At 63.7% G+C, this 57,671-nt stretch carries 34 protein-coding genes, 1 tRNA gene and 13 pseudogenes (2 of these 48 running past the window's edge); 25 read left to right on the plus strand and 23 right to left on the minus strand.

The window, feature by feature from the left end; genetic code table 11:
* The 3 genes from ACTGJ9_RS08170 to ACTGJ9_RS08180 all read right to left on the minus strand — a co-directional run.
* Positions 1 to 203 carry the 5' end (the start) of a lysozyme inhibitor LprI family protein gene (locus tag ACTGJ9_RS08170; RefSeq protein ID WP_456678470.1) on the minus strand. 922 nt of this gene lie to the left of the window's left edge, so only the first 203 of its 1,125 coding nucleotides appear in the window; its start codon is at positions 201 to 203; its stop codon lies beyond the left edge, outside the window.
* Between the two features lie 86 nt (positions 204 to 289).
* A complete protein-coding gene (locus tag ACTGJ9_RS08175; RefSeq protein ID WP_456676651.1) occupies positions 290 to 1,042 on the minus strand; it encodes a transglutaminase-like cysteine peptidase in 753 nt (250 codons plus the stop codon).
* A 463-nt stretch (positions 1,043 to 1,505) separates the two neighbouring features.
* Positions 1,506 to 1,865: a hypothetical protein gene (locus ACTGJ9_RS08180; RefSeq protein WP_456678790.1), complete on the minus strand. Its 360-nt coding sequence runs from the start codon at positions 1,863 to 1,865 to the stop codon at positions 1,506 to 1,508.
* Here ACTGJ9_RS08180 and ACTGJ9_RS08185 point away from each other — a divergent pair.
* From ACTGJ9_RS08185 to ACTGJ9_RS08195, 3 pseudogenes are all read left to right on the plus strand, one after another.
* Positions 1,767 to 9,232 (plus strand): annotated as a pseudogene (locus tag ACTGJ9_RS08185) (VCBS domain-containing protein); the annotation flags it as partial. The gene ACTGJ9_RS08180 and the pseudogene ACTGJ9_RS08185 sit on opposite strands and share 99 nt — an antisense overlap.
* 591 nt (positions 9,233 to 9,823) lie before the next feature.
* A pseudogene (locus ACTGJ9_RS08190) lies at positions 9,824 to 10,717 on the plus strand (Ig-like domain-containing protein); the annotation flags it as partial.
* A gap of 147 nt (positions 10,718 to 10,864) precedes the next feature.
* A pseudogene (locus ACTGJ9_RS08195) lies at positions 10,865 to 13,098 on the plus strand (CHASE2 domain-containing protein).
* 209 nt (positions 13,099 to 13,307) lie between these two features.
* Here the strand turns inward: ACTGJ9_RS08195 and ACTGJ9_RS08200 are convergent.
* The gene (locus ACTGJ9_RS08200) at positions 13,308 to 14,903 is read right to left on the minus strand and encodes an ABC transporter substrate-binding protein (protein ID WP_456676652.1); all 1,596 of its coding nucleotides are present in this window, start codon (positions 14,901 to 14,903) and stop codon (positions 13,308 to 13,310) included.
* 212 nt (positions 14,904 to 15,115) lie between these two features.
* Here ACTGJ9_RS08200 and ACTGJ9_RS08205 point away from each other — a divergent pair, with 212 nt between their 5' ends.
* The 12 genes and pseudogenes from ACTGJ9_RS08205 to ACTGJ9_RS08260 all read left to right on the plus strand — a co-directional run bounded on the left by ACTGJ9_RS08205 (position 15,116) and on the right by ACTGJ9_RS08260 (position 29,137).
* Complete coding sequence (locus tag ACTGJ9_RS08205; protein WP_456676653.1) at positions 15,116 to 16,774, plus strand: ABC transporter substrate-binding protein; 1,659 nt, start codon at positions 15,116 to 15,118, stop codon at positions 16,772 to 16,774.
* A gap of 192 nt (positions 16,775 to 16,966) precedes the next feature.
* Positions 16,967 to 17,920 carry an ABC transporter permease gene (locus ACTGJ9_RS08210; RefSeq protein WP_456676654.1) on the plus strand — a complete coding sequence of 318 codons (954 nt, stop codon included), beginning with the start codon at positions 16,967 to 16,969 and terminating at the stop codon, positions 17,918 to 17,920.
* A gap of 205 nt (positions 17,921 to 18,125) precedes the next feature.
* Positions 18,126 to 19,026 (plus strand): annotated as a pseudogene (locus ACTGJ9_RS08215) (ABC transporter permease).
* A gap of 235 nt (positions 19,027 to 19,261) precedes the next feature.
* Positions 19,262 to 20,319 (plus strand): annotated as a pseudogene (locus ACTGJ9_RS08220) (ABC transporter ATP-binding protein).
* Positions 20,316 to 20,513, plus strand: a complete 198-nt coding sequence (locus ACTGJ9_RS08225; protein WP_456676655.1) for a hypothetical protein — start codon at positions 20,316 to 20,318, stop codon at positions 20,511 to 20,513. The pseudogene ACTGJ9_RS08220 and the gene ACTGJ9_RS08225 overlap by 4 nt, the downstream one beginning before the upstream one ends.
* Positions 20,510 to 21,925 (plus strand): amidase, encoded by a 1,416-nt coding sequence (locus tag ACTGJ9_RS08230; protein WP_456676656.1) that lies wholly within the window; start codon positions 20,510 to 20,512, stop codon positions 21,923 to 21,925. Before ACTGJ9_RS08225 ends, ACTGJ9_RS08230 begins: the two co-directional genes overlap by 4 nt.
* A pseudogene (locus ACTGJ9_RS08235) lies at positions 21,922 to 22,895 on the plus strand (ABC transporter ATP-binding protein). Before ACTGJ9_RS08230 ends, ACTGJ9_RS08235 begins: the two are co-directional and overlap by 4 nt.
* Before the next feature lie 407 nt (positions 22,896 to 23,302).
* Positions 23,303 to 25,051 carry a type I secretion system permease/ATPase gene (locus ACTGJ9_RS08240; protein ID WP_456676657.1) on the plus strand — a complete coding sequence of 583 codons (1,749 nt, stop codon included), beginning with the start codon at positions 23,303 to 23,305 and terminating at the stop codon, positions 25,049 to 25,051.
* A complete protein-coding gene (locus ACTGJ9_RS08245) occupies positions 25,048 to 26,382 on the plus strand; it encodes an HlyD family type I secretion periplasmic adaptor subunit (protein WP_456676658.1) in 1,335 nt (444 codons plus the stop codon). The genes ACTGJ9_RS08240 and ACTGJ9_RS08245 overlap by 4 nt, the downstream gene beginning before the upstream one ends.
* Positions 26,383 to 26,554: 172 nt before the next feature.
* Positions 26,555 to 28,024, plus strand: a complete 1,470-nt coding sequence (locus tag ACTGJ9_RS08250) for an AMP nucleosidase (protein WP_456676659.1) — start codon at positions 26,555 to 26,557, stop codon at positions 28,022 to 28,024.
* Between the two features lie 139 nt (positions 28,025 to 28,163).
* A pseudogene (locus tag ACTGJ9_RS08255) lies at positions 28,164 to 28,777 on the plus strand (tetratricopeptide repeat protein).
* 84 nt (positions 28,778 to 28,861) lie between these two features.
* Entirely contained in the window at positions 28,862 to 29,137 is a 276-nt protein-coding gene (locus ACTGJ9_RS08260) for a DUF1488 family protein (protein ID WP_456676660.1), read from the plus strand.
* Between the two features lie 185 nt (positions 29,138 to 29,322).
* On the opposite strand, the gene ACTGJ9_RS08265 is transcribed toward ACTGJ9_RS08260, so the two are convergent.
* Positions 29,323 to 29,805: a CinA family protein gene (locus ACTGJ9_RS08265; RefSeq protein ID WP_456676661.1), complete on the minus strand. Its 483-nt coding sequence runs from the start codon at positions 29,803 to 29,805 to the stop codon at positions 29,323 to 29,325.
* A 170-nt stretch (positions 29,806 to 29,975) separates the two neighbouring features.
* Here ACTGJ9_RS08265 and ACTGJ9_RS08270 point away from each other — a divergent pair, with 170 nt between their 5' ends.
* Genes ACTGJ9_RS08270 through ACTGJ9_RS08280 form a run of 3 tightly spaced genes read left to right on the plus strand, consistent with a single transcriptional unit; the run spans position 29,976 to position 32,582 of the window.
* Complete coding sequence (locus tag ACTGJ9_RS08270) at positions 29,976 to 31,034, plus strand: amidohydrolase family protein (RefSeq protein ID WP_456676662.1); 1,059 nt, start codon at positions 29,976 to 29,978, stop codon at positions 31,032 to 31,034.
* 25 nt (positions 31,035 to 31,059) lie between these two features.
* Positions 31,060 to 32,169 carry an amidohydrolase family protein gene (locus ACTGJ9_RS08275; protein WP_456676663.1) on the plus strand — a complete coding sequence of 370 codons (1,110 nt, stop codon included), beginning with the start codon at positions 31,060 to 31,062 and terminating at the stop codon, positions 32,167 to 32,169.
* Entirely contained in the window at positions 32,169 to 32,582 is a 414-nt protein-coding gene (locus ACTGJ9_RS08280; protein ID WP_456676664.1) for a Rieske (2Fe-2S) protein, read from the plus strand. Before ACTGJ9_RS08275 ends, ACTGJ9_RS08280 begins: the two co-directional genes overlap by 1 nt.
* Before the next feature lie 118 nt (positions 32,583 to 32,700).
* Here the strand turns inward: ACTGJ9_RS08280 and tcuC are convergent, their stop codons facing one another.
* Together tcuC and ACTGJ9_RS08290 are read right to left on the minus strand one after the other, a co-directional pair.
* Complete coding sequence (tcuC, locus tag ACTGJ9_RS08285) at positions 32,701 to 34,026, minus strand: tricarballylate/proton symporter TcuC (protein ID WP_456676665.1); 1,326 nt, start codon at positions 34,024 to 34,026, stop codon at positions 32,701 to 32,703.
* Between the two features lie 143 nt (positions 34,027 to 34,169).
* Positions 34,170 to 35,069 (minus strand): transcriptional regulator GcvA, encoded by a 900-nt coding sequence (locus ACTGJ9_RS08290; RefSeq protein ID WP_456676666.1) that lies wholly within the window; start codon positions 35,067 to 35,069, stop codon positions 34,170 to 34,172.
* 110 nt (positions 35,070 to 35,179) lie between these two features.
* On the opposite strand from ACTGJ9_RS08290, the gene ACTGJ9_RS08295 reads away from it, so the two are divergent.
* Together ACTGJ9_RS08295 and ACTGJ9_RS08300 are read left to right on the plus strand one after the other, a co-directional pair.
* Complete coding sequence (locus ACTGJ9_RS08295; protein ID WP_456676667.1) at positions 35,180 to 35,383, plus strand: DUF1127 domain-containing protein; 204 nt, start codon at positions 35,180 to 35,182, stop codon at positions 35,381 to 35,383.
* A 67-nt stretch (positions 35,384 to 35,450) separates the two neighbouring features.
* Positions 35,451 to 36,073, plus strand: a pseudogene (locus ACTGJ9_RS08300) (GNAT family N-acetyltransferase).
* 178 nt (positions 36,074 to 36,251) lie between these two features.
* On the opposite strand, the pseudogene ACTGJ9_RS08305 reads toward ACTGJ9_RS08300, so the two are convergent.
* Positions 36,252 to 37,081, minus strand: a pseudogene (locus ACTGJ9_RS08305) (enoyl-CoA hydratase).
* A 109-nt stretch (positions 37,082 to 37,190) separates the two neighbouring features.
* Here ACTGJ9_RS08305 and ACTGJ9_RS08310 point away from each other — a divergent pair.
* Positions 37,191 to 38,354, plus strand: coding sequence for an IS110 family RNA-guided transposase (locus tag ACTGJ9_RS08310; protein WP_456675946.1), 1,164 nt, complete (start codon positions 37,191 to 37,193; stop codon positions 38,352 to 38,354).
* Positions 38,355 to 38,902: 548 nt separating this feature from the next.
* Here the strand turns inward: ACTGJ9_RS08310 and ACTGJ9_RS08315 are convergent.
* Positions 38,903 to 39,604: an SDR family NAD(P)-dependent oxidoreductase gene (locus ACTGJ9_RS08315; protein WP_456676668.1), complete on the minus strand. Its 702-nt coding sequence runs from the start codon at positions 39,602 to 39,604 to the stop codon at positions 38,903 to 38,905.
* Between the two features lie 234 nt (positions 39,605 to 39,838).
* Here ACTGJ9_RS08315 and ACTGJ9_RS08320 point away from each other — a divergent pair.
* Both ACTGJ9_RS08320 and ACTGJ9_RS08325 read left to right on the plus strand, forming a co-directional pair.
* Positions 39,839 to 41,622: pseudogene (locus tag ACTGJ9_RS08320) on the plus strand (acyl-CoA dehydrogenase family protein).
* Between the two features lie 74 nt (positions 41,623 to 41,696).
* Positions 41,697 to 42,785, plus strand: coding sequence for a Zn-dependent alcohol dehydrogenase (locus tag ACTGJ9_RS08325; RefSeq protein ID WP_456676669.1), 1,089 nt, complete (start codon positions 41,697 to 41,699; stop codon positions 42,783 to 42,785).
* A gap of 143 nt (positions 42,786 to 42,928) precedes the next feature.
* On the opposite strand, the gene ACTGJ9_RS08330 is transcribed toward ACTGJ9_RS08325, so the two are convergent.
* The 9 genes and pseudogenes from ACTGJ9_RS08330 to ACTGJ9_RS08370 form a co-directional block, all read right to left on the minus strand.
* A complete protein-coding gene (locus ACTGJ9_RS08330; RefSeq protein WP_456676670.1) occupies positions 42,929 to 43,282 on the minus strand; it encodes a nuclear transport factor 2 family protein in 354 nt (117 codons plus the stop codon).
* Between the two features lie 125 nt (positions 43,283 to 43,407).
* Positions 43,408 to 44,880, minus strand: a complete 1,473-nt coding sequence (locus tag ACTGJ9_RS08335) for an amidase (RefSeq protein ID WP_456676671.1) — start codon at positions 44,878 to 44,880, stop codon at positions 43,408 to 43,410.
* A 212-nt stretch (positions 44,881 to 45,092) separates the two neighbouring features.
* Positions 45,093 to 46,063 (minus strand): annotated as a pseudogene (gene mbfA, locus ACTGJ9_RS08340) (iron exporter MbfA).
* A gap of 75 nt (positions 46,064 to 46,138) precedes the next feature.
* On the minus strand, positions 46,139 to 46,261 hold the full coding sequence (locus ACTGJ9_RS08345; protein ID WP_456676672.1) for an alpha/beta fold hydrolase: 123 nt from the start codon (positions 46,259 to 46,261) through the stop codon (positions 46,139 to 46,141).
* Positions 46,258 to 47,220: an alpha/beta fold hydrolase gene (locus ACTGJ9_RS08350; RefSeq protein WP_456676673.1), complete on the minus strand. Its 963-nt coding sequence runs from the start codon at positions 47,218 to 47,220 to the stop codon at positions 46,258 to 46,260. The genes ACTGJ9_RS08345 and ACTGJ9_RS08350 overlap by 4 nt, the downstream gene beginning before the upstream one ends.
* A 189-nt stretch (positions 47,221 to 47,409) precedes the next feature.
* Entirely contained in the window at positions 47,410 to 48,279 is an 870-nt protein-coding gene (locus ACTGJ9_RS08355; RefSeq protein ID WP_456676674.1) for an MBL fold metallo-hydrolase, read from the minus strand.
* A 14-nt stretch (positions 48,280 to 48,293) separates the two neighbouring features.
* Positions 48,294 to 48,905 (minus strand): glutathione S-transferase family protein, encoded by a 612-nt coding sequence (locus ACTGJ9_RS08360; RefSeq protein WP_456676675.1) that lies wholly within the window; start codon positions 48,903 to 48,905, stop codon positions 48,294 to 48,296.
* Positions 48,906 to 49,043: 138 nt separating this feature from the next.
* Complete coding sequence (locus ACTGJ9_RS08365; protein WP_456676676.1) at positions 49,044 to 49,886, minus strand: fumarylacetoacetate hydrolase family protein; 843 nt, start codon at positions 49,884 to 49,886, stop codon at positions 49,044 to 49,046.
* Between the two features lie 126 nt (positions 49,887 to 50,012).
* Positions 50,013 to 50,864, minus strand: a complete 852-nt coding sequence (locus tag ACTGJ9_RS08370; RefSeq protein WP_456676677.1) for an MBL fold metallo-hydrolase — start codon at positions 50,862 to 50,864, stop codon at positions 50,013 to 50,015.
* Between the two features lie 132 nt (positions 50,865 to 50,996).
* On the opposite strand from ACTGJ9_RS08370, the gene ACTGJ9_RS08375 reads away from it, so the two are divergent.
* The gene (locus ACTGJ9_RS08375; protein ID WP_456676678.1) at positions 50,997 to 51,473 is read left to right on the plus strand and encodes a DUF3775 domain-containing protein; all 477 of its coding nucleotides are present in this window, start codon (positions 50,997 to 50,999) and stop codon (positions 51,471 to 51,473) included.
* Between the two features lie 94 nt (positions 51,474 to 51,567).
* On the opposite strand, the pseudogene ACTGJ9_RS08380 reads toward ACTGJ9_RS08375, so the two are convergent.
* From ACTGJ9_RS08380 to ACTGJ9_RS08395, 4 genes and pseudogenes are all read right to left on the minus strand, one after another.
* A pseudogene (locus ACTGJ9_RS08380) lies at positions 51,568 to 52,348 on the minus strand (SDR family oxidoreductase).
* A gap of 176 nt (positions 52,349 to 52,524) precedes the next feature.
* A complete protein-coding gene (locus tag ACTGJ9_RS08385; RefSeq protein WP_456676679.1) occupies positions 52,525 to 53,037 on the minus strand; it encodes a CvpA family protein in 513 nt (170 codons plus the stop codon).
* A 278-nt stretch (positions 53,038 to 53,315) separates the two neighbouring features.
* A pseudogene (locus tag ACTGJ9_RS08390) lies at positions 53,316 to 54,907 on the minus strand (GMC family oxidoreductase).
* 137 nt (positions 54,908 to 55,044) lie between these two features.
* The gene (locus ACTGJ9_RS08395) at positions 55,045 to 56,421 is read right to left on the minus strand and encodes a coniferyl aldehyde dehydrogenase (protein WP_456678471.1); all 1,377 of its coding nucleotides are present in this window, start codon (positions 56,419 to 56,421) and stop codon (positions 55,045 to 55,047) included.
* Positions 56,422 to 56,799: 378 nt separating this feature from the next.
* On the opposite strand from ACTGJ9_RS08395, the gene ACTGJ9_RS08400 reads away from it, so the two are divergent.
* Positions 56,800 to 56,876 (plus strand) — tRNA-Met (locus ACTGJ9_RS08400).
* 375 nt (positions 56,877 to 57,251) lie between these two features.
* Here the strand turns inward: ACTGJ9_RS08400 and ACTGJ9_RS08405 are convergent.
* Positions 57,252 to 57,671: the end of a response regulator gene (locus tag ACTGJ9_RS08405; RefSeq protein ID WP_456676680.1), read on the minus strand. It continues 1,113 nt past the right edge of the window; the window shows 420 of its 1,533 coding nt (coding positions 1,114-1,533); its start codon lies off the right edge, out of view; its stop codon occupies positions 57,252 to 57,254.

The raw sequence follows: 57,671 nt of genomic DNA on the forward strand, positions 1-57,671 counted from the left end.
GTGTTGAGCTTCTCGGCGCTGGCGGCAAGCTCCGCATCGCCGCAGAACAATTGATTGCCGGGGTCGCGGATCTGCTGGCAGTTGTTCCTGGCGAACAGCGGCAGCCTGTCGGCAACAGAGCGGTCGGATGCGCCGGATTGCGCGAAGCCTGGTGCTGCCGGCCAAGCCAGCAGCGCAAGCACAGTCAGCACGATCAACCGCATTCCAATTGCCCCCAGCATGGCCATGGCCATGCTACCGTCCCGGATCGTGCGGCGAAATGGGTTTGTGGCGGGCAGTTATAGCAAGATCAGCGCGCGTCGGCCTCGGCCGACACCATCGACACCCGCTGGCTCTCGCCCCGCACGGGTTCGCCGACATATTTCAGCACGGCGGATTGGTAGAGCACGTAGAGCGGCTGGTAGTTGCGCGCGTCGTCATCCTCGACCATGGCCATACGCCGGTTGTCCAGCATCAGCCAGTGGCCGTCGAGCTTTGCCGAGGCAACCGCATGGCCTTCGCCATTGCGGGTATCGCGCACCACGATGAGGCGGAGGTCCTCGGCGGCGACTCCGGCAAGCCGCAACGCGGCCAGCTTGGCGATGGCGTAATCCTCGCAATCGCCGGCGCCACGCTGGAAGGTCTCGAGCGGCGAGCTCCAGATGTCTTCGGCACCGTCGTTTTCAGCGCGAATGGCAATGTTGATGGCACGGTTGGTCTCGCCGAGCAGCCCGCGGCCGTCGCGGGCGCGGGCCTCGTCGACGATGGCGAGCAGCTTCAGCGCCGCCGGCGAGGCGCAATTGTCGCGATCGCCGTCGCACAGCGCGAGTTGCACCATATCGTCGTCGAGCTTCTCTTTCAGCGCGAACCATTTCTGGCGCAGGCCACCGGTGGAAATGGCGAAGGCGAACACGCCGAACGGCTCGGCCGATTTGCGCACGAGAACGCCTGCGCCAGGCGACAGCAATGTGCCGGCACGAAGGTCGGCGGCCGATCCGAACAGGATCAATCCGCACAGGACAAGGATAGTGCGCCAGGCGCGCGAGCGAGCAGCGGTCTCCATCTGACATCCCCTTATCCGGCTTCGCCAGGTGCCCCTCGACCTCGACGTGCCGGGCTTGTTGCTTTCGCGGAGATAGTGCGAGACGGGCCGTTCTGTTCTGCTTAACGCGCTTGGGCCGGGCGCCAAAACCATGGGGCAGGCTGAACCGAGCCTGGCCAACTTGCGTCAAACTTTATGATTCGCCGGCTGAGGAGTCTCGCTGCCGCGAAATCGATTAAATTGCAGGCGGAAGTTGCGAGTGCGCCGATTCTGCCCCTATGGCTAACGGCCCGCTATTTCACGGGGTCTGTTAGCTGGATCACAGATTTAACTCTGCATTTACCGCAGGATGCTGCGCGGCACCACGAAGAAAAGATGGCGCAGGTATTTGCTGCCAGATCTGCGCGGCTGATTACTTTTGACGACTGGAAATGTGCGCAATAAGCCGGATTCAACGTCAAAATATTCAAAGAAATACTTGGTCTTATCTATGGATGTCGCCCCAGACATAGTCGTCGGTTGCCAAGTGATGCGAAATCACACAAGCAATAGATGGTTTCGCTAAGGACTTGGTAATGCTATGCAAGCTTAGGCGATCCATACTTACATAGATTTTAACCCTTTTTACGGTGCCCGGTTGAATTACGCTGGCAAGTTTGACGCCGCGCTCTCCTTGGATGGCCAGGGTTCCCGTTCGCCCGCCTCCGATCACGTCGATTCCTTTACCGCCAAGGGGCATGGCCACGTGCCCCAGGGCGCGTTTGTCGTTCCCGATGCCAACCTGATCTTCAACGGTGACTTCAAGCGCGAAGGTGTCGACCTCGTGCTGTCTCATGATGGTCATGAGTTCGTCGTTCACGATTATTTCAAAGGCGACAAGCGCGCGGCGATCGCCTCGCCCGACGGCGCCCATCTCACCGGCGACATCGTCAACGCGCTCACGGGTTACGTCCAGTATGCGCAGGCCGCGCCCGGTGCCGCCGCGGCGCAGGTCATCGGCCACGTCACCAAACTGACCGGCAGCGCGACCGCGATCCGCAACGGCGTCTCGGTCATCCTGAACAACGGCGACAACGTCGAGAAGGGCGACGTGGTCTCGACCGGCTCGGATTCGACGCTTGGTGTTACCTTCATCGACGGCACCGTGTTCGGCCTGTCCTCCAACGCGCGGATGGTGCTGAACGAGATGGTCTACGACCCCAACGGGTCGAACAATTCCTCGCTGCTCAGCCTGGTCGCGGGCACCATCACCTTCGTCGCCGGCGAGACCGCCAAGCACGGCGACATGAAGATCGATACGCCGGTCGCCACCATGGGCATCCGTGGCACGGCGGTGCTGACCGAGATCAGTTTCGTCGTTCCCTCGGGTGGCGGCGATCCGCAGCCGCAGGCGAATTTCCAGGTGCTGGTCGAGCCGAACGGCACCACCGGCTCCTATATCCTGTTCGACAAGCTGACGCTGCTGCCGATCGCGACGGTCAATCAGGCCGGCCAGATGATCCAGATCAGCGGCGGCAACGTCTCGGTCACCAGTGCGCTGCTGTCGCCGGACGTGCAGAAGCTGATCACGGACGTGTTCACGCTGAAGTTCACGGACAACAATACCAACACCAAGCTGACCACGAACTTTACCGACACGATCACGCAGAGCGGCAATCTCGTCTTTGCCAAGACCGATACCGGTGCCACAGCGACCGCGACCTTCACCAACACCGTCAACAATGGTAGCGGCCCTGGGCAAGGCGGGCCGGACAAGGGGAGCGACCGCATTCCCGGCAAGCCATTGGTGGCGAGCCTCGATCAAGCCGGTAATCCGAAGACGGCGTTCTCCCTCGCCGAGCGAGCCGGCCACACGGACGATACCGCGGATCTGGATTCGGTCAGCGGCTTCTTTACCTTCCTCGATCTCAATCTCGGCGATCGGCCGACGGGCCAGATCACATTCACGTCCTTCACCTACCAGAATGCCGGCCAGCAGGATGTCACCGCTGGATTGTCGGACCTTCAAAAGGCCGATATCGCGGCGACCGAGATCGTCATCACGGCCGTTCCGGATTCCGGCAACGCCAATAGCGGCTCGGTGCATTGGACTTACAGCATTCCAGACCACGCCTTCGATTTTCTTGCAGCCGGCGAAACGTTGACGCTGACCTACACGATTCGTGTGGACAACAACTTCACCGTCAACAATGAATTCGCTACCCAAACCTTCACCATTACCGTCACCGGCACCAACGACCAGCCGGTGATCACATCGAGCGTCCCGACCATCACATTTGCCGGCGGCACCAGCGTCCCGGGCGGCCCGCTGACCACCAAGGTGCCGACGTCGGGCACACTGACCTTCACCGATGTCGACCTCACCGACACGCACACCGTGTCGGTATCCAAATTCAGGGCGGTCCTGCCCGGCGGCGCCGTGCCCCAGAGCATCTTCAACTTCTTTGCCAATGATCTCTCGGTCTCGATCGCGTCCGGTCATGACAGCACCGGGTCCGGCACGGGAACGATCAATTGGTCGCTCGGAGACGTCCCCGTCTATCTCGCCGACTTCATCCCGAAGGGCCAGGTGCTGACGCTGACCTACACCGTGACGGTCAAGGATTCGCAAGGCGCGACCTCGGACCAGACCGTTACGGTCACGATTACCGGCACCGACGCTCCTGCCGTGGTGTGGATCGCGACCAATGCGCCGGGAGCCCCTTCGGGCGGCTTCTGGAAGGACGGCGCGAACTGGGAAACCGGCAACACGCCGACGATCAACGACGACGTCATCGTCATCACCGATCAACTGCACGGGTTGACGCCGTCCTATCCGGTGACGATCGACGCAGCCGCGTACGCCAATTCGCTGACGATGAACGACTTCGACACCGCTGCCGGCCATAAGGCCCCGGAGGTGATCAACAAGAGCTCGTTGACGATCGCCGACACACTTACGCTCGGCGCCGATTCAAAGCTCACCAATCTGGCGACAGGGATTATCTCGGTCGGCGGCAAGGCCGAGTTTCTGGGGACGAGCGTCCTCACGAATGCCGGGTGGCTGACGCTTGCGGGCGGTGGCGACTTTGCCAAGAGCGCGTCGATCACCAATTCCGGCACGATCGAGCTCGGAGGCACGCTGAAGACACTCGCCGAGATCCACAATGCCGGCGGCACGTTGAACGTCGCTGCCGGCGCGACGCTGATCGTTGATAGTGCGACGATCGATGGCGGCAGGCTCAATATATACGGTGCGCTGGAGCTTGACGGCACCAGCCTGATCGAGAATGGCACCCTGGGCAATTTCGGTGCGGTCAACGTCAAGGGGACGGCGGAGTTCGCCAACGAAATCGTGATCAACAAGGGTACGGTGAAGGTCGACAGCAGCCAGACCCTGACGCTGTCGGGCACCGAGATATCCGGCGGCGCCGTCAGCGGCGGCGGCACGATCGATGTCACCGGCGACAGCACGATCGACGGCAATGCGACCCTGAGCACCAGCTTCGTCACCGTCGAGAGCGGCAAGACACTGACGCTCGACGGTATGACGGTGTCGGGCACCGCGATCACCGCCAATGGAACGGGTGCCGTCAAGGTCGATGCCGGCAAGACTCTATCGTTCAACGGGGCAAGTCTCACCGGCGGCAAGCTCAATCTGTCAGGTACGCTCAGCTCCTCCGGCACCAGCACGATCACGAACACCGCCATCACCAACAGCTATCTGATCGAGGCGATCGGCGGCGTGCTGGCTCTTGTCGCCACGACTTCGGCCGCCATCACCAATGATGGGACGATTCACGCCAATGTCGGCGAGCTCGACATCAATGGCCAGAACGTCGCCAACAACGACACGTTGGCTGCGATCAACGGCGGTACGCTCAAGCTGATTGCGAACAAGGTGACCAACGCGAGCGGAGCCGCCGTTTCGGTCGATGGCACATCGACGCTCGATCTCGCCGGCGCGACCATCGACGGCGGCACGCTGACCATCGCCGGCACGCTGGAATCCACCGGCACGAGCGCCATCTCCGACGCCGACATCACCAACACCGGCACGATATCGGTCACCGGCGGCATGCTGACGATCGATCCGATCGTGCTCCATACGATCACCAACAGCCACCTGATCCAGGCCGATGGCGGCGAGCTCGACATTACCGGCGAACTGATCGTCAATTCCGCGGATATTAAGGCGATCAACGGCGGCATCCTGAAGCTCACGAATCTGACCGTCACCAACGACGGCGGAACGGTTACGGTCGACGGCACGTCGAAGCTCTATCTGTCCGATATTGTCGCGATCAACGGCGGGCAGCTGCGCAATGCCGGCCATCTCTACGGCGTCTCCGGCTCCAACACGATCTCGGCGGCCGTGGCTAACACCGGCACCATCGAGGTACAGGGCGGCACGCTGAATCTCTCCGGCGGCCTCAGCGGCGCTGGTTCGCTGGTCATCGATGACGGCGCGACGCTGGAGCTCGCGGGCGCTACCGCCCAGACCGTCACGTTCGCCGGGGGCACCGATACGCTTCTGCTCGACAAGGTCGCTGGCCAGAGCTTTACGGGAAGCATCGCCGGTCAGTCCTCGACCGGCGGTACATTCACCGTCACGGGCGCGGCCGACATCACCGCGTCGAGCGGTGACGCACTCGACTTCACGGCGAGCGGCGGGACGCTTGCGAAGCCAGCGGACATCGTGCTGACGCCGACTGGCGCGCTCGAGGGTGCAGCCAACGGTGTTGTCGTCACCCAGAACGGCACCGGCAACATCTCGGTGACGGCGACAAGGACATCACGGGCCTTGCCGACAACGGCATCACGCTGCGCGACAGCGCAACCGGCGCCGGCGATCTCACGGTCAAAAATCTCACCGGCAAGGTGACCGGCGCCGGCGCGAATTCGGTCGGCGTCCTCGTCGAGAATCTGAATGCCGCCAATGGCGGCGACATCTCGATCACTCAGCTCGGTGGTGCAGCCGGCGGTGCATTCGGCATCGATGCGACCACCCAGGGCGGCGGCAACATCATCATCGTGGCCGGCGGCAATATCACGGGGAGCTCGATCTACGGCATCCGCGCGCGCAGCTATGGCAGCGGCAGCGAGACCGTCACGACCGAGGCCGGCAGCGTCGTCACCTCCGGCAGTTCCGGGATCATCGCCGTCAACCGGGCGATCTCGCTTGACGCGTCGAATGGTAGCACCATCACCGTCAGCGCCTACGGGACCATCAATTCAGGCAGCAGCCGGAACCAGAGCGGCAATGCACCGGCAGGCATCCAGGCCGGTTACACGGGCGCTACGACCGGCACAAACGCCAATACCGACGTCAACGGCACGGTTATCGTCAACAATCACGCCAATATCACCGCCGCTGCGGGCTCGGGCATCGACGCCTATAATTACGGAAATGGCGACGTCACGGTGAACGATGGCGCCGGCACTACCGTCGTCGGAGCCCAGATGGGTGTCCGAGCCCTGGCGCTGAGCGGCGGGACCGGCAATGTCAGCATTTCGCTCGGCGCCAACGCGTCGGTGACGGGGGCTGCAAGCTATGGTGTCGAGGCCTACAGTATCGACCAGGGCAATATCAGCGTCACGCTGACCGCTGGCGACACCATCACCTCGGGCAGTTCCGGTATCCTTGCGGTCAACGAGGCCATCGGCGTTGCGGGCGTCGTTCACAGCACGATCCATGTCACGGCCCACGGCACCATCCACTCGGGTTCGACTTCGAACGTGAGCGGCTCGACGCCGGGCGGCATCGTCGCCGGCTACAATCCGGACGGCAACGGCACCTTCTCAAGTGCCGTCCACGGCAACGTCATCGTCGACAGCGATGCCACGATCACCGCGGATGCGGGCTACGGCATCGAGGCGTTCACCTGGGGTATTGGCGACGTCACGGTCACGACCGGCGAGGATTCTGTGATCACCGCCGCAGGCATCGCGATCGGCGCTTTCGATCATGGCGGCGGTGATGTGAGCGTCACCAATGAGGGCTCGGCCACAGGTACGGTTGCTCTGAGCGCCGTAGCGACCGGCGCGGGCAACATCACCATCCTCAATGACGGCGAACTCACCGCTACGGGAACGGCTGGCATCGTCGTCACCCAGAACGATGCAAGTGCAACCGGCTCGACACATATCACCAACACCGGCTCGGTCGTGGGAGCGAGCGGTCATTACGCGATCTATGTCCAGGAGAACACGACCGGCGCTGCGGTGATCGACAATTCCGGCACGATCGGCCCCGATGCCGGCAGCGTAACCTCGACAACCTACGCAATCGCCGAGAGCGGTGGCCACGTCACCATCAACAACACCGGCCACATCAACGGCAACATCTCGGTCGCAAGCGCCACGTTCAACAATGAGGTTCACGGCACCTGGACCGTTTCCGGCACCAGCGTGTTCGGCAATGCGTCGTCGATCGTCAACCACGGCGAAATTGATGTCCGCGGGGCTTCGATTTCCGGGGGCGGGCTGAGCATCGAAAATGACAGCCACATCTATAGCTGGGGCACGGCGTCGATCTCGGGCGCCATCACCAATACCGGCACCATCGAGGTCCATGATGGGGATCTGACGCTGTTCGGCTCGCTGTCCGGCGCGGGCTCGGTGACCGTCGATGCAGGCGCGCTCTTGATGCTCGAGGGCGACGTTACGCAAACGGTCACGCTCGCCGGCGACGGCGCCGAAATCCGGATCGATACGCAGGCTTTTGGCGGTTCGATCGCGGAATTGTCCGCAAACGACAAGATCGACCTGTCCACCATCAAATACGGGCTCGGCACCAGCGCCATCTATGTCGCCAACGCCGATCCCGCGACCGGTGGCGTCCTGACCGTGACTGACGCTGACGGCAAGCACATCAGCCTGACCCTGACCGGTGCCGACTACCGCGACGCGACTTTCTCGGGCAGCGATGACGGCACCGGCCATACGCTGATCACGTTCAAAACCACCGACGATGCGCCGGCGTTTACCGCGGCCGAGGCAACGCAAGGTGCAGATGTCGCAGAGCAGCCCAACCTCACGGGCTCCTCGACCCCGGATCAGTCGACGCCGGCGAGCGGCACGATCCATTTCACCGATGTCGACCTGACCGACCGGCCGACGGCGACGATCACGGGCCAGTCCGTCACCTGGCTCGACGGCACGACGCACCTGACGCTGACCGGCCAGGAAGCCGCGCTCGAGCAGGGCTTGACGCTGCAGCAAACCGGCAACAACAATGGTGCCGTCAGCTGGAGCTATTCGATCGCCGACAACGCGCTGGATTTCCTCGGGCAGGGCCAGACCGCGACAGTGATCTCCACCATCACGGTCGAGGACAGTCACCACAAGACCGACACGGCGCAGGTCACCATCACCATCGCGGGCAAGAACGACGCGCCTGCGATCACGACCGGGACGACCGACAGCGCCAGCGCAACCCTGACCGAGACCAATGCAGGGCTCGGCAAGTCCGGCACGCTGACCGTGTCCGATGCCGACGCCACCGATCACGTCACGGTGGCGCTGGATCACGTCTCCGTCTATCTCGACGGGACCTTGCAGACCGACGGCATCGACGGCGTGTCGAACGCTGACCTGTTGAACTATCTGACGGTGCAGCCGGGGGACATCCTCAACGGCACGGCCAACCACGCCCAGTTTTCGTGGGACTTCAATTCCGGCAGCCAGACCTTCGATTTCCTCGCCGCCGGCCATACGCTCTCGCTGCAATACGCCGTCGTGCCCAACGATGGTCATACGGCCGGCACGAGCGACGTCGTCACCATCAGCATCGCCGGCAGCAACGATGCGCCGACGCTCGACAACGCGACGCTTGCTTCGGTCGCCGGCGACGACAGCAATCCGGCCGGCAGCGCCGTCAGCGATCTGTTCGCAGGCAAGTTCCACGACGTCGACGACGGCGCGAGCTTCCACGCCATCGCGGTCACGTCGGACGCTGCCACGGCCAGCGAGGGTGTCTGGCAGTACGAAGTCGCCGGCAGTCCGTGGGTCGATATCGGATCGGTCAGCGATACGAATGCGCTGGTGCTGGGCACCGACACGCTGATCCGCTTCGTGCCGGCCGACGGCTTCACCGGCACGCCGGATGCGTTGGGCGTCCACGCGCTCGACAATACCTACACCGGCGCTATCACCACCACGACATCGACTGCCGCGATTGACATCACGGACGCCGGCATCGGCCATGGCGGTACCACGCCGGTGTCCGATCAGGCGGCATCGATCGGCATCGACGTCACGGTGCCGCCGGACGTGCTGGCAGCGAACGACGATACGATCAGCAATGCCACGGCGCCTTCAGCCGATGCGGGCTGGGTGCTCGACTCCGAGAACGGCCATTATTATCGGCTGGTGACGACTGTCCTTAGCTGGGACGATGCGAAGGTCCAGGCCGAGACGGACGGCGCCTACCTGGCCACGATTACCGGCCAAGGCGAGCAGAACATCGTCGGCAACCTTGCGGCCGGTACTCGCGCCTGGATCGGTGGAGGAAGTACCGACGACACCGACGGCAGCACGGCGCATTTTTACTGGCTCACCGGTCCGGAAGCTGGACAGGAGGTCGGCTACACGCATTGGCGCCTCGACAGCAATGAGCCCAACGGCGGGTCGTGGTCGACCACGCAATATATCCATATCGAAGGCGTCGATGACACCGTCAACGGCGGCTGGAACGATGCGCCAGGGGACGCAGGGGGCCGCTATCTTGTCGAGGAGTGGGGCGGCCAGCAGGGCCAGGTCGCGTTCCGGGAGAATGTCGGGACCACGCTGACCACGGCTCAACTGCTGGATAACGATACCGATTCCGCCGGCAATCCCATCGCGGTGACGTCGGTGGGCGATCTCGCGGGCCATAGCGCCCATGGCGGCACGGTGACGCTCATTGGCAATAGCATCACCTATACGCCGGCGGCCGACTATCTCGGCACCGACAGCTTCGCCTACACGATCTCCGACGGCGTCAAGACCGCCGCGGCGACCGTGTCTGTCACCGTCGACCAATCGCCGCTCATCGACACCACGCATTTCGTCCACACCCACCATGGCGACAACAGCGACACGGTGACCGGTCTGTCCGTCTCCGGACCGTCGACCGAGAGCTATAGCCTGAGTGTTGTGACCGCCGGCGCGCCCGATGGCAGCGGCGTCTCCCCGTGCCACGACGACGGCGCCTCGCTCGACCAGGTCAACGCAGACATTGCCAAGGTGACCTACACGCCCGGAGATACCCCGCCGGCGAACGACATGATCACCTTCACCGTGACCGATAGTCTCGGCATCAAAGACAGCGTCAACTTCATTTTCAACGAAAGTGGCGAGGGTGCGGTGACACTGACCGGCACCGGCGGCAAGGACGTCATTTTCGCGACGACGACAAACGACACGCTGACCGGCGGCGGCGGCAAGGATCAGTTCGTGTTCGCGCCGGGCTCCAGCGGGGGCGACGCCTCGCATACGATTACCGATTTCATCGAGGGCCTGGACAAGATCGACCTGCGCCAGTTCTCCGGCGTCAACTCCATCGGCAATCTCAGCATCGTGCAACAGCAGGGTACCGGCGACACGCTGGTCAGCTGGCATCAGCAGATCACTCAATCCGAAGGCGCGCCGGTCACGGAGAACGAGTCGCTGCTGCTGAAGAGCGTGATCGCGGCAAACCTCAAGGCCAGCGATTTCATCTTCCATATCACCTGATCTTCGCCCGGGCTTGCCTGCGGCTGCCTCGCATCTTGACCCCGGCAAATAATCCATAATCCTCTGCCGCCGGGGAATAGCCAATCGCGCGCCGAGGCTCCATGATCGGCCCCGAGGGCGTGACGCGCGGCAGGAAGCTCGACTGACATGAAACGTCTCAAAATCCTGCGGCGGTGGTTCGCGCGAAAGTTCGGCTTTGCGCGGCTGTTGTGCCTCGGACTGCTGGTCGTCTTCGCCGGTCTGCGCGTCTGGGATCCGGCACCGGTGCAGGAACTGAGGCTGCGCACCTTCGACCAATTCCAGCGGCTCGATCCGCGCGACAAGAAGGGGTGCGGCCGGTCACCATCGTCGACATTGACGACAGGAGCCTCGCCAGGCTTGGCCAATGGCCGTGGTCGCGGACGCGGATCGCGGACATGATCATCAACCTCACCAACAATGGCGCGGCGGCGATCGGCTTCGACGTGGTGTTCTCGGAAGCAGACCGGCTTAATCCCGATCTGATCGCCAACCAGATGCGCTATCTGGACGACGCCACACGGATGAAGCTGCGCGAGCTGCCGAGCAACGACCAGATTCTGTCGGAAGCCATCCAGCGCTCGCGCGTCGTCCTCGGCGAAACCGGGCAGCCGGAGGTCGGGGCGGAGCTCGACCAGACACTCCCCTTCACCGGCGTTGCGACGGTCGGTGAGGAGAATGCCGAAAAATTCTTGTTCGAATTCCCCGGCCTGCTGCGCAACGTGCCGGTCATCGAGAAGGTCGCTTCCGGGCGTGGCCTGTTCTCGATCCGGGCCGAGCGCGACGGCCTGATCCGCCGGGTGCCGATGATCATGCGCGCCCAGGGCAACATCATGCCCTCGCTCAGCCTCGAGATATTGCGGGTCGTCACGGGGACACCGACACTGCTGGTTCGCACGGACAAGACCGGCATCCGCGCCATCCGCCTCAAGGGCGTCGAGATCCCGACCGACAAGAACGGCCAGCTCTGGGTGCATTACGCCCGCCGCGACCCCTCGATCTACGTCTCGGCGGCGGACGTGCTCGACAACACCGTGCCGCCCGGCAAGATCGCCGGCAAGCTGGTGCTGATCGGCACCTCCGCAGCCGGGCTGAACGATCTCAAGACCACGCCGGTCTCCCCGAACATGCCGGGCGTCGAAATCCACGCCCAGGTGCTCGAAAGCGTACTGAGCGGCGCCGTCATCTCCCAGCCGAATTACGCGCTCGGCGTCGAGCTGTTCGCCGCGCTGATCATCGGCATGCTCGTCATCATCTTCACGCCGAATCTCGGCCCGGTCCGGCTCGTGCTCGCGGGCGCGACCTTCGCCGCCATCCTGATCGGCACGTCCTGGTTCTTCTATTGGCGGTACCGCTACCTCATCGATTTCACCTATCCGCTGCTGTCGACCACCGCGATCTACCTGACCTTCATCTTCGCGAGCTTCGTGCGCGAGCAGCGGCAGCGGAAAGAGATCCGCGGCATCTTCGCGCAATACATGTCGCCCGTTCTGGTCGAGCAGATGGCGCAGTCGCCGGAAAAGGTCGTGCTCGGCGGCGAGGAGCGCGAGCTGACGATCATGTTCTCCGACGTACGCGGCTTCACCACGATCTCGGAGAGCTACAAGCACGATCCGCAAGGGCTCATCGTGCTGATGAACCGCTTCCTGACGCCGCTCACCGACGTGATCATCGAAGAGAAGGGCTACGTCGACAAATACATGGGCGACGCCATCATGGCGTTCTGGAATGCGCCGCTCGACGATGCCGAGCACCAGGTCAACGCCTGCGAGGCCGCGCTTCAGATGCTCGAGAAGATCGAATTGGTCAACAAGGAACGCGAGCAGGAAGCTGCCGATGGTGGCCGCGTCTATATCCCGCTCAATGTGGGCATCGGCCTCAACACCGGCATCGGCGTGGTCGGCAACATGGGGTCGGATCTTAAGAAGAACTATTCGGTGCTCGGCGACAGCGTGAACCTGGCGTCACGGCTGGAAGGCCAGACCAAGGAATACGGTTTTCCGATCATCGTCGGCTCTCGCACGGCGCTCGCCGCCAAGGACAAGTTCGCGATCCTCGAGCTCGACTTCATCATGGTCAAGGGCAAGACCGAGCCGGAGGTGATCTATGCCATCGCCGGCCGCGAGGACATGATGCAGTCCGCCGCGTTCCAGCGCCTGCGCAACATCACCATCGAGATGCTCGGCTGCTACCGCAACCGCGACTGGCAGGGCGCACTCGACGCCATCGAGCGCGGCCGCCGCAGCGAGGATGCCGACACGCTGGATAAGTTGTTCAAGCTCTACGAAGCGCGGATCAACGATTTCAAGATCGATCCGCCGCCGGAAGAGTGGACCGGGGCGTTTGCGCTGCTGACGAAGTAGCCGTTGTCCGTGAGGAGCTAGCCGGCGTCGCCCATACACTCCGTCATCGCGAGCGCAGCGAAGCAATCCAGACTGCCGCTGCGGAAAGACTCTGGATTGCTTCGCTCCGCTCGCAATGACGAGTCTGTTGAGGCGTTTGCGCGCAATAGCTCGCGGCGGTCGTCCAGGCCAAGGCTGAGACGACCGCGTTCATTGAGTGCGCGCCGCCCTCACTCCACCCCGATCGTCGTCAGGTCCTGGAACCAATGCTGCGCCTGCACGAACTGCTTGATCTTTGGCGACAGCGCGTGCGGGTTGGTGTCGTGGACGACCCAGACCAGCGCGGCATCGTCGACGATCAGCGCATGCGCCTGCGCGATCAGGTCGTCCTGCTTGGCGGTATCAAACGTCTGCTTGGCCTGCTTGATCAGCGCGTCGACCTCGGGGTTCTTGTAGCCGCCCCAGTTGACGCCGACCGGCGCGATCTGGTCGGAGGCGAAGAAGCGGACGATCGCGTAGAGCGGGTCTGAGGTGACATAGGCGATATTGTTGGCGGTGATGCCGGCGTTGATCTCGTCGGCCGCGCCCTTCCGCCAATGCGTATAGAGCGTCTCGAGCTCGACCACCTTGAAGTCGATATCGATGCCGATCTCCTTGAAGTTCTGCTGCAGGAATTCGTTCATCGGCAGCGACAGCATCTGGCCGGTGCCGCCCTGCGCGATGATAAACGTCGCCTTAAGCGGTTTTGCCTTGGAGTAGCCGGCTTCCTCGACCAGCTTCTTCGCGGCGGCGAGATCGTACTTGATCTCGAAGCTTGGCTTGCCGAACCAGGGGCTCGAGGGATCGACCTGGCCCTTGGCGGGTTTGGCCAGCCCATTCATCAGGCCGACGACCTCGTCGCGGTTGATCGCGAGGTTCAGCGCCTTGCGCAGGCGGATGTCGGTCCAGGGCGAGCCCGGCAGCACGCTCAGATGATAATTCCAGACATGCGGCGTGACGTTGTCGACGATCTTCATGCCGGCCGCTTTCAGCTGCGGCACGGCGTCCGGCGCCGGCGTCTCGATCAGGTCGACTTGCCCTGCGAGCAGCGCGTTGGTGCGCGTCAGCGCCTCCGGCATCGGCACCAGCACGATCTTGTCGACCTTGGGAATGCGCTTCGCGTTCCAGTAATCCGGATTTTTGCTGAGCTCCGCGAGCTCGCGCGGCACGAGCTTGGTCAGCTTGAACGGGCCGGTGCCGGAGGGCTGGCTCGCGAACTTGTCCCAATCCTTGCCGAGCTTGTCGTATTGCGCCGGGCTCGACACCAGGAACCACAGCATCTGATAGGGGAAGAATGAGTCCACGGTCTTGGTCGTGATCTCCACGGTAAAGTCGTCGATCTTGGCGTAGCTCGCCACCGAAGGCAGCCGCGTCTTCACCTGCGCGCTCTGCCGCTTGTCGAATTGCGGCGCCTTGTCGTTGAGCACCTTGTCGAGATTCCAGATCACCGCATCGGCGTTGAAGTCGCTGCCGTCGTGAAACTTCACGCTCTTGCGCAGAGCGAAGCGCCATTTGGTCTTGTCGGCGTCGTCGACCTTCCATTCGGTGGCGAGGCCCGGGACCAGCTTGCCCGGGCGATCGGCGACGTCCATTTCCCAGGCCACCAGCGGATCGTAGATCGTATAGGCGGTGAACTGATAGGCGCCGGCACCGCGGTCGGGCTGGCCCGTCGTCAACGGAATGTCCGCCATCGAGATGCCGTAGCGCACCACCGTTTCGGCGCGCGCCGGGATTGCAAATGACGCCAGCGCAAGCACGGCGAGACAAGTTGATAGTCGGATACGCATGGCCCAAAGCTCCCAAAGAAAACTCAAGCGAAAGTCAGGGCCAAACCTGCAATCTTGATGCCAGAATAGGCAGCTTGGTGCCTATGCACGCGCGCGATCACAAGGACTTGTCGTCGCAGGGGCTATTTGCAGAATAAGTTTCCCCATTGGCATACGCATTGCATACGTTTGCATCAAAATTAATCATCGAAAGCCGGAAGAGGACTGAGGCAATGCTTATCAAGACAACGACGCGCGCGGCGCTGATTGCAGCGCTGGCCCTGACGACTGCGGCCGCGTGGCCGCGCGCGGCCGGTGCCGAAACGGTGCTGCGCATCGGCATGACGGCTGCCGATATTCCGCGCACGCTCGGTCAGCCCGATCAGGGTTTTGAAGGCAATCGCTTCACCGGCGTCACCATGTATGACGCACTCACCGGCTGGGATCTCTCGTCTGCCGACAAGGCCAGCGTGGTGATCCCAGGGCTTGCCACCGAGTGGAAGGTCGACGACGCCGACAAGACCAAATGGATATTCAAGCTGCGCCCCGGCGTCACCTTCCATGACGGCACGCCGTTCAATGCCGACGCGGTGGTCTGGAACGTCGACAAGGTCCTGAAGCAGGACGCGCCGCAATTCGACGCCAGCCAGGTCGGCGTGACCGCATCGCGCATGCCGACGCTGGCGTCCGCAAGGAAGATCGACGACATGACCGTCGAGCTCACCACCAAAGAGCCCGACAGCTTCCTGCCGATCAACCTCACCAACCTCTTCATAGCGAGCCCGGCGAAGTGGCAGCACTTCTATGACAAGGCGGAAGGCGCCGACGCCAAGGCGAAGTCGCAGTCCGCCTGGACCGCCTTTGCCAGGGACGCCGCGGGCACAGGCCCGTGGAAGATGGCGAGCTTCACCCCGCGCGAGCGGCTCGAGCTGGTCAAGAACGCGGACTATTGGGACAAGGCCCGCGTGCCCAAAATCGACAAGATGGTGCTCCTGCCGATGCCGGAAGCCAATGCGCGCACCGCAGCACTGCTGTCCGGACAGGTCGATTGGGTCGAGGCGCCGGCGCCGGATGCGCTGCCCGAGCTCAAGCAGCGCGGATTCAAGCTCTACGCCAACGAGCAGCCGCATGTCTGGCCTTGGCAGTTCTCGCGCGTCGAAGGCTCGCCCTGGAACGACATCCGCGTCCGCAAGGCCGCCAACCTCTGCGTCGATCGCGAGGGTCTCAAGGACGGCTTGCTTGCAGGGCTGATGGTGCCGGCGACCGGCACCTTCGAGCCCGGCCATCCCTGGCGCGGCAAGCCGACCTTCGAGATCAAGTACGACAAGCCGGCTGCGCAAAAGCTGATGCAGGAGGCAGGCTTTGGTCCGAACAAGAAGCTGACGGTGAAAATCCAGACCTCGGCTTCGGGCTCGGGCCAGATGCAGCCGCTGCCGATGAACGAATATCTCCAGCAGGCACTCGCCGAATGCTATTTCGACGTGCAGCTCGATGTCATCGAGTGGAATACGCTGTTCACCAACTGGCGCCGCGGCGCCAAGGATCCGTCAGCCAACGGCTCGAACGCCACCAACGTCACCTACGCGGCGATGGACCCGTTCTTCGCGCTGGTGCGCTTCCTGCAATCGAGCATGGCCCCTCCCGTCTCGAACAATTGGGGCTATATCAACAATCCCAAGTTCGACGAGTTGGTGAAGAAGGCGCGGCAGACCTTCGATCCCGCCGCGCGTGACGCCGCGCTCGCCGAACTGCACGCGGCCTCCGTCGATGACGCAGCCTTCCTCTACGTCGCCCACGACGTCGGCCCGCGCGCGATGAGCCCGAAAGTCACCGGCGTGATCCAGCCGAAGAGCTGGTTCATCGACTTCTCGCCGATTTCGATGACGCCGTGAGGTGCTAGCAACCAACTCGGTGCACCCTCTCCCCTTGTGGGAGCGGGTGGCTTCGCGAAGCGAAGCCGGGTGAGGGGTCTCTCCGCGAGCTCCCCTCGTTCAACTGAAGCGTCTGTATCCGCGGATCCAACCTCATCCGGCGCTTGCGCGCCACCTTCTCCCACACGGGGAGAAGGGAAGAAAAGAAGCAAAGTGCTCGCCTACATCGTCCGACGTATCGTCTATGTCATCCCGATCGTCATCAGCGTGGCGCTGGTGTGCTTTCTGCTCGTGCACATCACGCCGGGCGATCCGCTGGTCGCGGTGCTGCCGGCCGATGCCTCGCAGGAGCTTGCCGCGCAGCTCCGCGCTGCCTACGGTTTTGACCGGCCGCTGCCGGTGCAGTTCGGCCTGTGGTTGCTGCGCGCGCTGCACGGCGATCTCGGCAATTCAATCGCGACCGGGCGCCCGGTGCTCGCCGAAGTCATGCGCGCGGTCGCCAATACCGTCACGCTGGCGATTGCGGCGGCCATCATCGGCTTCACCATGGGCATCCTGCTCGGCCTGATCGCCGGCTATTTCCGCGAGACCTGGATCGACAAGCTCGCGACCTCCTTTGCGATCGCCGGCGTGTCGGTGCCGCATTACTGGCTCGGCATGGTGCTGGTCATCATCTTCTCGGTGGAGCTGAACTGGCTGCCCGCGGTCGGCGCCGGGCCCGGCGGCTCGGCCGCCTGGGCCTGGGATTGGGAGCATCTCAAATATCTCGTGCTGCCGGCGATCACGACGTCGGTAATCCCGATGGGGATCGTCACGCGCACCGTGCGCGCGCTCACTGGGGATATCCTCTCGCAGGATTTCGTCGAGGCATTGCGCGCCAAAGGCCTGCGCGAAACCGGCGTGTTCCGCCACGTCATCAAGAATGCCGCGCCGACCGCGCTCGCCGTGATGGGGCTGCAACTCGGTTACATGCTCGGCGGCTCGATCCTGATCGAGACCGTGTTCTCCTGGCCGGGCTCGGGCTTCCTGCTCAACTCCGCGATCTTCCAGCGCGACCTGCCGCTGTTGCAGGGCACGATCCTGGTGCTGGCCCTGTTCTTCGTCTTCCTCAATCTGCTGGTCGACATCGCGCAAGCCGCGATCGATCCGCGCATCAAGCGGGGCTAGAGGGATGAGCCTAGCTGTAGCCACGCGAAAGGTGCCCCCTCTCCCGCTTGCGGGGAGGGCTGGGGTGGGGTCTTTCCGCAATCGAGAACCCCCAGAGGACAGAACCCTCACCCGCCGCTTCGCGCCGACCTCTCCCCCAAGCGGGAGAGGTACACTGCGTTCCTGGCGTGCACCGATTGCACCAAAGCCTGCTGGGAGCCCGCCGATGAGCGAGCTGCCATTGTCCGCGACCGCAGATGCCGCGCTTCAGGCCGCGCCCGCGACCAAGGCGCGCGGCTATTGGGCGACCGTCGGCCGGCGCATCCTGCGCGACAAGGTCAGCATGACCTGTGCGCTGGTGCTGGTGCTGATCTTCGTCTCCGCAATCCTTGCATCGTGGCTCGGGCTTGAAGACCCTACAAGGGCTCTATGATCCGCCGCCTGCGCCACATCGGCACAGTCGGCTATCCGCTCGGCACCGACGAACTCGGCCGCGACATGCTGGCGCGGCTGATCTATGGCGGGCGGCTGTCGCTGGTGATCGGCATTTTGCCTGTCGTTCTCGCCTTCTGCATCGGAACTTCGCTCGGCCTCGTCGCCGGCTATGTCGGCGGCAAGCTCAACACCGCGATCATGCGCACGATCGACGTGTTCTACGCCTTCCCCTCCGTGCTGCTGGCGATCGCGATCTCCGGCGCGCTGGGCGCCGGTATCCTCAATTCCATCGTGTCGTTGACGGTCGTGTTCGTGCCGCAGATCACCCGCGTCGCCGAGAGCGTCACCACCGGCGTACGCAACATGGATTTCGTCGAGGCCGCGCGCGCCTCCGGCGCCGGGCCCTTCACCATCATGCGCGTGCACATCCTCGGCAACGTGCTGGGTTCGATCTTCGTCTATGCGACAAGCCTGATCTCGGTCTCCATGATTCTGGCGGCCGGTCTCTCCTTCCTCGGTCTCGGTACAAAACCACCGGAGCCGGAATGGGGCCTGATGCTCAATACGCTTCGCACGGCGATCTACGTCAACCCTGGGTCGCAGCATTGCCGGGCGCGATGATCTTCGCGGTCTCGATCTGCTTCAACCTGCTTTCGGACGGCCTGCGCAGCGCCATGGACATCAGGAACTAGCGATGGCGATAAACACGCAGTTCGCCGCGGCGGTGGCGGTGCCACACCTCTCCCGGAGGGAGAGGCATAGGCCGCCTTTGGCGGCCGTTCTTAAGAACGCCGAAGAGATGCTTCGGCTACGTCGCATCGTCAGATGCGATCCGGGTGAGGGGTTACGCTCTACCGAGTTTGCCGCTCCTCACCCGGCGCTTCGCGCCGACCTCTCCCCGATGGGGAGAGGTGAAGGACGGCGCCCATGACGACAACAGAACCAATCGCCATGCTGGAGCCGATCGAGGACGTCGGCGGCGTCGCGCAGCCGTTGCTCCAGGTCAATGGCCTCACCAAGCATTTTCCGGTGCGTGGCGGGCTGTTCGCCGCGAAGCGCACCGTGCGCGCGGTCGACAATGTCTCCTTCTCGGTGGCGAAGGGCGAGACCGTCGGCATCGTCGGCGAATCCGGCTGCGGCAAGTCGACCACCGCGCGCCTCTTGATGCACCTGATGCCGCGCAATACCGGCGACATCATCTATGACGGCATGACCGTCGGGCAGTCGCTGTCGCTGCGCGAGCTGCGGCGCGGCATGCAGATGGTGTTCCAGGATCCTACGCTTCGCTCAATCCGCGCCTGACCATCGAGGAATCGATCGCCTTTGGCCCGAAAGTTCACGGCATGGCTGACGGCGCGGCACGCGCGCTGGCCCGCGAGCTGCTCGGCAAGGTTGGCCTGGTCCCTGCAAACTTCGGCAACCGCTATCCGCACGAGATCTCCGGCGGCCAGCGCCAGCGCGTCAACATCGCACGTGCGCTCGCGCTCTCGCCGCGGCTGGTGATCCTGGACGAAGCCGTCTCCGCGCTCGACAAATCCGTCGAGGCGCAGGTGCTCAACCTGCTGGCCGACCTCAAGCGCGAGTTCGGCCTGACCTATCTCTTCATCAGCCACGACCTCAACGTCGTCCGCTACATCAGCGATCGCGTGCTGGTGATGTATCTCGGCGAGGTCGTTGAGCTCGGACCGGTCGACCAGGTCTGGGACAGCCCCGTACATCCCTATACGCGTGCCCTGTTGGCGGCAATGCCGTCCTCCGATCCTGATAGCCGCACCGAAAAGCCGCCGATCTCCGGCGATCCGCCCAATCCGATCGATCCGCCCGCGGGCTGCCGCTTCCACACCCGCTGTCCGTTTGCGGAGCCGCTCTGCGCAAATGCTGCACCAAAGCTCACTGCCGTGGATAGAATGGGCCACGAAGCCGCGTGCTACATGGCCATACCGGGTTCAGGCCATAGCCGCGCGCCGGGAGAGGACATCGCATGACGAGACCAACGACCAAAGAAATCCAGGCGACGGCGCACGTCGCCGGTATCCCGGTGAATGAGGAGATCGCGACGCGCATCTCCAATTCCATCGGGCCCGCCTTTGAAGGCTTTGCCGCCATCGCCGGCACGCTGCCGTTCGACCTCGAGCCCGCGCTCTATCCGCTCGCGCAGACGCAGAAGGTGTCGAAATGAGCACCGAACCTGCCTTGATGACGCTCACCGAGGTCGCGCGCGCGATCGCGACGAAGCAGGTGTCCTCGCATGAGGTGATGCGTGCGCTGCTGCACCGTATCGCGCAGTGGCAGCCGCATCTCAACGCCTTCATGTCGATCGAGTCGGAAGCTGCGTTGAAGGCGGCCGATGCCGCCGACGCCGCGCTCGCCAAAGGCGAGGTCCGCGGTCCCTTGCACGGCGTGCCGCTCGCGCACAAGGACATGTACTACGATGCCGGCCACGTCGCGACCTGCGGCTCGCTGATCCGCCGCGATTTCGTGCCGACGGTGACGTCCACGGCCTTGCAGCGGCTGAAGGACGCCGGTCAGGTCCGTCTCGGCACCTTGCATCTGGCCGAGTTCGCCTATGGCCCGACCGGTCACAACGCCCATTATGGCCCGGTGCGCAATCCCTGGAACGTCGCGCATATCACCGGCGGCTCGTCCTCGGGCTCCGGTTCGTCGGTCGCAGCGCGGCTCACCTATGCGGCGCTGGGCTCGGACACCGGCGGCTCGATCCGCATGCCCGCGCATTTCTGCGGCGTCACCGGTCTGAAGACCACCGTCGGCCGCGTCAGCCGGGCCGGTGCGATGCCGCTGTCGCAATCGCTCGACACGGTCGGTCCGCTCGCGCGCACCGCCGAAGACTGCGCGCTGCTGCTGGCGCTGATGGCCGGTCCGGACCCCGAGGATTCCACCACGAGCCACGAGCCGCTGTCGGACTATGTCGCTGCGACCAAGGGCTCGCTGAAGGGCCTCAAGATCGGCGTGCCCGCGTCGTTCTATGTCGACGATCTCGACAGCGAAGTTGCGCGCGTGCTGGAGGAGACCATCGCGGTGCTCAAGCGCGAGGGCGCCGACATCCTCACAATCGAGCTGCCGGACCAGCGGCAATTGTCCGCGGCGAGTCAGCTCGTGCTCGCGGCGGAAGCTGCCGCCTTCCACAAGCGCTGGATGATCGAACGTCCGCAGGATTATGGCTCGCAGGTGCTGATGCGGCTGCAGAACGGCCTCGCCGTTCCCGCCATTACCTATCTCGAGGCGATGCGCTGGCGCGGCCCGGCACTCGCCGCGCACAATGCCGCGGCCGCTGGTGTGGATGCGATCATCGCACCGGCCTCGCCGGTGCCGGCGCCGACCATCGAGGAGAGCGACGTCGGCGGCGGGCCGAACGCTCCGGCGCTGTTGCAGCGGCTGACGCTGTTTACCCGTCCGGTGAATTTTTTGGGCCTGCCGTCACTCACCATTCCCTCCGGATTCACCAGGAGTGGCCTGCCTGTGGGCATGCAGCTGATCGGCCGCTCCTTCGATGAAGCGACCTTGCTGACCATCGGCGCCGCCTTCCAGCGCGTCACCGATTATCACGATCGGGTACCGAAACTGCCGTCATGACAAAGCTCGTCGAGATATCAGGCCTCAACATCCGCTTCACCGGCGAGCGTACGGTCCATGCCGTGAACGATCTCAATCTCTCACTCGGCGACGGCGAGGTGCTGGGCCTGCTCGGCGAATCCGGTTCGGGCAAGAGCGTGACCCTGCGTGCGCTGATGCGGCTGCTGCCGAAGAAGCGCACGCTGATTTCCGGCAAAGTCGACGTCATGGGCCGTGACGTGCTTGCGATGAGCGACGAGGAGCTGTCGTCGTTCCGCGGCCAGACCGTATCGATGATCTTTCAGGAGCCGGCACTGGCGCTCGATCCGGTCTACACCATCGGTGCGCAGATCGCCGAAAGCGTCGTGCGTCACGAGGGCAAGAGTTACGCAGAGGGCGCGCGCGGGCATTGGAGATGCTCGAGGTCGTGCGCATTCCCTCCGCCACGCGCCGGCTCGATGCCTACCCGCACGAAATGTCCGGCGGTATGCGTCAGCGCGCGATGATCGCGCTGGCGCTCGCCTGCCGGCCGAAGATCCTGCTCGCGGACGAGCCGACTACTGCGCTCGATGCCACCGTGCAGATCCAGATCCTGCTGCTGTTGCGCGAACTGCAACGCGAGTTCGGCATGTCGGTCATCTTCGTCACCCACGACATCGGTGTGGCGATCGAGATCTGCGACCGCGTCGCGGTGATGTATGCCGGCCAGATCGTGGAGCAGGGCAGCCTGCGCGACATCGTCCGGAGCCCGATGCACCCCTATGCCAAGGGCCTGCTCGCCTCGACCATCCATGGCGCCAAGCGGGGCGCCCGTCTGGAGACCATTCCCGGCACCCCGCCATCGCTGGCCGAAAAGCCCCGCAACTGCTCGTTCGCGCCCCGCTGCGCGGTGGCGCAGCCGCGCTGCGTCCAGCAATTGCCTGCGAATGTGGAGGTTGCGCCGGGAAGGGCCGCACGGTGCGTGCTGGCGGAGCCGGCGGCCCCGAGGTAGCGAATTCTCTACTGTGCATGGGGTTGTTTTCGCGATTCGTGTCTGAGCAGCCCCTCCGGGAACAGCATTCAGACCCCACTCATGCCGGTTCCATCGGCGCCGCCATCTGTAGCTGGTGCGCGGCGGGGCCGCTTCTAACCGGTTCGATCGATCGGAACCAAGGGCCTGTCCCGCGCGCCTTGGGGAAAGGCGATTGTTTTTGCCCGAAAAAGCCGCAAAGACTGTGGAATACCGGACTTGCGCATCGGCCCGCCCGGGGTAGATGTGGCGAGGCCTGGATTAATTGGGTTGCATTGCACGCGGGGAGAACCCGATATTAATGCGGGGCGCGTACGCCTCGATTTGCTTTTGTAATCAGGGCTTTGGAAATCAGGGGTTTTGCCCCTTACCCGAAAGTGATCAGACTGATGGCAGCCGTTCCCGGCCTCCGCCGTTCAGAGCTCGGTGACGCGCTGCGTGCCTGCCGCACGGCGTTCATCGGCGTCGCCTTCATGAGCTGCATGATCAACCTGCTCTATCTGACCGGGTCGATCTTCATGCTGGAGGTCTATGACCGGGTGCTGCCGAGCCGCAGCATTCCGACCCTCGTCGGACTGATCGTTCTCGCTGGTGGCCTCTACATGGCGCAGGGCGTGCTCGACATGATCCGCAGCCGCATCCTGGGACGAGTCGGAACCGCGCTAGACGAGGCCCTGAACAAGCGCGTGTTCGACACCATCGTGCGCCTGCCGCTGCTGGTCGGCAATCGCAACGAGGGGCTGCAGCCGCTGCGCGATCTCGACAATGTCCGCTCTTTCCTCGGCGGCATGGGCCCGAGCGCGTTTTTCGACCTGCCCTGGCTCCCGCTTTATCTCGCCATCTGTTTCGCCTTCCATGTCATGATCGGCGTGACCGCGCTGGTCGGCGCCATCATCCTGGTCAGCTTGACCCTGGTCACCGAATTCCTGTCCCGCCAGCCGGCGAAGGAAGCGATGGGCCTTGCCGCCCAGCGCAACGACCTCGCCCAGTCCAGCCGCCGCAATGCCGAGGTGCTGGTGTCGATGGGCATGGCCGGCCGGCTGAACGCGCGCTGGAGCGAGGCCAACGAAAAATACCTCGCCGGCAACCAGCGTGCGAGCGACGTCGCGGGCGGCCTCGGCGCGATCGCAAAAGTGCTGCGCATGATGCTGCAATCGGCGGTGCTCGCGGTCGGCGCCTATCTCGTCATTCACCAGGAGGCGACCGCCGGCATCATCATCGCGGGATCGATCCTCTCGGCCCGCGCGCTGGCGCCGGTCGATCTCGCGATCGCGCATTGGAAGTCCTTCGTCGCGGCACGGCAGAGCTGGCACCGCCTCAGCCGCCTCCTGGAACAGATGCCGGCGCAGGCGACGCCGACCCAGTTGCAGGCACCCACCAGCCGCCTCTCGGTCGAGGGCGTGGCGATGGTTGCGCCAGGTGACCAGCGCCTCATCGTCCAGGAGGTCAATTTTGTGCTCGAAGCCGGCAACGGCCTCGGCGTGATCGGGCCGAGCGGCTCCGGCAAATCCTCGCTGATCCGCGCACTGGTCGGCGTCTGGTATCCGGTCCGCGGCAAGGTCCGGCTCGACGGCGCGGCGCTCGATCAATGGTCGTCCGACATGCTCGGCCGCCACATCGGCTATCTGCCGCAGGACGTCGAACTGTTCGGCGGCACGATCGCGCAGAACATCAGCCGTTTTGATCCGGAGGCGACCTCCGACGCCATCATCTCCGCGGCCAAGCAAGCCGGCGTGCACGAGATGATCATCAAGATGCGCGAGGGCTACAATACCCAAGTCGGCGAGCAGGGCACGTCGCTGTCCGCAGGCCAGGCCCAGCGTGTGGCGCTGGCGCGCGCGCTCTATGGCAATCCGTTCCTGATCGTGCTGGACGAGCCGAACTCCAATCTCGACACCGAAGGCGACGAGGCGCTGACCCGCGCGATCCGCAGCGCACGCGAGCGCGGCGCCATCATCATCGTGGTGGCGCACCGGCCGATCGGCGTCGAGGCGGTCGACCAGATCCTGGTCCTTCGCGACGGGCGCATGCAGGCGTTCGGTCCGAAGGAGCAGGTGCTCGCCCAGGTGCTCCAGCCCCGCGTCGCACCGCCGGCGCCAATCAAGATCGTCAGCGAAGGCGGAGTGGCCAAACCATGAGCACGATGACGGTCGCCAGACCAAAACCCACCGCGTCCAGGACGGTGCGGGAGTCGATCCGCTTTCACTTGATCCTCGGGATCTCGATCGTGCTGGTTTTGGCCGTCGGCCTCGGCGGCTGGGGCTCGACGGTGCAGATCTCCGGCGCGCTGATCGCGCCGGGCCAGATCGTGGTCGAATCCAACGTCAAGAAGGTGCAGCATCCGACCGGCGGCGTAGTTGGCGAGGTGCGCGCTCGCGACGGCGACGTGGTCAAGGCCGGTGATATCGTGGTGCGGCTCGACGACACCGTCACCAAGGCCAACCTCGCCATCGTCACCAAGAATCTCGACGCCGCGCTGGCGCGCGCCGCACGGCTTCAGGCCGAGCAGCGCGGTCTCGACAAGATCGAATTCCCGCCATCGCTGCTCGATCGCGGCGACGATCCCGACGTCAAGGCGCTGCTGTCTGCCGAAACCAAGCTGTTCGACGTCCGCGTCAACGGCCGTGCCGGCCAGAAGGCCCAGCTCCGCGAGCGCATCCAGCAGCTCAACGAGGAGATCGAAGGTCTTTCCGCGCAGGAGAAAGCCAAGGACAAGGAGATCTCGTTGGTGCAGCAGGAACTCACGGGCGTGCGCGATCTCTATGACAAGCACCTGGTGCAGATCTCGCGCCTGACCACGCTCGAGCGCGACTCCGCCCGGCTCAACGGCGAGCGCGCGCAGTACATCGCCTCGCGGGCGCAGGCCAAGGGCAAGATCACCGAGACCGAGCTTCAGATCATCCAGGTCGACAAGGACATGGTGAGCGAGGTCTCCAAGGATCTGCGCGAGACCAACGACAAGAGCGGCGAGCTGATCGAGCGCAAGGTCGCGGCCGAAGACCAGCTCCGGCGCGTCGACATCCGCGCGCCGCAGGACGGCATGGTGCTGCAGTCGACCGTGCACACCGTCGGCGGCGTCGTCACCGCCGGCGATGCGCTCATGCTGATCGTGCCGCAGGCCGACGACCTCCAGGTCGAGGCCAAGGTCAATCCGGTCGATATCGACAAGCTCCAGATCGGCCAGAAGACGCTGCTGCGTCTCTCCGCCTTCAATCAGCGCACCACGCCCGAGCTCACCGGCGTCGTCAGCCGCGTCTCGCCCGACGTCACCACGGACCAGCGCACGGGCCAGAGCTATTATACCATCCGCGTCTCGATGTCGGCGGAAGAGGTCGCCAAGCTCGGCGACTCCAAGCTGATTCCCGGCATGCCGGTGGAAGCCTTCGTCCAGACCGGCGATCGCACCATGCTGTCGTACCTCTTGAAGCCGCTGCACGATCAGTTCATGCGGGCGTTCCGCGAGAAGTGACGCGCGAAAGCGCGTCAGGTTCGATCTCGGGCGGCCAAAGGGGCTAAGCGCCGTGCCCACCATTCTTCATGCGGGATTCAAGACGGTGGGCACGCTTCGCTTTGCCCACCCTACGCATCCCTGTTCTTTGCTATAGTTCGACTCAAGCCCCAAATAGCCCGGCGTTCGAACCATGCAGACCCCTCCCTCCATCGCCACAAAATCCTTCTCCGACGCCGGCCTTGCCGTCGCCCGTCTTGAGGAAATCTACGAGCGCAACACAAAATTCCTGCGCGACCGATTCGAAGCCTATGTCTCAGGCGAGGCGATCACGACGCGGGTGCGGGCCTATTATCCCTTCGTCCGCCTCACCACCGCGACGTATGCGCGGTTGGATTCGCGTCTTTCCTATGGCTTCGTCGCGAGACCCGGCGTGCACGAGACCAGCGTGACGCGGCCGGATTTATTCCGGACCTATCTGACCGAGCAGATCGGCCTTCTGATCCAGAACCACGGCGTTCCCGTCGAGATCGGCGAGTCCAATGAGCCGATCCCGATCCACTTCGCCTATCGCCGCGACATCAACATCGAAGCCGCTATCAGCACCAGCGAGAATTCGCCGGTTACGCGCTCGCTGCGCGATGCCTTCGACGTGCCTGATCTCGCCGCCATGGACGATTCGATCGCCGACGGCACGTTTGAGCTGCAGCCGGGTGCGGCCGAGCCGCTGTCGTTGTTCCGCGCTGCCCGCGTCGACTACTCGCTGCGCCGGCTCTATCACTACACCGGCACCGATCCCGAGCATTTCCAGAACTTTGTCATTTTCACCAACTACCAGTTCTATGTCGATGCCTTCGCGCAGCTCTGCCAACAACGCCTCGAATCCGGCGAGGCCGGTCTCGAAGCTTTCGTCGCGCCCGGCAACGTGATCACGCGCAGCGGCGGCGCGACGACCCGAGATGCGCCCGTCCGCACGCCGCAAATGCCCGCGTTCCATCTGGTTACATCAGGCTATCGAGGCATCACCCTGATCAATATCGGCACCGGTCCCTCCAACGCGCGCAATGTCACCGATCACGTCGCGGTGCTGCGGCCGCATGCCTGGCTGATGCTTGGACATTGCGCCGGCTTGCGCAACACCCAGCGACTCGGCGATTACGTGCTGGCGCATGGCTATGTGCGCGAGGACCATGTGCTCGATCGCGAGCTGCCGCTATGGGTGCCGATCCCGGCTCTGGCCGAGATGCAGGTCGCATTGGAGCAGGCGGTCGAGGATGTCACCGGCCTGGAAGGCTTCGAGCTCAAGCGGCTGATGCGCACGGGTACGGTCGCGAGCGTCGACAACCGCAATTGGGAGATCTCCGGGCCCGAGGTTATTCGCCGCATGTCGCAATCGCGCGCTGTCGCGCTCGACATGGAATCGGCCGCGATCGCCGCCAACGGTTACCGCTTCCGCGTGCCCTATGGAACGTTGCTCTGCGTCTCCGACAAGCCGCTCCATGGCGAGATCAAGCTCGCCGGCATGGCCAGCGAATTCTACCGCCGCCGCGTCGGCCAGCATCTCGAGATTGGTCTCAAGGCGCTCGAACGGCTCAAGCAGCAGGAGTCAGAGCGGCTGCATTCGCGCAAGCTGCGCAGCTTTGCCGAAGTCGCGTTTCAGTAGGGCGCTTAATTTTGCTGGAAGGGCAGGAGAGCTGTCTTACGCACGGTTGAGTCTCGTTAGCACTGCGTCAGGGAATATCGAAGCCAACGCAGGGTTATCAATCGGTCCGGGGCCGCTTGGATCGAGACAGGAGACAGAAATGATCGAAACGATGATCAGGTTCGTTACTCTGGGAACGTTTGCGGCACTGCTGGCTTCCCCGGCGTATGCCGCAGGAGGTGGTGGAGGGGGCGGTGGCGGAGCTGGCGGAGGCATGGATCCTTTTGCGAGCACCTATTCAGCTCCAAGCACGGCCCAACCGGCCTATCCGAAGCGCTCGGGAACAAAGGCCACCCAAAAGAACAGGAAGCCCAACAACCAGTCCAGCATCGACGATCCCGCATTCGCGACCGGCTACCGCCTGGCCTATGACACCATCTACCAGCGCAACGACTATGCGAACGCGATTGCGCAATTGAAGTCGCTTGGCCATGACGACCATCCGAACGTCGCCAATCTCATCGGCTACTCCTACCGCAAGCTTGGCGATTACGAGCAGTCGCAGGTCTGGTACGAGCGCGCGCTGAAGGCGGATCCGAACCACGTCCTGACGTGGCAGTATTACGGGCTGTGGCGCAACTCGAGCGCGGCAATCGCGAGCAGGCGCTCTATCATCTGAACCGGATCGCAGCGGTCTGCGGGACGGATTGCGAGGAGTACAAATCGTTGGCCGCGGCACTGGAGAAGCCGACTGGGACTGCGCTCGCCTATTAGGGGGCCACGACGCGCCTTGCGGCTAAGGTGACAAGCCGCCGGATTTTGCATTGTCCCGTTCGGGGGTACGAACGGGACAATGGGATGCCGCTGACGCGCGACAAGATCATCGGCCATGACCTCGAACGGCTGGCTTTTCGCTTCACCATGACGAATGACGGCGACGTCGTGCATTGCCAGATCAGCGATGCCGCGATGGACGAGCTTGCGGGCATGCAGGGTACCGAAAGCAGCGCACGGCAGGCACAGTTCATGTCGCTGCGCGAGACGATTGAGCGGCTGGCCTCAAATCTCTACGACGAGGCGCCGCGATTCAAGGGCTATGTGGTGCGGATTTTTACGCGGCATTTGGGAAGGTGATGCCCCCATCGTCGTCTGGCGAAAGCCAGGACCCATACCGCGAATTCCATCGATGGTGCGAAGTGCTAGTCCCGAACGACCAGCCGTCGCCCAACGCCTCCCTGCGGTTATGGGTCCTGGCTTTCGCCAGGACGACACTGAAATTGAGGCGAGGGCTTTCCCCCTCTTTCGAGAAGCCCAGCAGCTCACCCCTCCAGCTTCTTCAACAACAGCTTCAGCGCCGTCGCCGCGAACACCTGCATGTTGGCAAACCGATCGCTACTGCCCGTCTCCAGCGTTATCACCTCAGCCGCGGGACCCGACACCGCCATGCAGCTATGGCCGGCGGCGTCGCCGTAGCGGTTGCCGGTCGGGCCGGCTGCACCGGACTCGGACAGGCCCCAATCGGAGTTGAAGCGACCGCGCATCTGTTCGGCCAGAAGCTTCGCGTAGGGCTCCGAGGAGGATCGAAAGCCCTTCATTCCTTCGTCCGAAATATCCATCAGAACACGCCTGGCGTGGCGGGTGTAGACCACCGCGCCACCGAGGAAATAGGCGGAGGCGCCGGGCACCGCGAGGAGGCTCGCCGCGATCAGGCCGCCGGTCGAAGATTCCGCAACCGAAATGCTTTGCTTGCGCGCGCTCAGTTTTGCCGCGACCAGTTCCGCAATGCCGATGAGCTCTTTCATCCCGATCACCCCTTGTCCCTTCGCAACTGAGCTCCGCCTTCCTAGCATATGACAGAAGCCTTGGCCGAGTTGCGGGCGGAGGGCAGGCCTGCTTGAATGGCGGACAAGGCGAAGCGGCCAAGCGCCGGCCGCAACAAGGCACGACGAGGAAACGTAGGAAGAGAGACGTCATGGTGTCCCTGATCGCCGGCGGGGTGGATTGCGACGTGCATCCGGCCGTACCGCACCTGACCAGCCTGCTGCCGTACCTGAACGACTATTGGCGCGATCAGGTGACGACGCGCGGCATGGTCGATCTCGTCTCGCAATCCTACCCGAAAAACTCGCCGATCGTGGCGCGGCCCGATTGGCGTCCCGGGAATGGCAAGCCGGGTGAGAGCCTGGAGGATATGCAGCGCCATGTGCTCGATCCCTTCCAGCTCACGCACGCCATCTGCAACCCGCTTTACGGCGTGCAGATGGTGTTTTCGGAAGATTTGCAGGCCGCGTTCTGCCGCGCGTTGAACGAATGGCTCGCGAAGGAATGGCTTGATCGCGATTCCCGGCTGCGCGGCTCGATCGTGATCCCGACGCAAAGCGTCGAGAAGGCAGTCGCCGAGATCGAGCGCTGCGCCCAGGACAGGCGCTTCGTGCAGGTGTTGATGCTGGTGATGGGTGACACGCCGCTCGGCAAGCGCGCGCTGTGGCCGATCTATGAGGCGGCTGAACGACACGAGCTCCCGGTCGGGATTCACGCCGGTTCCGCCTATCACAACCCGCCGACCGCGGTGGGATGGGGGTCCTATCACATCGAGGATTATGTCGGTCAGGCTCAGGCATTTCAGACCCAGCTCACCAGCCTGATCGTCGAGGGCGTGTTTGCCAAATATCCGCGGCTGAAGATGGTCATGCTGGAGTCCGGCGTCTCCTGGATCTCGCCCTTTCTCTGGCGCCTGCACAAGTTCTGGCGCGGGGTGCGGATGGAGACGCCCTGGGTTGATCGCGCGCCGCTGGAAATTGTGCGCAGCAACATCCGCTTCTCGTTACAACCATTTGATGCGCCTCCGGACGAAGCGACATTAATTCGCCTGTTTGAGCATATGCAGTCCGACGAATTGGTCCTATTCTCCACGGACTATCCGCACTGGCAGTTCGATGGCCTGGACGCGCTGCCTCAAGGTCTGTCCCCCGATCTCGTGCGCAAGATCATGATCGACAATCCGCATGCAACCTATCCCCGCCTGACGTGAGCCCGCTGCCAAAGGAGGCAAGGCGATGAATATCCAGTTCCGCGAGAGCACAGAAGCTTCTTCCCCTTTGACGACGAAGACCGCGATAGCGGACTGCGACATCCATCCGGCGCGCGCGACCCGCACCGAGCTGTATCCTTATCTCGCCAAACGCTGGCAGCATCATCTCGAGATCTACGGCGTTCATGCCTATCAGGGCATGATGGAAGGCCCGCCCTATCCGAAGGCGCAGCCCAATGCCTCGCGCCGCGATGCCTATCCGCCGGAGGGCGGCCCGCAGGGCTCATCTCTCTCCTTCATGCAGACGCAGTTGCTCGATCCCAACAATGTGCAGTTAGGCGTGCTCAATCCGCTCAATACCGGGCAGGGCATCCGCAATCACGAGCTCTCCGCCGCGCTGTGCTCAGCCATCAACGACTGGCAGATCGACAAATGGACCAGCAAGGACAAGCGGCTGAAGGCCTCGATCGTCGTCGGCAATGAGGATGGCCTGTCGGCCGCGGCCGAAATCCGCGAGCGCGCCGGCGACAAGAACTTTGTCCAGGTGCTGCTGCTCAGCCGCAATGTCGAGCCGCTCGGCCAGCGCCGCTATTGGCCGATCTATCAGGCCGCGGAAGAGGCGGGTCTTCCGGTTGGCGTGCATGCTTTCGGCTTCGGCGGGAATCCGATTACGCCGTCGGGCTGGCCGTCCTATTACATCGAGGAGATGGTGGGACACTCGCAGTGCCAGCAATCGGCGCTGGCGAGCCTCGTGCTGGAAGGCGTGTTCGAGCGCTTCCCGAAGCTGAAGATGGTGATGATCGAGGCCGGCTTCGGCTGGGCGCCGTCGCTGGCGTGGCGGCTCGACAAGGTGTGGCAGCGGCTGCGCAGCGAAGTGCCGCATGTCAAACGGCCCCCGTCGGAATATATCCGGGAGCAGGTGTGGTGGACCACGCAGCCGATGGAAGATCCGGAGCGGCGCGAGGATCTGTTCGACGTCATCAACTGGATCGGCTGGGACCGGCTGCTGTTCGCGACCGACTATCCGCATTGGGACTATGATGAGCCCTCGCGCGTGCTGCCGGCAGGTGTCAGCGAGGCCAACCGCGAGGCGTTTTATCTCGGCAATGCCAAAAAGCTGTACGGAATAGCTTGATGGCGCGGCATGTGATTGCCGCGGTGGATGAGCTTCCGCCGGGCACGCGAAAATTTCTGGAGATCAATGGCCGGCCGATCGCGGTCTTCAATATCAAGGGCGAGTATTTCGGCCTGATGAACCGCTGCCCGCATCAGGGTGCGGCGCTATGCGAAGGTCCGCTGATCGGGCTGGCGCAGTCCAAGGATCCCGGCGAGATCGAATACACGAAACTCGGTGAGATCATTCGCTGCCCCTGGCACGGCTGGGAGTTCGACATCCGCACCGGCCAGTCTTATTGCGACCCCCGTCGCTTCCGCGTGAAGGCCTATCCGGCCCATGTCGAGCCGGGTCCGAGCGTGGTGAAGGGCCCGTATGTCGCCGAGACTGTCACGGTGAAGGTCGAGAGCGATTACGTGGTGGTGGAATTGTAAAGCCCCTGCTGTCATTCCGGGGCGATGCGAAGCATCGAGCCCGAATCCATTGTGCGACAGGAATGCTGGGAGAAATGGATTCCGGGCTCGCCCTTCGGGCGCCCCGGAATGACAACGCCTAGTGTCCCGCCACTGGCTCGGCCGCCGTATCATATGTCGTCACCGCCTGGCGGCCACCGCGATAGACGATCGATGCGGCGATGATGCCGAGCACGGCCGCGAACATCAGCCAAAGGCCGGGCGACGCCTTGTCGCCAGTGTGCTCGATCAGCAAGGTCGAGGCGAACGGCGTGAAGGTGCCGAACAGGGCTGCGGCGAGCGCGAAGGCGAGCGAGAAGCAGGTGGTGCGGACATGTGCCGGCACGATCTCGACGAGAGCACCGAGCATGGTGCCGCTATACATGCCGAAATAGAACGAGAACATCATCTCGACCGCGAGCAGCTTGCCGAAGGTCGGCGCCGCCACCAGCCAGCTCAGTGCCGGATAGGCGGTGAGCAGCGCCAGGGTGGCGATGGCGAGCAGCACCGGCTTGCGGCCGATCCGGTCGGACAGTGCGCCGCCGACCGGATTCCAGATGAAATTCGTGACGGCGACCAGCAACGTGACCAGCAGCGCATCCTGCGTCGACAGTTTCAGCACGGTCTTGCCGAAGGTCGGCGTGTACACGGTGACGAAGTAGAACGTCGTCGTGGTCAAGACGGCGATCATCATGCCGAGGATGACGATACGCCAGTTGGCGAGCGCGGAGGCGAATACCTCGTTCGCGGTCGGATGCTTCTTCATCGCGAGGAAGGCGGGAGTTTCCTCCAGCGTGCGCCGCAGGAAGAAGATCAGCGGAATGATCATGCAGCCGACGAAGAAGGGAATGCGCCACCCCCAGGCTGCGACCGTGTCGGCCGGCATCACCTCGGAGAGGAGATAGCCGAGGATCGAGGCCACGAAGATCGCGACCTGCTGGCTCGACGACTGGAACGAGGTGTAGAAGCCGCGGTTGCCGGGTGTGGAGATTTCCGCGAGATAGACCGACACGCCGCCGAGTTCGACTCCGGCGGAGAAGCCCTGCAGCAGGCGTCCGACGAGGACGATCACGGGTGCTGCGATGCCGATCGTGGCGTAGCTCGGGCAGAACGCGATCACGACCGTGCCGATGGCCATGATGCCGAGCGTCACGATCAGGCCCTGGCGACGGCCGATGCGGTCGATGTAGGCGCCGAGCACGATCGCGCCGACCGGGCGCATCAGCGCGCCGAGCCAGAATACGCCAAAGGTGTTGAGCAGCGATGCGGTCTCGTTGGTCGAGGGGAAGAACGCCTTGCCGATCGCGGCGGCATAGAAGCCGAACAGGAAGAAGTCGAACTGTTCGAGGAAATTGCCGCTCGTGGCGCGCAGGATCGCGCCGATGCGCGACTTGATTGCGGGCGGATTAGTTGCTGGTCCAGCCATTGACGTTACTCCCTGGAAGGCGTGGCCGGACCGGAATTCATTTTCACGGCAAGGCGACAGATTGTTGCTGTGACAATCTGTCTAACCCCTCTCCCGCGCGACGTTGCGAGTCAACCCATTTCACTGCGGAAGCTGATGATTTTTCACGCTTTATTCTGCGTTGCAGCGATCATCCACTGGCGAAACGCGGCGAGCTTCGGTGCTTCGCGGCGGCCTTCCGGCGAGACCAGATAAAAGCCGGCGTCCGCCGGCAGCGCGATCTTGAAGGGGACCACGAGCCGGCCTTTGGCGATATCGTCGCTGACATAGGAGGTCCGTCCCATCGCGACCCCGATGCCGTCGATCGCGGCCTGGATGGTCATGAAGATCATGTCGAAGGTGATGCCGGGCTGCTTGGCAATGTCGGCCGGCAGGCCCGCCGCCGTCAGCCACAACCGCCAGTCGTCGCTGTTGGCGTTGGAGGTGTGCAGCAGCGGATAACCTCGCAGATCGTCCGGCTGCCGCAGCGGCTTGTCGCCGCGCAGCAGCGAGGGGCTGCACACCGGGAACAGCTCGTCCGCCATCAACCAGTCGGCGCGCAGGCCCGGCCACTGGCCGCGACCATAGCGGATTGCGGCGTCGACATCGTCGCGCTGGAAATCGACGAGGCTGGTCGAGGTAGTGATGCGAACGTCAATGCCGGGATGCGCCTCCTGAAAATCGGTCAGCCGCGGCAGCAGCCACTTTGCGGCCAATGAGGCCAAGGTCGAGACCGTCAGCACCTTGTCGCCGTCCTTGCGCAAGAGCCGGTCGGTGGCAAGGCGGAGGTCGTTAAAGGCGGCGCGGACGCCGGGCAGGTAATCGCGCGCCTCCGGCGTTAGCGCCAGCGCGCGGTTCTGCCGGATGAACAGGCGGATGCCGAGCTCCTCCTCGAGCCGACGGATCTGATGGCTGATCGCGGTCTGCGTCACATTCAGCTCGCCCGCCGCCAGCGTGAAGCTGAGATGGCGCGCGGCGGCCTCAAACGCCCGCAATCCGTTCAGGGAGGGCAATCTGGCAGTCATTTGGCAGCATGATACATGAGGTTATTTCATGCGAATGGGTACAAATTGTCGTTTGTCGAAGCACGTGGACAGGAGGATATTCGCGTCAAATTTAGCTCAAGGAGCTGAAAATGTCCACTTGCACCGACAATTCGATGACAAATCATCATGCACCAGGCCTGATCTCCCAAGTCGGCGAAACCCTCCATGTTTGGCACGAGCGCTACCGGACCCGTCGTGAACTGACCCACTGGACCGACCGCGATCTCCACGACGTCGGCCTGTCCTGGAGCGATATCGCCTCCGAGGCTGAGAAACCCTTCTGGCGGGCCTGATTGGCCGCCAGGCCGGCGCCGCCTGATCACAGGGGCGCCGGCGGTCCTCTTTCTTGAGGCACGTGTCATGAGCACCCTCCGCCTGGAAGACCTGAAGCAATTTTCGGACGTGCTGCGCACCCGGCAGGGCGACGCAATCAACGTGCGCTACGTCGAGCCGCGCGACACCGAGGAGCTTCAGCACTATTTCCGCTCGCTCTCGACCTGCTCCCGCTACAACCGCTTCTTCGGTGCGCTCAGCGAGTTGCCGAAGGGGCTGCTGCACGAGTTCCTTCAGGTCGGCGCGCGCGAACGCTTTACCGTGGTCGCGACCAGGATGGTCGACGGCTTCGAGACCATCGTTGCCGAGTCGCGCTACGCCTTTCATGCCGAGACCTCGACGCTGGAGTTCGGCCTCTCGGTCGACGATCGTTGGCAGGGCCACGGCATTGCGACTGCGCTTCTGAAGAATCTGGAATGCCGCGCCGCCGCGCTTGGCGCCGAGCACATCTTTGGCGACACGCTGCGCTCCAACCAGGCCATGATCTCGCTCGCGCGCAAATCCGGCTTCGCGTTCGTCAATCATCCCGACGATTGGAAGCTGGTGCGTTTCGACAAGGAGATCCCCGTCGCGCCGAAAGAGATTCCTGCGCCAGCTGGCGTCTCGCAGCACTTTCCCGTCAGGCCGATAGCCCCTCAGCCTCGGTCTGACACACTCCGAGCCCGGCCTGGTGAAACCAGAGCCGGGTGTTTTTTTGTCTTCTCCCCACACCGTCATTCCGGGGCGCGCGTAGCGCGAACCCGAATCCATTTTACCGCGCGTTTTGCGGGCCGATGGATTACGGGTTCGATGCTTGCATCGCCCCGGAATGACGGCGCGAAGGGCGCCTTACTTCCCCGTGAACACCGCTTTCCGCTTCTCGATGAAAGCCTGCACCGCCTCCTTGTGATCGGCGGTGGTGGTGAGGCGGATCAGGCGTTCGGCCTCGTGGTCGCGGGCGGTCTCGAAATCGAACAACAGGGCCTCGTCGAGATTGTCCTTCATGTAGCGCAGCGCCAAGCGCGGCCTTCGGCGAGCGATTTGGCCAAGGCGAAGGCTTCGGCTTGAAGTTTGTCATCGGGGACGACTCGGTTGACCAGGCCGATGGCTTCGGCGCGCGCGGCATCGACGCGATCGCCGGTAAACAGCAGCTCGCGCGCCCGCGCGGTCCCAACGAGCCGCGTCAACAGCCAGGCGATGCCGTAATCGCCGGAGAGCGCGATGCGGGCGTAGCCGGTGGCGACGAAGGCCGATTGTGCGGCGATGCGGACATCGCAGGCCATGGCCAGCGCAAGCCCGGCGCCGACGGCGGGGCCGGGAAGAGCGGCGATGGTCGGCTTGCGCACCGACACCAGCGCGCCGGTGAGTAGCCGCTGCCGCTCCTGCAGATCGGCGACGCGGTCTTCAAGTGCCATCTCCAGCTTTTTGGGATCGCGATGCGCGCCCATGCCCTTGACGTTGCCGCCGGCACAGAACGCCTCGCCCGCGCCGGTGATGAGCAGCGCGCCGACATCGGGATTCTCGCCGCAGGTCCGGATCATCGTGCGCAGCGCCGGCGTCAACGTATCCGACAGCGCGTTGCGCGCCTCCGACCGGTTCAGCGTGATGACAGCGACCCGGTCGCGGATGACGCAGAGCAGTTCGTTCGTGCCGGTGTCGATGCTGATTTCGGTGGTCATTGTTGCTCCTTTCTTTCGTCATTGCGAGCGAAGCGAAGATTCCATGGGGGTGGATAGCAGCCAAGTCTGAGGCCAGACTGAGGTTGCTGAAACACTCAACCTGGAGACAATGATGTTGCTCGATCATCCTTCCGACGGACTGGCCGCTATCCGCACGCAGTTTGGCGCAATTTTCGTGTCATTGGAACTGAGCCGCTCGACATGGCTGGTGACCTCGCTGTCGCCCGGCAAGGGCGAGAAGATGTCGAAGCGCAGCGTGGAGGCCGGCGATCTTGCGGAACTCTTGAAGCTGTTTGCGGAGCTGAAGCGCAAGGCACAGGCGCGAACGGGTGAGAGCTATCCGATCATCACGATCCAGGAGGCGGGGCTGGACGGGTTCTGGCTGCACCGCGCCTTGCAGCAGGAAGGCATCGAGAGCCACGTGGTCGATCCGGCCTCGATTGCGACGCCGCGCCGGCGCAGGCGGGCCAAGACGGATCGGCTCGATGGCGAGACGCTGTTGCGGGCGCTTCTGGCCTATAAGCGCGGCGAGCCGCGGGTCTGCGCGATGGTGGTGGCGCCCTCTCCGGAAGCGGAGGACCGCCGCAGGCTTTGCCGCGAGCGGCGGACATTGATCGCCGAGCGGATCGAGCATGTGAACCGGATCAAGGGCGTTCTGTTCGCGCAAGGGATATTCGGCGACGTGCCGCTGCGGCGCGATCGACGGGCACGGCTCGAAGCCTTGCGGACCGGAGATGGGCGCATGCTGCCGGCGCATCTGAAGGCCCAGATCAGCCGCGAGCTCGATCGTCTCGAACTGCTGCTCGACCAGATCGCGGCGGTGGAGCGCGAGCAGGAGGCGTTGCTGGTCGTGAGCAAGCCAGCCGGGGAGAAGGCGGATCCCGTCACGATGCTGCTCGCCCTGAAGAGCATGGGCCCGAACTTCGCGGCCGTTCTCTGGACGGAGGCGTTCTGGCGGCAATTCGCCAACCGCCGTCAGGTTGCGTCCTATGCCGGTCTTGCGGCCACGCCATGGCGGAGCGGCGGCATCGAGCGCGAACAAGGGGTGTCGAAGGCCGGCAATCCGCGGCTGAGGACCACGATGATCCAGCTCGCCTGGTTGTGGATACGCCACCAGCCTCAATCGGCGCTGACCCAGTGGTTCAAGGCCAACAGCCAGCGCGGCCGCAAGCGCACGATCGTGGCGCTGGCCCGCAAGCTGCTCGTGGCCTTGTGGAAGTACGTGACCGCCGGCGTCGTGATCGAGGGAGCCGTGATGAAGACCGTCGCCTGATGCAACGCTTCCCGCAGCCTTAAAACCAATCAGCCGAGGAACGATCAGCCTCGGCCGATCCGGGGTGGACGAACCGATGGATTGCATGGCTTCAAACGCCGCAACGAAGAATGGTCCCGTCCTCTCGAGCCTGCCCGCCGCAAGCGGAATGTTGGTGCAGTCGCTACCGCGCGACGACCGGATGTGAGTTTGATCTGGCACGCAAAACCAGATTGTCAAAACCGGCTCGACCCTGAGATCGCTGAACCATAAGGAGGAGTTCGCCCGCGGCCTCCCGACCACACAAGCCTGATGGCGTGCTCGATCACGTCAAGGTCAAGCCGCTGCGCGGCGGCTCTAACGAGCCGACCTTGACGCGATCTCCGCGCGCCATCCGAAACATCCCGCGGTCGGGACGAAGAGCTGGCCTGCAATCGAACAAAGAGCTGAACAACCGCCTTGACACACCTAATCCCCATGTGAGCAATCCAGACCGTCTCAGCGGAAATAATCTGGATTGCTTCGTCGCTCCGCTCCTCGCAATGACGATTCTTGTGAATTTATTGCCTTCAAAACTTCTCCACCCAGGGCCGCAGCTCCAGCTCCCAGCTCCAGGCGCTGCGCGGCTGCTGCAGCACGTTCCAGTAGCTCTCCGCAATCGCGTCGGGATCGAGCATCGAATCCGGCTTGTCGGGTGCTTCCGTCCGCGCCGCGCTCTTGATGCCGCCATCGATGACGAAATGCGCGACATGGATGCCTTGCGGCGACAATTCGCGCGCCATGCTCTGTGCCAACCCGCGCAGCGCGAACTTGCCCATCGCGAACGGGGCGGATTGCGCATAGCCCTTGACGCTGGCTGACGCGCCGGTGAACAGGATCGCGCCATGCTTGTTTGGCAGCATGCGCCTGGCGGCCTGCTGCGCCACCAGGAAACCACCATAGGCGCTGACCGCGATCGCATTCGCGACATCCGCCGGGACGAGATCGACGAACGGCCCGCGCGCGCGGCCGCTGGCATTGTAGACGACGAGGTCGGGCGTGCCGATCTCGCGCTCGACCAGGCCGAACAGGCGCTCGACCTCCTCCGGCTCGGTGGCGTTGCAGGCATAGGCCTTGGCGCCGGTCTGGCTGCAGAGCGCGCCTAACTTCTCGATCTTTCGCGCGGCAAGCGCAACGCGAATGCCCTGCGCGGACAGCAGCCGTGCCAGCGAGGCGCTCAGGCCTTCGCCGGCGCCGACGATGAGGGCGATCTTGTATTTCGGATGTTCCATGGCGTGATCTCTCGGGGATGGGACGCCGCTGATCTATGCATCCGCTACGCAGACAACCAGCCGGGACACTAGCTAGGTCGATCACAATTCCGCAGAGCGAATTGCTCCTTCACGGCGATCATGCCGCCCTGACAATTTGCGGCTTTATCGCCTCTCTCGATGAGAGCATGATCGACATCATCCCAAGCGGCAAGCGATAAGAATTGCCGTCGGGCGGAAACGAAGAGGACGATCATGCACAAGCCGGCCACAGCGCAGCCAAATGATGTCGCGGTCGCACCATCCGGCCTGCTGGCGCCCGATACCACAGGCATGAACTTCTACCGCGCCGATCAGGCGCTGACGGATCTTTGCGCATCCATCTGCCGGAGACGCTGTTCCGGCACATCGAGCCGCATCTCGACCGGCTCGGCGAGTTGGCCGGCGGCCGTCTCGACGAATGCGCGCGGCTCGCCGACCGTCATACGCCGGTGCTGCACCAGCGCGACAAGTTCGGCCGCGACGTGCAATGGATCGAATATCACCCGGCCTATCGCGAGCTGGAGAACGCCGCGTTCGGTGAGTTCGGCATCCACGCGCTCTCGATCCGCAAGGGCATCATGGGCTGGCCCGACAAATATCCTGTGGTGGCCAAGCATGCCTTCACTTTCTTGTTCAACCAGACCGAATTCGGCATGGGCTGCCCGATCAACGTCACCGACGGTTGCGCAAAGCTGCTGGCGAATTTCGGCAGCGAGGCGTTGAAGGCAAAATATCTGGACGGCCTGACCCAGACCGACATGAGCAAGCTGACGCAAGGCGGCCAGTTCATGACCGAGAAGGAAGGCGGCTCCGACGTCGGCACCTTAACAACGCGCGCGGTGCAGGAGGGCGACCATTGGCGCCTCACCGGCGAGAAATGGTTCTGCTCGAATGCCGATGCGAGAGTGGTGATGTTGCTGGCGCGCCCCGAAGGCGCCGGCCCCGGCACGCGCGGCGTCGGCCTGTTCCTGATGCCGCGCTTCCTCGATGACGGCTCGCAGAACCACTACCGGATCGTGCGTCTCAAGGACAAGCTCGGCACCCGCTCGATGGCCTCGGGCGAGATCAAGCTCGAAGGCGCGATCGCCTATGCCGTCGGCAGGCTCGACCGCGGCTTCGTGCAGATGGCCGAGATGGTGAATTCGTCGCGGCTCTCCAACGGCGTCAAATCGACCGCGCTGATGCGCCGCGCCTATCATGACGCAATGACGGTCGCGAAGAACCGCGTCGTGTTCGGCAGCCGCATCATCGACTTGCCGCTCGGGCGGCGGCAGATGCTGAAGATCATGCTGCCGGTCGAGCAGGCGCTGTCGATGAGCTTTCTCACCGCCGATGCGCTCGACCGGGCCGAGGCCGGCAGTCAGGACGCCGCGGCGCTACTGCGCATCCTGACGCCGACCCTGAAATTCCGCGCCACGCGTGATGCGCGAAAAGTCTGTGGCGATGCGCTCGAGATGCGCGGCGGCATCGGCTATATCGAGGAATTCGCCACGCCGCGCCTACTGCGCGATGCGCATCTCGGCGCGGTCTGGGAGGGCACTGGCAACATCGTCGCCATCGACGCACTCCGCCGCGCCGTTGGCCGCCACGGCGCAGAATCCGCGCTCGCTGCCGATCTGAATGCCCGCCTCGACGACAGCGCCTCGGTGCCGCAGGCCTGGCGCGACAATTTGCGCGGTCTCGTCGATCGCGCCGTCGGCTTCGCGCGCGAGGTCGCGGGCAAGTCCGAGAATGAAGCCGACGCACGCCGCGCCACCAGCCTGCTGTATCACGTCGCAAGCGCGGTCGCGCTGGCCTGGGAAGCGCACCGCATCCACGAGATGCGTGGCGATGCGCGCCGGCTGTTGTTGTCGCGTCTCGTCGTCGATCACCGCGTCGCGCCGAGCGATCCGTTCCGGCTGACGGAAAATGCCACGCAGGCGAAGATTGCCGCGTTTTTGCTCGGCGAGCGCGATGCCGGCATGAGCGAGGTTGGCGAACTGGTTCTGGCAGCGTAGGCTCTCTTCACCTCTCCCTATGGGAGAGGTGAAGACTTGCGTTCAACGAAAATCATAACAACGAGGGAACACCGATGAAGGCCGCTGTCCTCTATGAAGTCAACAAGCCGCTGGTCATCGAGGATGTCAGCCTGCCGAAGCCCGGCCCCCGCGAAGTCCTGATCCGCACGTCGGTCGCCGGGCTCTGCCACTCCGATCTGCACTTCATGGAGGGCCTCTATCCGCATCCCCTGCCCGCGGTGCTCGGCCATGAATCGGCGGGCATCGTCGAGCAGGTTGGCTCCGACGTCACCTATGTGAAGCCGGGCGACCACGTCGTCACCTGCCTTTCGGTGTTCTGCGGCACCTGCGACAACTGCACGACGGGCCGCACCGTGCTCTGCACCGACACGACCGTGAAGATGCTGCCGGGCGCGTCGGACCGGATGCAATGGAACAGGCCGGAGAAGCTGAACCAGTTCCTCAATCTCTCGTCCTTTGCCGAGCAGATGCTGGTGCACGAGAATGCGATCGTCAAAATCCGCAAAGAGATGCCGCTCGATCTCGCCGCGCTGATCGGCTGCGGTGTCATCACGGGCTACGGCGCAGTGGTGAACACGGCGAAGGTGACGGCCGGCGAAACGGTCGCCGTGATCGGCTGCGGCGGTGTCGGCATGGCCGCGATCAATGGTGCGCAGATCGCGGGCGCCGGCCGCATCATCGCCATCGACACCAATCCGGCAAAGCTCCAGCTCGCGACGAAGCTCGGCGCCACCGACATCATCAATCCTGCCGATGGCGACGTCGTGAAGCAGGTGCGCGACCTCACCAATGGCGGCGTGCATCATTCCTTCGAGGTGCTCGGCCGCAAGGAAACCGCGGAGCAGGCCTTCGCCATGCTGGCCTCCGGCGGAACCGCCACCATCGTCGGCATGATCCCGTTCGGCCAAAAGATCGAGCTGCACGGTTTCGACTTCCTGCGCGAGCGCCGCATCCAGGGTTCGTCGATGGGCTCGAACCACTTTCGCGTGGACATGCCGCGTCTGGTCGACTTCTACCTGCGCGGCCGGCTGCACCTGGAGGACTGGATCTCGGCCAAGCTGAAGCTGTCCGAGATCAACGAGGGCTTTGCCAACATGAAAGCCGGCAAGACGCTGCGAAGCGTGATTGTGTTTGATAGCTAAGCGCAGGTGTTATCGCCCGGCTTGTTGTCCGGAAAATCCAGTATTCCAGAAACGCTATTGTCTGAACCGAGAGGCCGCGGTGTACTGGATGCCCCGCCGTCGCGGGGCATGACGGCGGAGAGTGGGACGGCGATGCGGGCCGCTCACCGCGACACGTGCGCAGACACCGCGAGCCACTTGCCGTTCTTCTTCGCCCAGCAATCGGTGTAGCGCCCGGTCGCCTGCTGACCATCCGAAGTGGTGTAGCTGGTTGCTGCGTGAATGATCGCGAAGTCGCCCATGATGCGGATGATGACGTCAAACGCATGCAGATCGCGGATCGCGACCGGCCGCGCGGTCTGCTCCAGGAAGGCGGTGCGGTCGACCAGCGTCTTGTCCGGATTGGAGCAGTAAAACTCCGGCGCCAGGATCTCGTCGAAGCGTTTCACATCGCAATTCTGCACGGAGGCGACATAGTCACGGTTGAGTGCGGTGAGCTGTTCGAGGTCCTGGCTCATGACGTTTCTCCGTCCTCAGTTATCTACTTCGTCATTGCGAGCGCAGCGAAGCGATCCAGAAATGTTTCCGCAGATGCGGATTGGATTGCTTCGTCGCAAGGGCTTCTCGCAATGACGAGGCGGCATCAATCATCAAACATCTTCGGCGGCACGAACCCGCCGAACTCGCGCTCGATCAGCTCGGCCAGTTTCAGCGGCGTGCGGTCTTCAAGCCATGGGCCGACGATCTGGACGCCGACCGGCAGGCCATCCGGCGCGAAGCCGGTCGGGATCGCGGTCGAGGGCAAGCCGGGCAGCGTGGCGATGCCGGGCCAGGCGAGCTGGTCGGGATAGACGTGCTCCTTGCCGTCGATTGTGATGCGGCGGGTCTCCTGGTCCGGCGAATGGTCGTGCGGATAGGCCGGCGTCGGCATAATCGGGCAAATCACAGCGTCGAAAGTCCTGAATAGCTCTCGCCATTGTGCCCGCAGCCGTGTGCGTCCGGCGTTGGCCGCGACCCAGTCACGCTGGCTGAGTGCGATGCCGCGCAGCCGCTCGGCGGCGAGACTGTTGTCGCCCTCGGGGAGCGCGGCTGCTGCCGCCTTGGCGCCGGCATAGATATCGGGCGCAAAACTTGCGGCGAGGAACGACATCAGCATGCGCATATAGAGCCGCGACGAGGCTGCAAAGTCCGGCAGCAGCGGGCTGCTCCGCTCGATCTTGACGCCTGATTTGGCGAGATTGTCGGCGAGCGTGTTGATGGTGCCGCGCACGGCGGGGTCGGTCGGCAGCACCGCATCGCTGTCGATCACCAGCACGCGAAAATCCCTGAACGCGATGTGACGCGCCGCGGGGAGCTCGAGCTTGTAGGCGATGCCGGCTTCGATCGGGTCGGGGCCGGCCATCACGTCCAGCACCAGAGAAAGGTCCGCAGCGCTCCGCGCCATCGGACCGATCACCGACAGATCGCGCTCGAACGGCAGAGGCGGCGCCGGCGGCGCGACATGTCCGCGCATGGCGACGAGGTTGAAGGTCGGCTTGTGCGCATAGACACCGCAATGAAACGCCGGTACGCGCAGCGAGCCGCCGATATCAGAACCGATCGACAGCGGGCCATAACCGGCGGCGAGGGCCGCCGACGAGCCGCCGGACGAGCCGCCCGGCGTACGGCCGAGATCGTAGGGGTTGTTGGTTGTGCCGTAGATGTCGTTGTAGCTCTGCCAGTCGCCGAGCGCGAGCGGGACGTTGGTTTTGCCGACGATGACAGTGCCGGCGTCCTTCACCCGGGTGACCGGCAGCGAGTCTTCCTTGGCAATGAAGTCCTTTTGCGCGGGATTGCCCCAGGTCGTAGGCAGGCCGGCGATATTGTAGGACTCCTTCACCGTCATCGGCAGGCCGAGCAGCGGCTTGCGCTCGCCGCGGGCCAGCGCCGCATCCGCCTCCCGCGCTGCGGCGAGCGCACGATCGAAATCCCGCACGCAGATCGCGTTGACCTTGCCGTCGTGCCGCTCGATGCGGCCGATCGCATCCTGCGTGAGCTCGACAGCGGAGACCTTTTTCGCCGCCAATGCGGCCGACAGCGCGACCGCGCTCTTGTAACTCCATTCCGATTTCGCCACGACATGCTCCTGCGTTTCACTGGATGGATGATGCGCAGTTTAGCAGGATGTCGCAACCGCCGTTTGATCGCGATTGCCATGCGGGTTTCTGTCATCGCCCGGCTTGACCGGTTGAATCCGCCCAGTACTCCGAGACGGTTGTGATGGAATCGAGAAGCCGCGGCGTACTGGATGCCCCGCCTTCGCGGGGCATGACAGCGTGTGTGACGCTGCTACGCCGCCCCGATCAAAATCCCCACCGCCAGCACGATCGCGCCGCCGAGCACGATCTGGAACACGGCCTGGAGGAACGGCGTATCCATGTAGCGCGCGCGGATGAAGGCGATCGCCCACAATTCGAAGAACACGACGACGCCGGCGATGGCGGTCGCGATCCAGAATGCGTTCGGCCATGCGTCCGGCACGAGATAGGGCATGGTGTGGCCGAGCCCGCCGAGCGTCGTCATCGCGCCGCAGGTGATGCCGCGCAGCCAGGGCGAGCCCCGTCCCGTCAGCGAGCCGTCGTCGGACAGCGCCTCCGCAAAACCCATGCTGATGCCGGCGCCGATCGAGGCGGCAAGGCCGACCAGAAACGTCTGCCAGTTCTGGTGCGTAGCGAACGCCGCCGCGAACAGCGGCGCCAGCGTCGAGACCGAGCCGTCCATCAAACCGGCGAGGCCCGGCTGCACATATTGCAGCACGAACATCCGCCGCCGCGTGCGGTCTTCTTCGGCGCGAACGTCCGGCTTGAGGATATCGCCCGTCAGCGCGACCGCGCGATTTTCGTGATGCTTCTCTTCTTCAGCGAGATCGCCGAGCAGGCGGCGCACGCCGACATCGTCGGCTTGCTCGGCGGCGCGTGCGTAGAAGCGCTCGGCCTCGAGCTCCATGGTCTCGACCTCTTTCCGGATCGTATCGAGCGGCAGGTTTTTGGTCAGCCAGATCGGGCGACGGCGCAGAAATCCTTGACGTCCTGGCGGCGGATCGGCGGCAAATGCGGACCGAAACGCTTTTCATAAAGCTGCAGGAGGCGATGGCGATGGCCGCGTTCCTCCTCGGCCATTTCCTCGAAGATCTTGGCCGTATCAGGGTAACGTTCCCGCAGGTCCTCGGCGAAGGACATGTAGATGCGGCTGTCCTCCTCTTCGGAGGAGATTGCGACCGCAAGCACCTCGCGCTCGGTCAGCTCGGAAAAATTCTTCACGGCCTGTCTCTATAGTGGTAGTTTAGAACTATTCTAATCTATAGAGAGGCTGTTCCCCGGGGTCAATTCCGGCGGCTAGCCGCTCGAGCGAGTTCCGGCCTTGGCGAGGAATTCGAGCAGCAGCCGGCTGACCTCGGCAGGCTGCTCCTGCTGCACCCAATGGCCGGCGCCATCGACGAGATGACAGCCGAGCATCATGGTGCAGCCGCGCCTTGCATCGCCTCGAACACGCCGGGGCGCTGATAAGTGCCCCAATCCTGCTTGCCCGAGATGAAGCACGAAGGCACGTCGATGCTGCGACCCGAGAACAACTGCATCTCGTTGTTGAGCATGCCTGACGTGCCATAACGATACCATTGCAGGCCGCCCTGGAATCCGGTGCGGGCATATTCGGCGCTGTAATAGGCGAGGTCGCTGTCCGGCAGCCATCGATTGGCGGCGATCGCGGCCGGCGAGGGCATCTCCTTTGCGACCGTCTCGGCCATGGTCTCACCGAGGTCCATCACGTAATAGGTCGGCAGTTTTGCGAGCTCGCCCGCCGACCACGATTCCAGCGGATAAGGCTTGTTGTCGGTCCAGTCCGCGCTCTTGTGATGATAATAGGCACGCAGGAAATCATGCACGCCTTGCGGCGCGTGCTGCATGTCGGCGTTCGCGGCGCGCGTCGCATAGTACCATTGATAATGGATGCGCGGGCGCGGCCGTGCGGCGAGTTCGCGATGCACGGGATCCTCGACCGCCGGCTTCGCCGGACTATCGACCGTGTCGAAGGGCAACAGCGGCGCTCCGCCGAACGGCGCGCTCATCAACGTCACCGAACGAAACACGTCGGGCCGGATCAGCGCGCACCACGCCGCGACCGGACTGCCGAAATCGTGTCCGGCGAGATCGACCTGTTTGTAGCCGAACGCCGACACCAGGGCGAGCGCATCGCGCGCGAGGTTGAGCAGAGAGAACGGGGTGAGGTCGCCGTCGTAATCCGCTGTCCAGCCGGTGGTGCGGCCATAGCCGCGCTGGTCCGGCGCGATCACGTGATAGCCCGCGGCTGCGAGCGCTGGCATGACCTTACGCCAGGAGAAGGCGAGTTCGGGAAAGCCGTGCAGCAGCAGGATGCAGGGACGGCCCCTGGTCTCGAAGCCCGCCTCCAGTACATGCATGCGCAGACCGTTGATGCCGTCGACATACCGCGAGCGGATGCCGGCGGGGAGGGGATGTCGGGGAGTGCCGTCATTGCTTTCTCCACACAGGCAATATCGTAAGGTGGGCAAAGCGGAGCGTGCCCACGTTAGGAGTGGTGGGCACGGCGCGCGAAGCGCGCCTTTGCCCACCCTTGCACCTCCGCCAGGTCACACCGCCGCGCAAACGAAGCCGCTGCCCTTGCGCTTGATCTTCCCAACCGACGGTGACGGGAAATGCGCGGTGCAGCACAGCGTGTCAGTGTCGCAATAGCGCTCCAGAAAACTGCGGCGAGTGACTGCAGCCGCTGCCTGATCGACATCGAACTTCACCGACATCTCCGGATAGAGCGTCTGGATCGGCGAGTGCATGAGATCGCCACTGAAGACGGCGTCGTCCTTGCCGCGGCCGAAGGTGAATGCGACATGGCCGGGCGTGTGACCCGGCGTCGGCACGATGCGGACGTGATCGCCAATCTGGTGGTCGTTGCCGACCACCTCGTGCCGCTTGGCCTCGACGACCGGCAGCACGCTATCGACGAACGGCGGCACCGGCGCCTTCGCATTCTGTTCGGACCAGTAGTCGAACTCCTGCTTGGCGAACACATAGCGCGCGTTGGGGAAAGTCGGCACCCAGCGGCCGTTCTCCAGCCGCGTGTTCCAGCCGACATGATCGACATGCAGATGCGTGCACATCACGAAATCGATGTCGTCGACGGAGACGCCTGCAGCGGCGAGCCCGCGTTGATAGTTGTCGTCGGTCTTCATGTTCCATGCCGGCCGCTGCGGCCGCGGCTTGTCGTTGCCGATGCAGCTGTCGACCAGAATGGTGTGATGCGGCGTCTTGATGACATAGGACTGGAAACACAGCATCAGCGTGTCCTGGTCGTCGAGCGCCTTGGCTTCGCGCATCCACGCCCGGTTCTCGGCCAGCACTTCCGGTGTGAGACTGGGGATGAGCTCCAGCGCCGGGAAGAAGGGTGCTTCCTGTTCGATGATTCGATGGATGGTGAGATCGCCGACCGAGTATTTCAGGCTCATGAGAACTCCCGCCTTTATGCCGCTGGCGGCGCCGAGATCTTCACCGACGGCCGCTCCAGCATCTTCTGATGGAAAGCGTCGAGCTTGGGATAGGCCTTGCGCCAGCCGCAATCGGCGAAGCGGAAGTCGGCATAGCCGAGCACGCAAACGAGGCCGATCTGCGAGATATCGAACGGACCGTTCAGCACATCGGGCATGTTCTCGAAACGCGCCATGCCGGTCCAGGCCCGGTTCCAGTGATCGTCCGACCACGCCTGCCATTGCAGGCCCTGCGGCCGCACCATCTTCTCGTAGCGGCACAGCAGCATGGAATCGAGCATGCCGTTGATCAGCGAGTGATTGGTCTTGGCCATCCAGCGCCGCGGACCGTAATCCGCGATCAGGCTGCCGCCGGCCATCTCGTTGAGATATTCGACGATGACATAGGAATCCAGGATGACGTCGCCGTCATCAGTGATCAGCACCGGCAGCTTCTTCAGCGGCGTGATGCGCGAATAGTCCTCGTTGGCCGTGCCGGGCGCGACGGTTGCGGGCGTGAATTCGATCTTGTCGATCAGCCCAAGCTCGATCGCGGCGATGCGCACCTTGCGGGCGAAGGGCGAGGCGGCGGAGAAGGAGAGTTTCATGGGGAGTCTCCTGACGATGATCCGGCAGTAATTTCCGTCATTGCGAGCGAAGCGAAGCAATCCAGACTGTCTCCGCGGAAATAATCTGGATTGCTTCGTCGCTTCGCTCCTCGCAATGACGGGGAGAGGACCGAGACGTTACGCCGCAACGATCTCCTGGCGCTGCTCGCCGAGGCCTTCGATGCCGAGCGTGACGACATCGCCGACATTGAGGAAGGTCGGCGGCTTCATGCCGAGGCCGACGCCGGGCGGGGTGCCGGTGGTGATGATGTCGCCCGGCAGCAGCGTCATGAACTGCGAGACGTAGGAGATGCATTTGGCCATCGAGAAGATCATGGTCTTGGTCGAGCCGGTCTGGCGGCGCTGGCCGTTGACGTCGAGCCACATCGACAGGTTCTGCACGTCCTTGATCTCGTCCTTGGTGGCGAGCCAGGGACCGACCGGGCCGAACGTGTCGTGCGACTTGCCCTTGGTCCACTGACCCAGGCGCTCGGTCTGGAAGTTGCGCTCGGAGACGTCGTTGCAGACGCAATAGCCGGCGACGTGGTTCAGCGCATCGGCTTCCGAGACGTATTTTGCCCGGGTGCCGATGATCGCGGCGATCTCGACTTCCCAGTCGAGCTTGGTCGAGCCGCGCGGCTTCTCGACCTTGTCGTTCGGGCCGGAGAGCGAGGTGTTCGCCTTCATGAAGATGATCGGCTCGGTCGGAATGGCGGCGCCGGTCTCCTTGGCGTGGTCGCTGTAGTTGAGGCCGATCGCGACGAATTTCGAGATGCCGGTGACGGGCGCGCCGAACCGCGGCTTGCCGGAGACCGCGGGCAGCGAGGCGGGGTCGATGGCGGCGAGCTTCTTCAGCGACTCCGGCGAATAGGTCTCGCCGGTCAGATCCTTCACATGCGCCGACAGGTCGCGCAACTGGCCGGATTTGTCGATCAGGCCGGGCTTTTCCGCACCCTTTTCGCCGTAACGAACAAGCTTCATTCTCGTTTCTCCCTTGGGATGGACTGATCGGTTAAATAGCTTCATGGAACAGGGCGGCGGGAAATTCAACCGCTCAAAGGGGGCGCATTGCAGCCCCTCCTTGGTGGGGTGGCCGCCCCACGAACCCTACGACTGCAGCGCCACGAACCTGAACGCATCGCCTTCCCGGTGGATGCGCCCGGCCGAGAAATGCCCGCCGATCACGAGCGTCGGCGTATCGGCAAACCGGCCGAACAGCGCGGCCCTTGTCGCGGCCGACTGGGCCTGGTCGGAATCCGCGGTGGAAGACCAGCCGAGATGCGCCATCTGGCAGGGGTGATGGGCGACGTCGCCGGTCAGTAGCCCCCGCTCGCCGTCGGACTCGATCAAAATGCTCATATGGCCCGGGCTGTGGCCGGGCGTCGGGATCATGCTGATCTCCTCGCTGAGCCGGTGGTCGCTCGGGATCAGGTCGGCGCAGCCGGCATCGACGATCGGCTTCACGGAATCGTTAAAGACGGCCTGCTTGTCCGGCTCGGTCGAGTGGTCGCGCCAATGCTCGTATTCGGTGCGGCCGAACACGTAGCGCGCCTTCGGAAACGTCGGCACCCATTTGCCACCGACCAGCTTCGTATTCCAGCCGACATGGTCGACGTGAAGATGCGTGCACAGCACGGTGTCGATACTGTCGGGCGCGAAGCCCGCCGCACTCATCATTTCCAGGAACGGCGTGTTGCGGTTATTCCAGGTCGGGACATTGCGGCCCTGCTTGTCGTTGCCGAGCCCGGTATCGACGACGATACGCTGCGACGGCGTCTCCACCACCAGCGAATGGATCGACATTTTCAGCCGGCCTTCCTCGGTGGCGAAATGCGGGATCAGCCAGGGCAGCTTCCGGATCTCGTCGTTGCTGGCCAGGGGCAGGATGAAGCGGGTCGAGCCGACCGTCTCCAATTCCACGACCCCAGTGATTTTGACTCGGCCTACCTTCCACTGCACGGGCATGCCCCTCATTTTCTTGCTTTCGCGAAAGATGCGGGTTTCCGCAGTCGAACGCAATGGATCATCTGTCGTGATGTTGCGTTATCGCTGGAACCCGGAACAACCCGCGCGACGCGCCAGGGGTGCCCCATGCCAGAGCTTGCGATTTCCGCCGACAAGGTCGCCTTTATCATTCAGAAGGCCCGCGAATTCGACGTCAAGGAAGTGGATGCCGATCCGGATTCGGGCTCGAACCCGACCGATGACGACGCGGTCGATGTCCTGGAGGACAACGGCTCCGATCCGGTCGGCAACGAACTCGGCGGCTTCATGATCGCCTTGAACGAGGACGAGCAGCTCGACCTCGTCGCGCTGACCTGGCTCGGCCGCGGCGACGGCACGATCGACGATTGGAACGATTTGCGCGCCCGTGCCGTGGAGGCACGGTCCGAGTATCGCAGCCCGCGCCGTGAAACGGTGCAATACCTGCTCGGCGAGCCGATGCTGGGCGATCTGCTCGCCGACGGGCTCGACGCATTCGGCATCGACTGGACCGACGAGCAGCTTACCGCGGATTCCTCTGATCCCAGCGAGCGGGACGAGGACGAGATCACCAAACAGCGGTGATGATCCTCCATAACGCACGACCCGCGCTTGGGCGCCGAAGTTCTCGCATCGTCATGGCAGGACTCTCACGCTACCGCAGGCGAGATCACCGCTTTCACAGCGTGCCGGGGAAGGCGCCGCCGTCGAGCAGGATGTTCTGGCCGGTGATGAAGCCGGCCTTGGCACCGCAGAGGAAGGCGCAGGCATAGCCGAACTCGTCCGGCTGGCCGAATCGGCCCGCGGGGTTGAGCTTTGCGCGCTCGGCCAGGATCTGCTCGGGCGTCGTGCCGCGCTTGTCGGCTTCGGCCTTCGCGGTGCCGGTCAGGCGATCGGTCTCGAACGGGCCGGGCAGCAGGCCGTTGATGGTGACGTTGTTGATCACGGTCTTGCGGGACAGGCCGGCGATAAAGCCGGTGAGGCCGGCGCGTGCGCCGTTGGAGAGGCCGAGAATATCGATCGGCGCCTTGACCGCCGCCGAGGTGATGTTGACGATGCGGCCGAACTTCCGCGCCATCATGCCGTCGACCGTCGACTTGATCAGCTCGATCAGGTCAGCATGTTGGCGTCGATCGCCTTGATCCAGTCGTCGCGGGTCCAGTTGCGGAAATCGCCGGGCGGCGGGCCGCCGGCATTGTTGATCAGAATGTCCGGCTCGGGGCAGGCCTTGAGTACAGCTTCCCGCCCCGCAGGCGTCGTGATGTCGCCGACGATCTCGGTGACCTTCACGCTCGGATAGGCCTTCCGAATCTCGTCGGCCGTCTTCTTCAGCGCCTCGGCGCCGCGTGCGGTCAGCGTGACGTCGACGCCGGCTTCTGCCAGCGAGAAGGCGCAAGCGCGCCCCAGACCCTTGCTGGATGCGCAGACGATGGCGCGGCGACCTTGATCCCAAGATCCACTGTTTCACTCCCGTAATGTCAGGCAGGTTTTTGGACGGGCGGCACTCTAGCCAACATCGGTGCCGCTGATAAGGGACGTGTCCGCGTCAAAATGCATGGCGCGCGGCAGCGCGATGCAACGGGCATGATCCGGAAAAGCGCGTAGCGGCTTTCCGAAAAGATCATGCTCAAACAGGTCAGATGCGCCGCTCCTGCTTAAACCGGTCGATCGCGGCGGCTGCCTCCGGCGGCAGCGATTTGAAGCCCATCTGCCCGACCGCCGAGAACAGCGGCCGCAGATGCGACCCGGCGAGGAAGGGCGGCTGCCGGTCGGCCGGCACGATCTGGTCGAACACCAGCACCAGCGTGGTGGCGACGAGGCCGACCCGGATGGCGCCGAGCGCGGCGCCGCCGAGGCGGTCGCCGATGCCGGCCTCGCCGACCGTGTCCTCAAGCACGAAACGGCCGATATATCCGAGCAGCATGCCGACCACCAGAAAGACGCCGAACAACCAGATCCAGTTCTGGAATTGCGGCGCATTCGGATTGCCGGCGATCTGCGGCGCGATCATCGGCATCAGCGAGATCGCGATGGGAGCCGCCAGCAGATAGGCGAGAATGGTCATGGCGCTGCGGAGCAGGCCGGTCCTGAACCCGAAGCCAATCGCGATGGCGAGCGCCGCATAGACCGCGATATCGAAGCTATTCATGAGCGCAACCCTGCCGTGGAACGAATGAACGCTGAACCGGTCGTTCCGGTTTCGGATCGCTAAAATCGTCTGTATCTTTTCGCTCCAGCAACTCAGGGGGCGTCCATTCAGGCTTATTCAAGGTGCGTGAAGAAGCCATCCTCGTGACGGACCTCGGCCTGCATGGTTCGAGACGCCCGCTTTGGCGGGCTCCTCACCACGACGGCCTGATATGTCGCGGCGAAGCGCGACCTCATCCTGAGAGCCCGCCGCAGGCGGGCGTCTCGAAGAATGAGGAGCTACCGCACCTCGCTCCTGATCATATCCGCCGCTTTCTCCCCGATCATGATGCTCGGCGCATTGGTGTTGCCGCCGATCAGCGTCGGCATGATCGAGGCATCGACGACGCGCAAACCGTCCACGCCATGCACCTTCAGCTTCGGATCGACCACGGCCATTGCGTCGGTGCCCATCTTGCAGGTGCCGACCGGGTGATAGACGGTGTCGACGCGATTGCGCAGGATGGCGCGGATGTCGTCGTCGGTTCGCACGTCGGACGTGAACATGTCCTTCTTCTGCAGCGCGCGCATCGCAGGCGTCTCCGTCAGCCGCCGCGTGGTCTTGAAGCCCGCGACCATGGTCTCGAGATCCTCCGCCTCGCCCAGAAAATTCGGATCGATCATCGGCGCCGCCAGCGGATCGGCGCTTTTCAGCCAGACACTGCCGCGGCTCTTCGGCCGCAACAGGCAGACATGGCACGAGAAGCCCGCCTCCTTGTGCTTCTTGCGTCCGTGGTCGTCGAGCATCGCGATGATGAAGTGCAGCTGGATGTCGGGGACGTCGAGGTGGGCCTGCGTCTTTAGAAAACCGCCGCACTCCGCAAAATTGGTGGTCATCAGGCCGCGCCGCTCCTGCGGTATCGCTGGATGGCGCGGAGCAGCGATGGCAATCGTCCGAGTGATGAGTGAACGAAGTGCGGATAGTCGGAGGCGTAGACGAACACGAAATCCGGATGGTCCTGCAGATTGCGCCCGACGCCCGGCACATGATGCGCGACGGCGATGCCATGCGCGGCAAGCGCATCGCCATCGCCGATGCCCGACAGCATCAGCAATTGCGGTGACTGGAAGGCGCCGGCGGCGAGGATCACCTCGCGGCGTGCGCGCAGCTGCTTCGTCTGCTTGCCCTGGACATATTCGATGCCGACCGCGAGCCCTGCTTCGAACAGGATTTTCGTGGCATGGGCCGCCATCTCGACCCGCAGATCTGCGCGCTTGCCGATGTGGGGCTGCAGATAGGCGCGAGCCGCGCTCCAGCGCTCGCCCTTGTGCTGCGTCACCTGGTAGCTGCCGAGTCCTTCGTGATCCCATTCATTGAAGTCCTCGCGGATGCGGAACTGCGCCTCGCGCGCGGCCTGATGGAAGATCTCATGGATCGGATTGTCCGAGCGCAGCCTGTTGACGTGCAGCGGGCCGCCCTTGCCGTGATATTCGCCGTCGAAATCGGCATTGTTCTCCGAGCGCTTGAAATAGGGCAGCACGTCCGCATACGACCAGCCGGCATTGCCGAGCGAGGCCCAGTGGTCGTAATCCCATTTGTGGCCGCGGATATAGACCATGGCGTTGATCGCCGAGGAGCCGCCAAGGCCCTTGCCGCGCGGTTGATAGCCGATACGGCCGTTCAATCCCTTCTGCGGCACGGTGTCGAAGGCCCAGTTGGCCGCCTTGTATGGCAGCGCGAGTCCGAACGGCGTGGTGATCCGCCAATTGTCGTTGCGTCCGCCGGCATCGAGCAGCGCCACCGATGTCGCCGCATCCTCCGACAGCCGCCCCGCCACCGCGCAACCGCCGGAGCCCGCGCCCACGACGACGAAATCGAATGTGTCAGTCATTGCTGTTTCCCCCTTTGTCTTTTCTTTCTTGTCATTCCGGGGCGATGCGAAGCATCGAGCCCGAATCCATCTCACCACCATTGATGCGGACAAATGGATTCCGGCTCGCGCTACGCGCGCCCCGGAATGACTGAGACCTACGACATGAACCGCATCATCTTCTCCAGCCGCGCGATCTTGCCGCCATAGGGCGGATAGAGATCGGTGAGGCGGTTGAACTTTGAGCGATAGAACACCGGCTTCAGCTTGCTGAAAGTGCGAAAACCCCATTCGCCGTGATAGGCGCCAGTGCCGGAAGCGCCGACGCCGCCCATCGGTTGGTTGATTTGCGCGAAATGAAACAGGCAGTCGTTGATGGTGACGCCGCCGGAGACGGTGCGCGCCAGCACCTCGTCGCGCGCGTCGCGATCCCTGCCGAACCAGTACAGCGCCAGCGGCCGGTCGCGGCGGTTGATGAAAGCGATCGCGTCGGTCGGATCGCGAATGCCGAGCACGGGAAGCACCGGCCCAAAGATCTCCTCCTGCATCACGGCCATCTCCTCATTCGCGCCGACGATCAGCGTCGGCGGAAATTTGCGGTGCGCCTTCCAGTTGGGATCGTCGGCCTTGGCTGGCTGCAGGATCTTTGCGCCGCGCTGCGCGGCATCTGCGACCAGCGCTTCGAGCCGCGCATAATGACGGTCGGAGATGATCGAGCTGTAGTCCCTGTTGGCGGGATCGGTGCCGAACATGCGCCGCATCTGTGCGCGCACCTTCTCAGTAAAGGCCTGCAACGCGCTTTCCGGCACCAGCACATAATCCGGCGCGATGCAGGTCTGCCCGGCATTGAGCAGCTTGCCATAAGCGATGCGCTCGGCCGCCTCGTCGAGATCGGCTGACACATCGACGATCGCCGGCGACTTGCCGCCGAGCTCGAGCGTAACAGGCGTGAGATTGCGCCCCGCCGCTTCCGCGACCAGTCGCCCGACCCGGGTCGAGCCGGTGAAGACGAGATGATCGAACGGCAGCGTCGCAAAACCCTTCGCGATCTCGTCCTCGATCCCGGTGACCAGCAGTTCGGTGGCGTCGAATTTTTGCGCAACCGTCTCTTTCAGCAGCGCGGAGAAATGCGGAACGAGCTCGCTCGGCTTGATGAGGACGCGGTTGCCGGCGGCGATGGCGCCGATCGCGGGCGCGAGCGTCAGCTGCAGCGGATAGTTCCAGGGCGCGATGATGCCGACGACGCCGAGTGGCTGCGGGATCAGCCGGTTGCGCGCGGGCAGGAATTGCAGCGCAGTCCCGACGCGCTGCGGCGCCATCCAGCTCTTCAGGTGCTTTGACGCGTGCCGGATCTCGGAGAACACCATCATCGTCTCGGCGATATCAGTCTCGACCGCCGAGCGGTGGCCGAAATCGGCCGAGATCGCCTGCCGGAAGCGCTCTTCATTGTCCGCGACCACGGCGCGCAGCCGCGCCAGCCGGTCGAGCCGCGCGCCGTGAGCGGGCGCTGGCTCGGTCCGCGACCGCGCGACCATGGCCTGGAAGCTGTCCGTCAGCGCGGCCGGCGGAGCGCTCGCAAGGGGGCGGTTCAAGGTGTTGTTCAAGGCGCTCCTCCCCAAAACGGCGTTTCGCCTCTGTTTTGTTGCTGCAAGCTGGCGGTTTGTGGAACTTCTGGCAAGTGCGTGGCAAATCGGCCGGAGTCCGCGCCAGCGGTCTGTCATAAAGTCGAAAAAAACGTCCCCTCGGCCCTTTCCAAAGGCGGTTCGGGTTGATACATAGCCCCTGCACCCGACGGGCTTTGCTCGGGGTTGCCTTCCAAGGAAGCCTTCGGGACGGAGAAGCAAGCCACGCGAACAGCGTCGGCCCTGATCCGCCGTCTCCGGCATTTTCACGAAGGCAAAGCAAGTGTTTAACGCGGGGTGGAGCAGCCCGGTAGCTCGTCAGGCTCATAACCTGAAGGTCATAGGTTCAAATCCTATCCCCGCAACCAAACAAGCCTCTAGGTTAAGAGGCCTAGAACGCCGCCCTCCGGGGCGGCTTTCTTGTTTTGGGGTCTATCTCCGCGACTACAGTGCACTAAATTCCCCTCCATTGAGTGTGTCACCGTAACAGCGCATTCTCGAGCACGGTACGCTCGCTCGGATCCATCCGGAGCAAACGAGGCGTGGAAGGCGGCAGCCCGCCAGAATTGGCGGATCGCTCGCTGTGAGGCAGGGGTGTCCAGCGGCACGTGGAGTTGAATCGTAGCCCCTCCCGTTCGGTCGCGGAGACGGTGATACGCGCGTCCAGCTGGCCGGCGAGGCTCTTGATCACCTTGAAGATATTCGCCGTTCGCAGAAGCGAAATAAAAGACGTTCCAGCAACCTCAGTGTTTTGACCCTAGTCGAATGCCAGATCTTTGAAGCGTCGCCAGGAGTTCCTCGGGACTAAATGGCTTTGACAGAATCGCCAATCGATCATCCTGTGCAAACCGAGTGCGAACGCTCTCGCCAGCGTAGCCGGTCGCAAGGACAATGGGCAGATCAGGCTGGACCGCGCGAATATCCGCGACCAATTCATCGCCGCGCCGATCAGGCAATCCGAGGTCGATAATGGCGCCGGCAAGCCCGTCCTGCTCAGCGCGAAATTTGGCCCATCCCTCTGAGGCGCTGGCAGCTTCGATTGAAACGCATCCGGCGTCAGCGAGAGTATCTGCGACAAACATTTGCAGCAGCAATTCATCCTCAACCACGAGAATGCGAGCCTCTCGCTGCTCCGTCTGACGATCCAGCAATTCCCGAATTCG

Source organism: Bradyrhizobium sp. RDM12 (assembly GCF_051917485.1).
In the GTDB taxonomy this organism is placed as follows: domain Bacteria; phylum Pseudomonadota; class Alphaproteobacteria; order Rhizobiales; family Xanthobacteraceae; genus Bradyrhizobium.

Coding starts and splice junctions, on each gene's coding strand:
- tcuC (WP_456676665.1), bottom strand. CDS start 34,026: ATGGCTGGACCAGCAACTAATCCGCCCGCAATCAAGTCGCGCATCGGC.
- ACTGJ9_RS08385 (WP_456676679.1), bottom strand. CDS start 53,037: ATGAATAGCTTCGATATCGCGGTCTATGCGGCGCTCGCCATCGCGATT.
- ACTGJ9_RS08275 (WP_456676663.1), top strand. CDS start 31,060: ATGAATATCCAGTTCCGCGAGAGCACAGAAGCTTCTTCCCCTTTGACG.
- ACTGJ9_RS08230 (WP_456676656.1), top strand. CDS start 20,510: ATGAGCACCGAACCTGCCTTGATGACGCTCACCGAGGTCGCGCGCGCG.
- ACTGJ9_RS08245 (WP_456676658.1), top strand. CDS start 25,048: ATGAGCACGATGACGGTCGCCAGACCAAAACCCACCGCGTCCAGGACG.
- ACTGJ9_RS08345 (WP_456676672.1), bottom strand. CDS start 46,261: ATGATGCTCGGCTGTCATCTCGTCGATGGCGCCGGCCATTGGGTGCAG.
- ACTGJ9_RS08205 (WP_456676653.1), top strand. CDS start 15,116: ATGCTTATCAAGACAACGACGCGCGCGGCGCTGATTGCAGCGCTGGCC.
- ACTGJ9_RS08225 (WP_456676655.1), top strand. CDS start 20,316: ATGACGAGACCAACGACCAAAGAAATCCAGGCGACGGCGCACGTCGCC.
- ACTGJ9_RS08330 (WP_456676670.1), bottom strand. CDS start 43,282: ATGAGCCAGGACCTCGAACAGCTCACCGCACTCAACCGTGACTATGTC.
- ACTGJ9_RS08265 (WP_456676661.1), bottom strand. CDS start 29,805: ATGAAAGAGCTCATCGGCATTGCGGAACTGGTCGCGGCAAAACTGAGC.
- ACTGJ9_RS08310 (WP_456675946.1), top strand. CDS start 37,191: ATGATGTTGCTCGATCATCCTTCCGACGGACTGGCCGCTATCCGCACG.
- ACTGJ9_RS08250 (WP_456676659.1), top strand. CDS start 26,555: ATGCAGACCCCTCCCTCCATCGCCACAAAATCCTTCTCCGACGCCGGC.
- ACTGJ9_RS08325 (WP_456676669.1), top strand. CDS start 41,697: ATGAAGGCCGCTGTCCTCTATGAAGTCAACAAGCCGCTGGTCATCGAG.
- ACTGJ9_RS08175 (WP_456676651.1), bottom strand. CDS start 1,042: ATGGAGACCGCTGCTCGCTCGCGCGCCTGGCGCACTATCCTTGTCCTG.
- ACTGJ9_RS08180 (WP_456678790.1), bottom strand. CDS start 1,865: ATGACCATCATGAGACAGCACGAGGTCGACACCTTCGCGCTTGAAGTC.
- ACTGJ9_RS08315 (WP_456676668.1), bottom strand. CDS start 39,604: ATGGAACATCCGAAATACAAGATCGCCCTCATCGTCGGCGCCGGCGAA.
- ACTGJ9_RS08375 (WP_456676678.1), top strand. CDS start 50,997: ATGCCAGAGCTTGCGATTTCCGCCGACAAGGTCGCCTTTATCATTCAG.
- ACTGJ9_RS08200 (WP_456676652.1), bottom strand. CDS start 14,903: ATGCGTATCCGACTATCAACTTGTCTCGCCGTGCTTGCGCTGGCGTCA.
- ACTGJ9_RS08290 (WP_456676666.1), bottom strand. CDS start 35,069: ATGACTGCCAGATTGCCCTCCCTGAACGGATTGCGGGCGTTTGAGGCC.
- ACTGJ9_RS08260 (WP_456676660.1), top strand. CDS start 28,862: ATGCCGCTGACGCGCGACAAGATCATCGGCCATGACCTCGAACGGCTG.
- ACTGJ9_RS08350 (WP_456676673.1), bottom strand. CDS start 47,220: ATGCATGTACTGGAGGCGGGCTTCGAGACCAGGGGCCGTCCCTGCATC.
- ACTGJ9_RS08240 (WP_456676657.1), top strand. CDS start 23,303: ATGGCAGCCGTTCCCGGCCTCCGCCGTTCAGAGCTCGGTGACGCGCTG.
- ACTGJ9_RS08280 (WP_456676664.1), top strand. CDS start 32,169: ATGGCGCGGCATGTGATTGCCGCGGTGGATGAGCTTCCGCCGGGCACG.
- ACTGJ9_RS08395 (WP_456678471.1), bottom strand. CDS start 56,421: ATGGTCGCGCGGTCGCGGACCGAGCCAGCGCCCGCTCACGGCGCGCGG.
- ACTGJ9_RS08360 (WP_456676675.1), bottom strand. CDS start 48,905: ATGAAACTCTCCTTCTCCGCCGCCTCGCCCTTCGCCCGCAAGGTGCGC.
- ACTGJ9_RS08365 (WP_456676676.1), bottom strand. CDS start 49,886: ATGAAGCTTGTTCGTTACGGCGAAAAGGGTGCGGAAAAGCCCGGCCTG.
- ACTGJ9_RS08295 (WP_456676667.1), top strand. CDS start 35,180: ATGTCCACTTGCACCGACAATTCGATGACAAATCATCATGCACCAGGC.
- ACTGJ9_RS08355 (WP_456676674.1), bottom strand. CDS start 48,279: ATGAGCCTGAAATACTCGGTCGGCGATCTCACCATCCATCGAATCATC.
- ACTGJ9_RS08270 (WP_456676662.1), top strand. CDS start 29,976: ATGGTGTCCCTGATCGCCGGCGGGGTGGATTGCGACGTGCATCCGGCC.